The 54,668-nt window shown below is 70.4% G+C and carries 51 protein-coding genes, 2 rRNA genes and 1 riboswitch (1 of these 54 running past the window's edge); of the genes, 23 read left to right on the forward strand and 30 right to left on the reverse strand.

Annotation, left to right across the window (positions count from 1 at the left end; translation table 11 throughout):
- Both HZU84_RS09325 and rrf read left to right on the forward strand, forming a co-directional pair.
- Nucleotides 1–93 (forward strand): 23S ribosomal RNA (locus HZU84_RS09325); the annotation flags it as partial.
- Nucleotides 94–240: 147 nt separating this feature from the next.
- Nucleotides 241–353: ribosomal RNA gene (gene rrf, locus HZU84_RS09330) — 5S ribosomal RNA — on the forward strand.
- Between the two features lie 141 nt (nucleotides 354–494).
- Here rrf and mnmA read toward each other — a convergent pair.
- Nucleotides 495–1,625 (reverse strand): tRNA 2-thiouridine(34) synthase MnmA, encoded by a 1,131-nt coding sequence (gene mnmA / locus HZU84_RS09335; protein ID WP_149501990.1) that lies wholly within the window; start codon nucleotides 1,623–1,625, stop codon nucleotides 495–497.
- Nucleotides 1,622–2,116 (reverse strand): NUDIX hydrolase, encoded by a 495-nt coding sequence (locus HZU84_RS09340; RefSeq protein ID WP_149501992.1) that lies wholly within the window; start codon nucleotides 2,114–2,116, stop codon nucleotides 1,622–1,624. The genes mnmA and HZU84_RS09340 overlap by 4 nt, the downstream gene beginning before the upstream one ends.
- Nucleotides 2,117–2,241: 125 nt before the next feature.
- Between HZU84_RS09340 and HZU84_RS09345 the strand changes: the two genes are divergently transcribed.
- The 6 genes from HZU84_RS09345 (at nucleotide 2,242) to HZU84_RS09370 (ending at nucleotide 8,491) form a co-directional block, all read left to right on the forward strand.
- Entirely contained in the window at nucleotides 2,242–3,372 is a 1,131-nt protein-coding gene (locus tag HZU84_RS09345) for a Re/Si-specific NAD(P)(+) transhydrogenase subunit alpha (protein WP_149501994.1), read from the forward strand.
- 11 nt (nucleotides 3,373–3,383) lie between these two features.
- Nucleotides 3,384–3,707, forward strand: a complete 324-nt coding sequence (locus HZU84_RS09350) for an NAD(P) transhydrogenase subunit alpha part 2 (protein WP_149501996.1) — start codon at nucleotides 3,384–3,386, stop codon at nucleotides 3,705–3,707.
- Entirely contained in the window at nucleotides 3,704–5,125 is a 1,422-nt protein-coding gene (locus tag HZU84_RS09355; protein WP_149501998.1) for an NAD(P)(+) transhydrogenase (Re/Si-specific) subunit beta, read from the forward strand. The genes HZU84_RS09350 and HZU84_RS09355 overlap by 4 nt, the downstream gene beginning before the upstream one ends.
- Before the next feature lie 137 nt (nucleotides 5,126–5,262).
- Nucleotides 5,263–6,939, forward strand: coding sequence for a long-chain-fatty-acid--CoA ligase (locus HZU84_RS09360; protein WP_149502000.1), 1,677 nt, complete (start codon nucleotides 5,263–5,265; stop codon nucleotides 6,937–6,939).
- A gap of 47 nt (nucleotides 6,940–6,986) precedes the next feature.
- Nucleotides 6,987–7,655 carry a hypothetical protein gene (locus tag HZU84_RS09365; RefSeq protein ID WP_149502001.1) on the forward strand — a complete coding sequence of 223 codons (669 nt, stop codon included), beginning with the start codon at nucleotides 6,987–6,989 and terminating at the stop codon, nucleotides 7,653–7,655.
- Between the two features lie 65 nt (nucleotides 7,656–7,720).
- Nucleotides 7,721–8,491, forward strand: coding sequence for a 5'-methylthioadenosine/adenosylhomocysteine nucleosidase (locus HZU84_RS09370; protein ID WP_149502003.1), 771 nt, complete (start codon nucleotides 7,721–7,723; stop codon nucleotides 8,489–8,491).
- Here HZU84_RS09370 and HZU84_RS09375 read toward each other — a convergent pair.
- Genes HZU84_RS09375 through HZU84_RS09385 form a run of 3 tightly spaced genes read right to left on the reverse strand, consistent with a single transcriptional unit; the run spans nucleotide 8,478 to nucleotide 11,872 of the window.
- Complete coding sequence (locus tag HZU84_RS09375) at nucleotides 8,478–9,764, reverse strand: serine hydrolase domain-containing protein (RefSeq protein WP_149502005.1); 1,287 nt, start codon at nucleotides 9,762–9,764, stop codon at nucleotides 8,478–8,480. The genes HZU84_RS09370 and HZU84_RS09375 overlap by 14 nt on opposite strands.
- A 49-nt stretch (nucleotides 9,765–9,813) precedes the next feature.
- A complete protein-coding gene (locus HZU84_RS09380) occupies nucleotides 9,814–11,313 on the reverse strand; it encodes a M20/M25/M40 family metallo-hydrolase (protein WP_149502007.1) in 1,500 nt (499 codons plus the stop codon).
- Between the two features lie 52 nt (nucleotides 11,314–11,365).
- Nucleotides 11,366–11,872: a hypothetical protein gene (locus tag HZU84_RS09385; RefSeq protein ID WP_149502009.1), complete on the reverse strand. Its 507-nt coding sequence runs from the start codon at nucleotides 11,870–11,872 to the stop codon at nucleotides 11,366–11,368.
- A 181-nt stretch (nucleotides 11,873–12,053) separates the two neighbouring features.
- On the opposite strand from HZU84_RS09385, the gene HZU84_RS09390 reads away from it, so the two are divergent.
- Nucleotides 12,054–12,749, forward strand: coding sequence for a GGDEF domain-containing protein (locus HZU84_RS09390; protein ID WP_149502011.1), 696 nt, complete (start codon nucleotides 12,054–12,056; stop codon nucleotides 12,747–12,749).
- Here HZU84_RS09390 and metW read toward each other — a convergent pair.
- Together metW and metX are read right to left on the reverse strand one after the other, a co-directional pair.
- Entirely contained in the window at nucleotides 12,730–13,314 is a 585-nt protein-coding gene (gene metW / locus HZU84_RS09395) for a methionine biosynthesis protein MetW (protein ID WP_037481606.1), read from the reverse strand. The two genes, HZU84_RS09390 and metW, sit on opposite strands and share 20 nt — an antisense overlap.
- Nucleotides 13,311–14,444, reverse strand: coding sequence for a homoserine O-succinyltransferase MetX (metX, locus tag HZU84_RS09400; protein ID WP_149502013.1), 1,134 nt, complete (start codon nucleotides 14,442–14,444; stop codon nucleotides 13,311–13,313). The genes metW and metX overlap by 4 nt, the downstream gene beginning before the upstream one ends.
- Before the next feature lie 65 nt (nucleotides 14,445–14,509).
- Nucleotides 14,510–14,581, reverse strand: a riboswitch (SAM riboswitch).
- Between the two features lie 186 nt (nucleotides 14,582–14,767).
- Here metX and HZU84_RS09405 point away from each other — a divergent pair.
- A complete protein-coding gene (locus tag HZU84_RS09405) occupies nucleotides 14,768–15,562 on the forward strand; it encodes a sensor histidine kinase (RefSeq protein WP_149502015.1) in 795 nt (264 codons plus the stop codon).
- Here the strand turns inward: HZU84_RS09405 and HZU84_RS09410 are convergent, their stop codons facing one another.
- The 7 genes from HZU84_RS09410 to HZU84_RS09440 all read right to left on the reverse strand — a co-directional run bounded on the left by HZU84_RS09410 (nucleotide 15,563) and on the right by HZU84_RS09440 (nucleotide 22,961).
- Nucleotides 15,563–16,192 carry a glutathione S-transferase family protein gene (locus tag HZU84_RS09410; RefSeq protein WP_149502017.1) on the reverse strand — a complete coding sequence of 210 codons (630 nt, stop codon included), beginning with the start codon at nucleotides 16,190–16,192 and terminating at the stop codon, nucleotides 15,563–15,565. It lies immediately after the preceding gene.
- A gap of 115 nt (nucleotides 16,193–16,307) precedes the next feature.
- On the reverse strand, nucleotides 16,308–17,600 hold the full coding sequence (locus HZU84_RS09415; protein ID WP_149502019.1) for an amidohydrolase family protein: 1,293 nt from the start codon (nucleotides 17,598–17,600) through the stop codon (nucleotides 16,308–16,310).
- Nucleotides 17,601–17,634: 34 nt separating this feature from the next.
- Nucleotides 17,635–18,681 (reverse strand): diguanylate cyclase domain-containing protein, encoded by a 1,047-nt coding sequence (locus tag HZU84_RS09420; RefSeq protein WP_180692868.1) that lies wholly within the window; start codon nucleotides 18,679–18,681, stop codon nucleotides 17,635–17,637.
- 207 nt (nucleotides 18,682–18,888) lie between these two features.
- Nucleotides 18,889–19,542 (reverse strand): uracil phosphoribosyltransferase, encoded by a 654-nt coding sequence (gene upp, locus HZU84_RS09425; protein WP_149502023.1) that lies wholly within the window; start codon nucleotides 19,540–19,542, stop codon nucleotides 18,889–18,891.
- 36 nt (nucleotides 19,543–19,578) lie between these two features.
- Nucleotides 19,579–20,832, reverse strand: a complete 1,254-nt coding sequence (locus HZU84_RS09430) for a URC4/urg3 family protein (protein ID WP_149502025.1) — start codon at nucleotides 20,830–20,832, stop codon at nucleotides 19,579–19,581.
- Nucleotides 20,825–22,105, reverse strand: a complete 1,281-nt coding sequence (locus tag HZU84_RS09435; protein WP_149502028.1) for a GTP cyclohydrolase II — start codon at nucleotides 22,103–22,105, stop codon at nucleotides 20,825–20,827. Before HZU84_RS09435 ends, HZU84_RS09430 begins: the two co-directional genes overlap by 8 nt.
- A gap of 16 nt (nucleotides 22,106–22,121) precedes the next feature.
- A complete protein-coding gene (locus HZU84_RS09440) occupies nucleotides 22,122–22,961 on the reverse strand; it encodes an HDOD domain-containing protein (protein ID WP_180692869.1) in 840 nt (279 codons plus the stop codon).
- A gap of 323 nt (nucleotides 22,962–23,284) precedes the next feature.
- Here HZU84_RS09440 and HZU84_RS09445 point away from each other — a divergent pair, with 323 nt between their 5' ends.
- Complete coding sequence (locus HZU84_RS09445) at nucleotides 23,285–24,115, forward strand: hypothetical protein (protein WP_149502032.1); 831 nt, start codon at nucleotides 23,285–23,287, stop codon at nucleotides 24,113–24,115.
- A gap of 21 nt (nucleotides 24,116–24,136) precedes the next feature.
- Here the strand turns inward: HZU84_RS09445 and HZU84_RS09450 are convergent, their stop codons facing one another.
- From HZU84_RS09450 to HZU84_RS09460, 3 genes are all read right to left on the reverse strand, one after another.
- Nucleotides 24,137–25,003 (reverse strand): hypothetical protein, encoded by an 867-nt coding sequence (locus tag HZU84_RS09450; RefSeq protein ID WP_219340912.1) that lies wholly within the window; start codon nucleotides 25,001–25,003, stop codon nucleotides 24,137–24,139.
- A 91-nt stretch (nucleotides 25,004–25,094) separates the two neighbouring features.
- Nucleotides 25,095–25,358, reverse strand: coding sequence for a hypothetical protein (locus tag HZU84_RS09455; RefSeq protein WP_149502034.1), 264 nt, complete (start codon nucleotides 25,356–25,358; stop codon nucleotides 25,095–25,097).
- Between the two features lie 124 nt (nucleotides 25,359–25,482).
- On the reverse strand, nucleotides 25,483–26,796 hold the full coding sequence (locus tag HZU84_RS09460) for a DUF445 domain-containing protein (protein WP_149502036.1): 1,314 nt from the start codon (nucleotides 26,794–26,796) through the stop codon (nucleotides 25,483–25,485).
- Nucleotides 26,797–26,963: 167 nt separating this feature from the next.
- Between HZU84_RS09460 and HZU84_RS09465 the strand changes: the two genes are divergently transcribed.
- From HZU84_RS09465 to HZU84_RS09480, 4 genes are all read left to right on the forward strand, one after another.
- Nucleotides 26,964–27,764 (forward strand): IclR family transcriptional regulator domain-containing protein, encoded by an 801-nt coding sequence (locus HZU84_RS09465; protein ID WP_149502038.1) that lies wholly within the window; start codon nucleotides 26,964–26,966, stop codon nucleotides 27,762–27,764.
- Between the two features lie 22 nt (nucleotides 27,765–27,786).
- Nucleotides 27,787–28,989, forward strand: a complete 1,203-nt coding sequence (gene pobA, locus HZU84_RS09470; RefSeq protein ID WP_149502040.1) for a 4-hydroxybenzoate 3-monooxygenase — start codon at nucleotides 27,787–27,789, stop codon at nucleotides 28,987–28,989.
- 64 nt (nucleotides 28,990–29,053) lie between these two features.
- Nucleotides 29,054–30,847 carry a SulP family inorganic anion transporter gene (locus tag HZU84_RS09475; RefSeq protein ID WP_149502042.1) on the forward strand — a complete coding sequence of 598 codons (1,794 nt, stop codon included), beginning with the start codon at nucleotides 29,054–29,056 and terminating at the stop codon, nucleotides 30,845–30,847.
- 126 nt (nucleotides 30,848–30,973) lie between these two features.
- Entirely contained in the window at nucleotides 30,974–31,864 is an 891-nt protein-coding gene (locus tag HZU84_RS09480) for a DMT family transporter (protein WP_149502044.1), read from the forward strand.
- Nucleotides 31,865–31,876: 12 nt separating this feature from the next.
- On the opposite strand, the gene HZU84_RS09485 is transcribed toward HZU84_RS09480, so the two are convergent.
- From HZU84_RS09485 to HZU84_RS09535, 11 genes are all read right to left on the reverse strand, one after another.
- A complete protein-coding gene (locus HZU84_RS09485; RefSeq protein ID WP_149502046.1) occupies nucleotides 31,877–32,173 on the reverse strand; it encodes a hypothetical protein in 297 nt (98 codons plus the stop codon).
- 71 nt (nucleotides 32,174–32,244) lie between these two features.
- Nucleotides 32,245–34,044 carry a feruloyl-CoA synthase gene (locus HZU84_RS09490; protein WP_149502048.1) on the reverse strand — a complete coding sequence of 600 codons (1,800 nt, stop codon included), beginning with the start codon at nucleotides 34,042–34,044 and terminating at the stop codon, nucleotides 32,245–32,247.
- Nucleotides 34,045–34,085: 41 nt separating this feature from the next.
- Complete coding sequence (locus HZU84_RS09495) at nucleotides 34,086–34,817, reverse strand: ABC transporter ATP-binding protein (protein ID WP_149502050.1); 732 nt, start codon at nucleotides 34,815–34,817, stop codon at nucleotides 34,086–34,088.
- Nucleotides 34,817–35,563: an ABC transporter ATP-binding protein gene (locus tag HZU84_RS09500; protein ID WP_149502052.1), complete on the reverse strand. Its 747-nt coding sequence runs from the start codon at nucleotides 35,561–35,563 to the stop codon at nucleotides 34,817–34,819. The genes HZU84_RS09495 and HZU84_RS09500 overlap by 1 nt, the downstream gene beginning before the upstream one ends.
- Nucleotides 35,560–36,543: a branched-chain amino acid ABC transporter permease gene (locus HZU84_RS09505; protein ID WP_149502054.1), complete on the reverse strand. Its 984-nt coding sequence runs from the start codon at nucleotides 36,541–36,543 to the stop codon at nucleotides 35,560–35,562. The genes HZU84_RS09500 and HZU84_RS09505 overlap by 4 nt, the downstream gene beginning before the upstream one ends.
- Before the next feature lie 7 nt (nucleotides 36,544–36,550).
- Nucleotides 36,551–37,417 (reverse strand): branched-chain amino acid ABC transporter permease, encoded by an 867-nt coding sequence (locus HZU84_RS09510; protein WP_149502056.1) that lies wholly within the window; start codon nucleotides 37,415–37,417, stop codon nucleotides 36,551–36,553.
- A 113-nt stretch (nucleotides 37,418–37,530) separates the two neighbouring features.
- On the reverse strand, nucleotides 37,531–38,703 hold the full coding sequence (locus HZU84_RS09515) for an ABC transporter substrate-binding protein (protein ID WP_149502058.1): 1,173 nt from the start codon (nucleotides 38,701–38,703) through the stop codon (nucleotides 37,531–37,533).
- A 44-nt stretch (nucleotides 38,704–38,747) separates the two neighbouring features.
- Nucleotides 38,748–39,575, reverse strand: a complete 828-nt coding sequence (locus tag HZU84_RS09520; protein ID WP_149502060.1) for an alpha/beta fold hydrolase — start codon at nucleotides 39,573–39,575, stop codon at nucleotides 38,748–38,750.
- 16 nt (nucleotides 39,576–39,591) lie between these two features.
- Nucleotides 39,592–41,205: a benzoate-CoA ligase family protein gene (locus HZU84_RS09525; RefSeq protein ID WP_149502063.1), complete on the reverse strand. Its 1,614-nt coding sequence runs from the start codon at nucleotides 41,203–41,205 to the stop codon at nucleotides 39,592–39,594.
- A gap of 15 nt (nucleotides 41,206–41,220) precedes the next feature.
- Nucleotides 41,221–42,813 (reverse strand): 3,4-dehydroadipyl-CoA semialdehyde dehydrogenase, encoded by a 1,593-nt coding sequence (locus HZU84_RS09530; RefSeq protein WP_149502065.1) that lies wholly within the window; start codon nucleotides 42,811–42,813, stop codon nucleotides 41,221–41,223.
- Nucleotides 42,814–42,821: 8 nt separating this feature from the next.
- Nucleotides 42,822–43,295, reverse strand: coding sequence for a 4-hydroxylaminobenzoate lyase (locus HZU84_RS09535; protein ID WP_149502067.1), 474 nt, complete (start codon nucleotides 43,293–43,295; stop codon nucleotides 42,822–42,824).
- Nucleotides 43,296–43,408: 113 nt separating this feature from the next.
- On the opposite strand from HZU84_RS09535, the gene HZU84_RS09540 reads away from it, so the two are divergent.
- Entirely contained in the window at nucleotides 43,409–44,356 is a 948-nt protein-coding gene (locus HZU84_RS09540) for a helix-turn-helix transcriptional regulator (RefSeq protein WP_244954381.1), read from the forward strand.
- Here the strand turns inward: HZU84_RS09540 and HZU84_RS09545 are convergent, their stop codons facing one another.
- Nucleotides 44,357–45,088: a hypothetical protein gene (locus HZU84_RS09545; RefSeq protein ID WP_149502071.1), complete on the reverse strand. Its 732-nt coding sequence runs from the start codon at nucleotides 45,086–45,088 to the stop codon at nucleotides 44,357–44,359.
- A 4-nt stretch (nucleotides 45,089–45,092) separates the two neighbouring features.
- On the reverse strand, nucleotides 45,093–46,412 hold the full coding sequence (locus tag HZU84_RS09550; protein WP_149502072.1) for a hypothetical protein: 1,320 nt from the start codon (nucleotides 46,410–46,412) through the stop codon (nucleotides 45,093–45,095).
- A 183-nt stretch (nucleotides 46,413–46,595) separates the two neighbouring features.
- On the opposite strand from HZU84_RS09550, the gene boxC reads away from it, so the two are divergent.
- From boxC to pcaF, 7 genes are all read left to right on the forward strand, one after another.
- Nucleotides 46,596–48,281 carry a 2,3-epoxybenzoyl-CoA dihydrolase gene (gene boxC, locus HZU84_RS09555; protein WP_149502075.1) on the forward strand — a complete coding sequence of 562 codons (1,686 nt, stop codon included), beginning with the start codon at nucleotides 46,596–46,598 and terminating at the stop codon, nucleotides 48,279–48,281.
- Nucleotides 48,282–48,310: 29 nt separating this feature from the next.
- Nucleotides 48,311–49,738 carry a benzoyl-CoA 2,3-epoxidase subunit BoxB gene (gene boxB, locus HZU84_RS09560; protein WP_149502077.1) on the forward strand — a complete coding sequence of 476 codons (1,428 nt, stop codon included), beginning with the start codon at nucleotides 48,311–48,313 and terminating at the stop codon, nucleotides 49,736–49,738.
- 33 nt (nucleotides 49,739–49,771) lie between these two features.
- Entirely contained in the window at nucleotides 49,772–51,055 is a 1,284-nt protein-coding gene (gene boxA, locus HZU84_RS09565; protein WP_149505099.1) for a benzoyl-CoA 2,3-epoxidase subunit BoxA, read from the forward strand.
- A gap of 113 nt (nucleotides 51,056–51,168) precedes the next feature.
- On the forward strand, nucleotides 51,169–51,978 hold the full coding sequence (locus tag HZU84_RS09570; RefSeq protein ID WP_149502079.1) for an enoyl-CoA hydratase-related protein: 810 nt from the start codon (nucleotides 51,169–51,171) through the stop codon (nucleotides 51,976–51,978).
- A complete protein-coding gene (locus HZU84_RS09575) occupies nucleotides 51,975–53,540 on the forward strand; it encodes a 3-hydroxyacyl-CoA dehydrogenase (RefSeq protein ID WP_149502081.1) in 1,566 nt (521 codons plus the stop codon). The genes HZU84_RS09570 and HZU84_RS09575 overlap by 4 nt, the downstream gene beginning before the upstream one ends.
- Nucleotides 53,537–53,977, forward strand: a complete 441-nt coding sequence (locus HZU84_RS09580) for a MaoC family dehydratase (protein WP_149502083.1) — start codon at nucleotides 53,537–53,539, stop codon at nucleotides 53,975–53,977. The genes HZU84_RS09575 and HZU84_RS09580 overlap by 4 nt, the downstream gene beginning before the upstream one ends.
- 24 nt (nucleotides 53,978–54,001) lie before the next feature.
- Nucleotides 54,002–54,668, forward strand: the 5' portion of a protein-coding gene (pcaF, locus tag HZU84_RS09585) for a 3-oxoadipyl-CoA thiolase (RefSeq protein WP_149502085.1). 536 nt of this gene lie beyond the right edge of the window; 667 of the gene's 1,203 nt are visible here — the first part of the coding sequence; the start codon lies at nucleotides 54,002–54,004; its stop codon lies off the right edge, out of view.

Raw genomic sequence — 54,668 nt, forward strand, 5'->3', positions numbered from 1 at the left:
AGTCGTTCAAGACCAGGACGTTGATAGGCTGGGTGTGGAAGAGCGGTAACGCTTTAAGCTAACCAGTACTAATTGCTCGTGAGGCTTGACCCTATAACTTTGACATTCCTGTCAAGGTAAGAGTGTCGACGTGAACCGTACTTCAGTCACGGTGAACGCAATCAATTGACAGACCAGCGCTGATTCATCAGACTCTACGAATCGTCTTTCAGGCTCAAGCCTGAAAGACCAACGGTTATGCCTGACGACCATAGCGAGGTGGTCCCACTCCTTCCCATCCCGAACAGGACAGTGAAACGCCTCCGCGCCGATGATAGTGCGCATTCGCGTGTGAAAGTAGGTCATCGTCAGGCTTCTATTCCAGCAAACCCCTCTGATCTTATGGTCAGAGGGGTTTTTGCTTTGGCCCGTCGAAATGACGAAATCCTGCCGTGGAGGAATTTCCGGGCGTGGCCGCGATGGCGGCCTCATGCCCGGATGTGATCTGCGGGAGATCAGGCGATCACTGTCGTGATGATGCCGCCGCCCAGGCACACTTCGCCGTCGTAGACGACGGCAGACTGGCCTGGCGTGACCGCCCATTGCGCCTCGTCGAAGTGCAGGCCGAAGCTGTCGTTGGTCGCATGGCCTGCGTCGATGCGGCAACGCGCATCGGTCTGGCGATAGCGCGTCTTGGCGGCGCAGGCGCCTAGCTTGGGGGATTCGCCGGCCACCCAGCTGATGTCGCCGGCACGCAGTTGATGCGACTGCAGCCACGGATGATCATGGCCCTGCACGATCCACAGCGTGTTCTTCTCCATGTCCTTGCGGGCGACGAACCAGGGCTCATGGTCACCGCCGCCGCGTGCGGATTTCTTCTCCTTCACGCCGCCGATGCCGATGCCCTTGCGCTGGCCGAGGGTGTAGAAGCTCAAGCCCACATGCTCGCCGAGCACGCGGCCGCGGTCGTCCTTGATCGGGCCGGGTTCCTTGCTCAGATAGCGGTTCAGGAAATCGCGGAACGGGCGCTCGCCGATGAAGCAGATGCCGGTCGAGTCCTTCTTCTTCGCGTTGGGCAGGCCGATCTCTTCGGCGATGCGACGCACCTCGGTCTTGTGGATCTCGCCGACCGGGAACATCGTCTTCGACAGCTGCGCCTGGTTCAGCCGGTGCAGGAAATAGCTCTGGTCCTTGGCCGGGTCCAGGCCCTTGAGCAGCTCGAAGCGCTGGCTGGCTGGGTTCTCGCGCACGCGGGCGTAATGGCCGGTGGCGATCTTCTCGGCGCCGAGGCGCATCGCGTGGTCCAGGAAAGCCTTGAACTTGATCTCGGCATTGCACAGCACGTCCGGATTGGGCGTGCGGCCAGCCTGGTATTCGCGAAGGAAATCCGCGAAGACGCGGTCCTTGTATTCCGCGGCGAAGTTGACATGCTCGATCTCGATGCCGATCACGTCGGCGACCGAGGCGGCGTCGAGGAAGTCCTGGCGCGACGAGCAGAACTCGCTGTCGTCGTCGTCCTCCCAGTTCTTCATGAAGATGCCGACCACCTCATGCCCCTGCTGCTTGAGCAGCCAGGCGCTGACGGCCGAATCGACGCCGCCGCTCAGGCCGACGACGACACGCTGAGGACGCACGCTCGCGCTCATGCCGCACCTCCGGTGCCCAGCGCGTCCTCGGCCCAGACCGCGTCGAGCGGATGACTGCGGCCGGCCAGATGGTCCTCGATGCAGCGCAGCAGCATTGGGGAGCGGTGGCGCGCGACGCTGGTGCGGATCTCGTCCGGCGTCATCCAGAGGGTGCGCACGATGCCGGCGTCGAGAGCCTGGTCGGGAATCGGCTCGCCGACCCGACCGCGATAGGCAAAGCGCAGGTAGGTCACGTCTGCAGCCGGGTCAGCCTCGCGGTGCATGCGGGCCAGATAGACGCCAAGCAGGGCCTCCGGCACGAAATGGCGCCCGGTCTCCTCGAGCGCCTCGCGCACCACGCCCTGCAGCAGCGATTCGCCTGCCTCGAGGTGGCCTGCGGGGTTGTTCAGTTTCAGACCATCGGGTGTCTCTTCCTCGACCAGCAGGAAGCGGCCTTCCTGCTCGATGATGGCCGCAACCGTGACACTGGGTTTCCAACGTTGTTCGCTCATGTCGCGATCCTACCGGCTTGGGCTGTTACCGGGCCGTGTGACGGGCCATGTCTCCGGGATCGCACGGGGGTGGTGGCGTCACGCGATCTGTGTAATCTGACACATCCACAATGAGGAGGGGTCAGATGCTGGTCGGTGTACCGCTGGAGACGGCTGCGGGGGAAACTCGCGTGGCCGTGACGCCCGAGACGGCGAAGAAGCTCAAGGCGCAGGGACACACGGTGCGTGTGCAGTCCGGTGCCGGAACCCGGGCCAGCGCGCCTGACGAGGCCTACCAGGCCGTCGGCGCGGAGATCACCGATGCGGCAGGCGCCCTCGGCTGTGATCTGGTCTTGAAGGTGCGCGCGCCGTCGGCCGCGGAGCTGCCGCACATGAAGCGCGGCGCGGCGCTGGTCGGCATGCTCGACCCGTTCGATCGCGTCGGGCTGGAGCGCCTGGCCGCTGCGGGCCTGACCGGCTTCGCGCTGGAGGCCGCGCCGCGCACCACACGGGCGCAGAGCATGGACGTGCTCTCGTCCCAGGCCAACATCGCCGGCTACAAGGCGGTGATCATGGCCGCCGACCGCTACCAGAAGTTCTTCCCGATGCTGATGACCGCGGCCGGCACGGTGAAGGCCGCACGCGTCGTGATCCTGGGCGTCGGCGTGGCGGGCCTGCAGGCCATCGCCACCGCCAAGCGCCTGGGCGCGGTGATCGAGGCCTCCGATGTGCGTCCTTCGGTGAAGGAGCAGGTCGAGTCGCTTGGCGCCAAGTTCATCGACGTGCCCTACGAGACGGCCGAGGAGAAGGAGGCGGCCGAGGGCGTCGGCGGCTACGCCCGGCCGATGCCGCCGAGCTGGCTGGCGCGCCAGAAGATCGAGGTGGCCAAGCGGGTGGCGCAGGCCGATGTGGTCATTTCCACCGCGCTGATCCCGGGCCGCCCGGCACCGACGCTGATCTCGGCCGAGATGGTGCAGGCGATGAAGCCGGGCTCGGTGATCATCGACCTCGCCGCCGGCCGCGGCCCCGACGGCGGCGGCAACTGCCCGCTGACGGTGGCCGGGCAGACGGTGCAGGTCCACGGCGTGACGATCGTCGGCGAGACCAACCTGCCGGCGCTGGTGGCGGCCGATGCCTCGGCGCTGTACGCGCGCAATGTGCTCGACTTCCTCAAGCTGGTGCTGGCGAAGGATGCCACCACCCTGAATGTCCCGATGGATGACGACATCGTCGTCGCCTGTCTCGTCGCGCGCGACGGCCAGGTCACCCGCAGCTGAAGGAGCACGCCATGGACATCGTGTCCCCCACGATTCTCAATCTGATCATCTTTGTGCTGGCCATCTATGTCGGCTATCACGTCGTCTGGACGGTGACGCCGGCGCTGCACACGCCGCTGATGGCGGTGACCAATGCAGTCTCGGCTATCGTCATCGTCGGCGCGATGCTGGCGGCGGCGCTGACCGAGACGACGCTGGGCAAGAGCATGGGCGTGCTGGCGGTGGCGCTGGCGGCGGTGAACGTCTTCGGCGGCTTCCTGGTCACGCGCCGGATGCTGGAGATGTTCAAGAAGAAGGACAAGAAGCCCGCGGCGGCCAAGGGAGAGTCGGCATGAGCATGAATCTCGTCACGCTGCTCTATCTGGTGGCCAGCGTCTGCTTCATCCAGGCCCTCAAGGGCCTGAGCCACCCGACCACCTCGATCCGCGGCAATGTCTTCGGCATGACCGGCATGACGATCGCGGTGCTGACCACCGCGGCGCTGATCGTCAAGCTGGCCGGCTCGCCGCTGGGGCTGGGCTATGTGCTGGCGGGCCTGGTGGTCGGCGGCGGGGCCGGCGCGGTCATGGCCCAGCGCGTCGAGATGACGAAGATGCCCGAGCTGGTCGCCTTCATGCACAGCATGATCGGCCTGGCGGCGGTCTTCATCGCCATCGCGGTCGTCGCCGAGCCCTACGCCTTCGGCATCGTCGCCAAGGGGGAGATGATCCCGGCGGGCAACCGGCTGGAGCTGTTCCTGGGCGCGGCGATCGGCGCGATCACCTTCTCGGGTTCGGTCATCGCCTTCGGCAAGCTCTCGGGCAAGTACAGGTTCCGCCTGTTCCAGGGCGCGCCGGTGCAGTTCAAGGGCCAGCACATGCTGAACCTGGTGCTGGGCCTGGCCACCGTCGGCCTCGGCCTGGTCTTCATGTTCACCGAGAGCTGGCCAGCCTTCTTCGCGATGCTGGCGCTGGCCTTCGTGATGGGCGTGCTGATCATCATCCCGATCGGCGGCGCGGACATGCCGGTGGTCGTGTCGATGCTCAACAGCTACTCGGGCTGGGCGGCGGCCGGCATCGGGTTCTCGCTCAACAACAGCATGCTGATCATCGCCGGCTCGCTGGTCGGCAGCTCGGGCGCCATCCTCTCGTACATCATGTGCAAGGCGATGAACCGCTCGTTCTTCAACGTGATCCTGGGCGGCTTCGGCGGCGAGGCGGCGGCGGCCACCGGCGGCGCGCAGGCTCAGCGCAGCGTCAAGAGCGGCTCGGCCGACGACGCGGCCTTCATTCTCGGCAACGCCGAGACGGTGGTGATCGTGCCCGGCTACGGCCTGGCGGTGGCGCGCGCGCAGCACGCGGTGAAGGAGCTGGCCGAGAAGCTCGTCCACAAGGGCATCACGGTGAAGTACGCGATCCACCCGGTCGCCGGGCGCATGCCCGGCCACATGAACGTGCTGCTGGCCGAGGCCGAAGTGCCCTACGACCAGGTCTTCGAGATGGAGGACATCAACGGCGAGTTCGGCCAGGCCGACGTGGCGATCATCCTGGGTGCCAACGACGTGGTGAACCCGGCCGCGCTGCAGAAGGGCAGCCCGATCTACGGCATGCCGATCCTGGAGGCCTACAAGGCCAAGACGGTCATCGTCAACAAGCGCTCGATGGCCGCCGGCTATGCCGGCCTGGACAACGAGCTGTTCTACATGGACAAGACGATGATGGTCTTCGGCGACGCGAAGAAGGTGGTCGAGGACATGGTCAAGGCGGTGGAGTGAGGTCCTTGATCCTGAACATCGGATGAAAGTCGGCTGAATGGGAAATGAGTAACAGGGGCGACAGCTTCTGAATGAATCCCCTGATGTCCGCCTGAGCGGCCTCCACCAGAATAGTCCGCAGCACTGGAGACATCTGAATGGACAAAGTCTGGTTGAGGCACTACCCCGAAGGGGTTCCCGCCGAGATCGAGGTCAGCCGCTACGCATCGCTGGTCGCGCTGCTGGACGAAAGCTTCGCGAGCTTTCGCGACCGCGATGCCTACCGCTACATGGGGCAGACCTTCAGCTATGCCCGCATCGACGAGATGTCGCTCGCCTTTGCGGCCTGGCTGCAGGCGCAGGGGCTGAAGAAGGGCGACCGGGTGGCGGTCATGCTGCCCAACGTGCCGCAGTATCCGATCGCGGTGGCCGGCATCCTGCGTGCGGGCATGGTGGTGGTCAACGTCAATCCGCTCTACACCCCGCGCGAACTCGAGCACCAGCTGCGCGATGCCGGCGCGAAGGTGCTGCTGATCCTGGAGAACTTCGCGCACACGCTGCAGCAGGTGCGTGCCTCGGTGCCGGTCGAGAAGGTCATCCTGACCTCGCTGGGCGAGCTGCTCGGCTTTCCGAAGGCGGCGATCGTCGATTTCGTGGTGCGCCGGGTCAAGAAGCTGGTGCCCGCCTTCGAGCTGAAGGGCACCCTGCGCTTCCGGGATGCGCTGGCGCAGGGTCGGTCGCGCAGCCTGCAGCCGGTGGCGGTCGGGCCGGAGGACCTGGCGGTGCTGCAGTACACCGGCGGCACCACCGGCGTGGCCAAGGGCGCGATGCTGCTGCACCGCAATCTGGTCGCCAATGTGCTGCAGTGCGATGCCTGGTACCAGCCGGCCCTCAAGCGTCTGCCCCCCGGCGAGCAGCTGGTGCAGATCTGCGCGCTGCCGCTCTATCACATCTTCGGCTTCAACACGAACATGATGCTGGGCTCGCGGGTCGGCGCCTGCAATGTGCTGATCCCGAATCCGCGTGATCTGCCGGCGCTGCTCAAGGAGCTCTCGGGCATCCGCTTCCATACCTTTCCGGCAGTCAACACGCTGTTCAATGCGCTGGCCAACCATCCCGCCTTCGGGTCGGTCGACTGGAGCCATCTGCTGATCTCGGTCGGGGGCGGCATGGCAGTGCAGCAGGCCACCGCGAAGCTGTGGCTGCAGAAGACCGGCTGCTCCATCTGCGAAGGCTACGGCCTGTCGGAGACCTCGCCGACGGTCAGCTGCAACCCGACCGACAGCCATGCCTTCACCGGCACCATCGGCCTGCCGCTGCCCGGCACCGAGATGTGCCTGCTCGACGACGACGGCCGCGAGGTGCCACCGGGCACCGCCGGCGAGATCGCGGTGCGCGGTCCGCAGGTCATGGCCGGCTACTGGCAGCGCCCGGACGAGACCGCCAAGGTCATGACCGCCGACGGCTTCTTCCGCACCGGCGACATCGGCATGGTCGACGAGCGCGGCTACTTCCGCATCGTCGACCGCAAGAAGGACATGATCCTGGTGTCGGGCTTCAACGTCTACCCGAACGAGATCGAGGATGTGCTGACGCAGATGCCCGGCGTGGCGGAATGCGCCGCGGTCGGCGTGGCCGACAGCCGCACCGGCGAGGCGGTCAAGGTGGTCATCGTGCGGCGCGATCCGGCGCTGACCGAGGCCGATGTCCGGGCCTACTGCGAGCAGAACATGACCGGCTACAAGCGCCCGCGTGTCGTCGAGTTCCGCGACGAGCTGCCCAAGACGCCGGTCGGCAAGGTGCTGCGGCGCGAGCTGCGCGACCGCAAGCCCTGACTGCTGCAGCGCGCATGCAGGGTCGCCGCAGCAGTCAGGCAGGGACCATGGCCGAGTACTACGCCAAGTCGGTGCGCGGCCGCCAGGTGCTGCGTGACCGGCACTACCCGCTGCCGCGTTCGGCGCGCAATCTGCTGCTGATCCTCGACGCGTCGAAGCCGGTCCGGCAGTGGCTGCAGATGGTGCACGGCGTCGGCTGGGCCGAGGTGGGCGTGCTCGAGCAGGCCGGCCTGATCGAGCCGGTGCCGGAGGCCGGACCTGCCGAGACCCGTCCGGCGCCGCTGCCCAGCGATTTCGGTCCGGTCTTTCGCGCCGACGAACTGGCCCGGCTGGCGCTGCCGATCCCGCTGCAGGTGCCGCGGTTCGTCTCCCCCGCGTCTGGAACGGTTCCGCCTGCGTCCGCTCCCGCGCCTGCGCCGGTCATCGTGCCGCAGCAGGCGGATCCGCAGAGCGCCTTCATTCCTCTGAGCACCCGGCCTCGGCTGCATTCCACGCTGGGCTATGCCGATCTCTATGACAGCCTGAACGCGCTGGCGCGCCAGACGCTCGGTCTGTTCCGGGGCTACCGCTACACGCTGCGCATCGAAAAGGCGCAGGACCTCGACGACCTGGAGCAGGTCGCCACCGACTTCGTCGCCGAGGTCGAACGCCTACGGGGGCTGGCCACGGCGCGCACCGTGCGGCGCGCCCTGGGCCTGGAAGATCTCGGCGACTGACGCGCGCCGGCTGGCGTATGCTCGCGCCGATCATGAGCACGCCGTCCTGCCCGTCCCCTTCCGAGATGTCTTGCCCGACCCCGATCCGGCCGCTGGCGATTGTCAGTGCCCTGCACCAGGAACTCGCCGCGCTGCTGGCGCGCGGCCACGAGGCCGACTTCGAGCGCCAGCGCCATGCCGGGCGCGACTTCCTGGTCGGACAGCTGCATGGCGTGCCGGTGGTGCTGGTGCTGTGCGGCGTCGGCAAGGTCGCGGCGGCGACCACCGCGACGCTGCTGGCCGAGCGCTTCGGCGTCGGCGCGCTGGTGTTCACCGGCGTGGCCGGCGGCCTGGGCGACGGCGTGAAGGTGGGCGATCTGGTGCTGGCCGACACGCTGCTGCAGCACGACATGGACGCCTCGCCGCTGTTCCCGCGCTTCGAGGTGCCGCTGACCGGGCGCTCGCGCTTTCCGGCCGATGCGGCACTGACCCAGGCGCTGGCCACGGCCTGCGAGGCGGTGCTGGCCTTGCCGCAGCCCTTCGGCGCGGCGGCCGAGGCGCTCGGCGTGAGCCGTCCGGCCCTGCATCGCGGCCTGATCGTCAGCGGCGACCGCTTCGTCGGCGCCGCGTCCGGATGCGCGGCGCTGCGCCAGGCGCTGCCGGACGCGCTGGCGGTCGAGATGGAGGGCGCGGCGCTGGCGCAGGCCTGCCACGACCTCGGCCTGCCGTTCGCGGTGCTGCGCACCATCTCGGACCGCGCCGACGACAGCGCGCATGTCGACTTCATGCGCTTCATCGACGAGGTCGCCTCGCACGCCAGCGCGGCGATCGTCGACGGCTGGCTCAGCGCGCGCTGAGCGCCTCGACCCCCGGCTCGGTGCCGTCCAGGCCGCTGCGCGCGATGCGGCCCAGCACGCCCGGCCACCAGGTGCCGGGCCGGCGATCGGTGCCCAGCCGCACCACGACGGTGCGCTGGCGCGGCGCCACGAAGATGTACTGGCCGTGCTGGCCCTGCGCGTAGAAGTCGGTGCCCGGCACCAGGGTGGCCGGGTCGCGCCCGGAAGCCGGATCGGGGCGCATCTCCAGCGGGCCCTGCGGCAGACGGCGCCACTGGCCGGTGTAGAAAGCCGCTTCCGGCCGGCCCGGCAGCTCGATGTTGCGCTGTGCGGCCGCATCGTCGCCGGGATGGGTCTGCACCGTCAGCAGCGTGTCGATCCATTCTGCCGGCACCACCTGGCGTGCGCCGACACGGCCGCGGTCCAGCATCAGCTGGCCGATGCGGGCGAAGTCGAGCGCACGGGCGTTCAGGCAGCAGAAGGCACGCGCCTGCCCGAGCACCGCGCTGTCGACGCTCCAGCTGGCGTCCATGCCGGCACCCATCGGCGCCCACAGGTCCTGCGCGACCCGCTGGTGCAGCCGCTGGCCGGTCGCGCGCTCGATCGCCATGCCCAGCAGCTGGGTGTCGCCGCTGCTGTAGCGGTAGCGCTGGTTTGGCGGCTCGGCGATCTTCAGGCCGGCCACCGCGCGGCCCAGGTCCGGCGTCAGGTAGAAGATCGCCACATCCGACCACGGCGAGCTGTACTTTTCCTGGAACGCGATGCCGCTGCGCATCGCCAGCAGGTCGCGCAGCCGCACCTGGGCGAAACGCGGATCCTGGCGCTCCAGCTCGGGCAGGTAGCGGGTGACCGGATCGTCGATGCCACGGATGTGGCCGTCGCGGATCGCCTGGCCCAGCAGCAGCGCCACCACCGACTTGGCCACCGAGAACGAGGTCAGCAGCGTGTCACGCTGGCGGCCGGCGAAATACTGCTCGTGCACGATGCGACCGTCGCGCAGCACGATCAGCGCGACCGTGCCCTGCTGCTCCAGCCAGGGGCCAAGCTCGCCGCCGTCGGGCGCGGTGGGCAGCTTCAGTGCCTCGGGCGCGGCCGGCAGCGGCACCGGCTGGCGCGAGGCCGGAATCGGTGCGTTGTCGAAGTGCTGATGGTCGGTGATCATCGTGCGCTGCTGGCCGATGATCCAGGCCGGTGGCAGCAGCGTGCCGCAGCCGGACAGGGCCAGCGGCAGCAGCGGCAGCAGCAGCGCGCCCAGGGCGCGTGACGGAAGAAGGCGAGGCAGTCGAAAGGGCATGGCAGGAGCGGCAGGCCGCACCAGGCAGCCTGCACAAGGGCCGCAAGGCTCAGGGATGAGCGGCGATGACCTGCGCGACCGCGGCGGTCAGCTGGCGCGCGTAGGCCAGGTCGATGAACTCGTTGGGGCCGTGCGCGTTGCTCTTCGGGCCGAGCACGCCGCAGACCATCATCTGCGCCCGCGGAAAGCTCTTCTGCAGCAGGTTCATCAGCGGGATGGTGCCGCCCTGGCCGATGTAGCCCAGCGGTGCGCCGAACTGGTCGTGCGAGGCGCGGTCCATCGCGCGCTCCAGCCACGGCGCCAGCTCGGGTGCGTCCCAGCCGCTGGCGCCCCAGGCGCCGGCACGGCCGTCGGGCTGGAAGGTCACGCGGGCGCGGTAGGGCGCGTCGGCCTCCAGCAGAGACTTCAGGTGTTCGGCCGCGGCGTTGGCGTCGACCGTCGGCGGCAGGCGCAGGCTGAGCTTGAAGGCGGTGAAGGGGCGCAGCACGTTGCCGGCGCTCGAGAGCGCCGGCAGACCCTCGGCGCCGGTCACGCTCAGCGTCGGCCGCCAGGTGCGGCCCAGCAGCGCCTCGACCGGGTCGTCGGTCATCGGCAGCACCGGCAGGCCCTCGGCGCCGCAGGCCCAGGGCTGGCGCTTCCAGACCTCGTCGCCGAGCACCGCGGCGGTGGCGCGCGCCTGTGCCAGCCGCGCCGCCGGGATCTCGACATGGAAGGCGCCGGGCAGCAGCCGGCCGGTGGCGCTGTCCTCCAGCCGGTCGAGCAGGTGGCGCAGGATGCGAAAGCTCGACGGCACCACGCCGCTGGCGTCGCCCGAATGCACGCCTTCCTCCAGCACCTCCACCTTCAGCGCACCGCTGACCAGCCCGCGCAGCGAGGTGGTCAGCCAGAGCTGCTCGTAGTTGCCGGCGCCCGAGTCCAGGCAGACCACCAGGCTCACCGCGCCGAGTCGCTCGCGCAGCGCGTCGACGTAGAAGGGCAGGTCGTCGGAGCCGCTTTCCTCGCCGGTCTCGATCAGGCCGACGATGCGCGGGTGCGGCACGCCCTGGTTCTTCAGCGCCTCGATCGCGGCGATCGCGGCATAGACCGCGTAGCCGTCGTCGGCGCCGCCGCGGCCGTAGAGGCGCTCGTCGATGCGCTTCGGGGTCCAGGGGCCGAGGTCGGCGCGCCAGCCGGTGAACTCGGGCTGCTTGTCGAGGTGGCCGTACATCAGCACGCTGGGCTGCTGCGCGGTGCCGACCGCCACCTCGTGGCGGGTCGCGGCGACCTCGAAGAACAGCACCGGCGTGCGCCGCCGGCCGGCGGCGTCGTGCAGCTGCACGATCTCCAGCGTCAGGCCGGGCACGCGCCGCGCATTCACCCAGTCGGCGGCGCGGCGCACCACGGTGTCGAGATGCCCGTGCGCGGCCCAGTCGGCGTCGAACATCGGGCTCTTGGCCGGAATCGCGATGTAGTCGGTCAGCTCGCGGACGATGTCGCGGTCCCAGGTGGCGGCGACATGCTGCGCCAGCGCGGTCGGGTCGGGACGGATCAGGGTGTCGGGGGCATTCATGCGGACCTCGTGTCCGGCCGGAGGCGGCCGTCCGGCGGTCAGTGTAGCCAGCTCAGCCCAGCGCGTCGTCAAGCAGCGCCGGCAGCGCGTCCAGACCCTCGATGAGCTGTGGGGGCAGCGTGCCGTCGGGTAGTCGCGGCAGCTCGTCGGTGGCATGGAACTGGATGCGCGAGCCGCCGCCGGCCTCGGCGGTGATGCGCATCGTCAGCGGCAGGCTGACGATCTGCTCCGGATCGTCGCTCTGCACGATCGCGGTCTCGTCCTCGGCCAGGCCGAGCACCAGCCACTCGCCGCGGCCCTCGCGGTCCTGCAGCGGAATGCGGGCGAAGACGCTCAGGCCGTAGGCCTGCGCATGTGCGGCGAGCCGGGCAATCGTTTCGGTCGGCGAGAACCGGCTGAGCCGCGCCAGGCTGCCGCTGTGGTGCGAGCCCAGACTGGTGACGGTCAGCGCCACCACCGTCAGGCCGCCGGTGATCCAGCAGCGCCACAGCGGCGCACGGCGGTGGGTGGGCGAACGCTTGTCCTGAAGATGCCGGTCCTGATCATCGAGTGGCTGCATGGGAACTCCTCGGCGGACGGGTGGCGGTGCCACGACAAAGATCGAATTCCGCACTCTACAGGCTTGAATTCGTCAGATTGGTGAAAGCCGAGCCGGAGTGTGGGTTGATCCGGGGCGGAATCATCCGGATTTACAGCTTTATATGAAACAATATGTAAACAACTGGCTTCGATGATGTCCGATGAACCTGCGCGCCCGCATCGATCTGGCGGTGGCTCTGGCCGCGGTGGTCGCCAGCGCCGGTCTGGGCCTGCTGACCTGGATGGACCGGGAGGACTGGCGCCAGCACCTGCCGCCGCGGGTGCTGGCGCTGCTGCTGATCTTCCTGCTGCTGAATCGGGCCCTGCACCGGCTGGTACGCCGACCTGCGCGTGAGCACAGCCAGGCGCTGCGCCGGCTGGCGCTGCATGACAGCCTGACCGGCGCGGTGAACCGGCGCGGCTTCATGGATCGACTGGCGCAGGCCCAGCAGCAGCAGGCGCTGCTGTCGCTGGTGATGATCGACATCGATCACTTCAAGCGCATCAACGACCGGCATGGTCATGCCGCAGGCGACGGGGTGCTGCGCGAGGTGGCTGCCCGCCTGCGCCGGCAGATGCGCGGTGCAGACCTGCTGGGCCGGCTGGGTGGCGAGGAGTTTGCGCTGCTGCTGCCCGCGACCGATCTGGCCGGAGCGCTGGCTCAGGCCGAGCTGGCCCGGCAGGCGCTGCGCCGCGAGCCGATGGCGATCGCCGGCACGGTCACCGCCAGCTTCGGCGTGGCGCAGTGGGACGGCAGCGAATCGGCCGCCGACTGGCTGCACCGTGCCGATCTGGCGCTGTACCAGGCCAAGCGGTGCGGCCGCGACCAGGTGAGCCTCAGCGGTGCTCGAACTTGAAGACCGCGGTGCTGGCCAGCAGATTGGGCCAGTGCCGTACCACTTCACCCTCGTGCAGGCCGAAGGCGTCGAGGATGTGCAAGCCGTTCTTGCGCGCCAGGATCTCGAAGTCGGCGAAGGTGCCGACGCGGATGTTGGGCGTGTCGTACCACTGGTAGGGCAGCACCTTGGTCACCGGCATGCGGCCCTGCAGCACGCGCAGCCGGTTCGGCCAGTGTGCGAAGTTGGGAAAGCTGACGATGCCGATGCGCCCGACGCGCGCGGTCTCGCGCAGCATGTCCTCGGTGTTGCGCAGGTTCTGCAGCGTGTCGAGCTGCAGCACCACGTCGAAGCTGTTGTCCTCGAAGAGGCTCAGGCCTTCTTCCAGGTTGCGCTGCAGCACGTTGACGCCACGCTGCACGCCGGCCAGCACCTTGGCGTCGTCCAGCTCGACGCCGTAGCCGCGGCAGCCGCGCCGGTCGCGCAGCAGCGCCAGCAGCGCGCCGTCGCCGCAGCCCAGGTCGAGCACGCGGCTGCCCTGGGGCACCAGATCGGCGATCAGTTCGAGGGCCTGGCGGTTGCTCATGCGCCGATCTCCCGGGCGATGTTGTCGTAGCAGGCGCGCACGACGCCGTGGTAGCGCGCGTCGTCCAGCAGGAAGGCATCGTGGCCGTGCGGCGCGTCGATCTCGGCGTAGCTCACGTCGATCCGGTTGTCGAGCAGGCCCTTGACGATCTCGCGCGAGCGCGCCGGCGAGAAGCGCCAGTCGGTCGTGAAGCTCACCACCAGGAACTTCGCCTGCGCGCGCGACAGCGCCCGCGACAGGTCGCCGCCGAACTCCCGCGCCGGGTCGAAGTAGTCGAGCGCACGCGTGATCAGCAGGTAGGTGTTGGCGTCGAAGTACTCGCTGAACTTGTCGCCCTGGTAGCGCAGGTAGCTCTCGATCTGGAACTCGATCTCCTGCGTCGAGTAGGCCAGCTCGGCCGAACGCAGCTCGCGGCCGAACTTGGCCTCCATCGAGTCGTCCGAGAGGTAGGTGATGTGGCCGATCATGCGCGCCACCCGCAGGCCGCGCTTCGGCACGACGCCGTGCGCGTAGAAATGGCCGCCGTGGAAGTCCGGGTCGGTGACGATCGCGCGCCGGGCGACCTCGTTGAAGGCGATGTTCTGCGCCGACAGGCTCGGTGCCGAGGCGATCACCAGCGCATGGCGCATGCGCTCGGGGTATTGCAGCGTCCAGCTCAGTGCCTGCATGCCGCCCAGGCTGCCGCCCATCACCGCGGCGAGCTGATGAATGCCCAGCCGGTCGAGCACCCGGGCCTGCGCGTTCACCCAGTCTTCCACCGTGACGACCGGAAAGTCGCTGCCATAGAGGCGGCCGGTGTCCGGATTGACATGCATCGGGCCGGTCGAGCCGAAGCACGAGCCGGGGTTGTTGATGCAGATGACGAAGAATCGGTCGGTGTCGAGCGGCTTGCCCGGACCGATCAGGTTGTCCCACCAGCCGACGTTCTTCGGGTTGTCGGCATGCGTGCCGGCGACATGGTGGCTGGCGTTGAGCGCATGGCACACCAGCACCGCGTTGCTGCGCTCGGCGTTGAGCCGGCCGTAGGTCTCGTAGACCAGCGTGTAATCGCGCAGCGTGGCGCCGCTGCGCAGCTTCAGCGCTTCGCTGAAATGCATCTTCTGCGGGGTGACATGTCCCTGCATCGACATCGGGAGAGCTCCCAGAGGTTTCCGACCACGAAAAAAACCCGGCGCTGCCTGAGGCGGACACCGGGTCGTCGAGTGCCCCTCTTTAGCGGAATTTCTAGAGCGCCCGCAAGCCGGACCAAATCGGCGCTGTGAGGCGCGAGTGTAGCGCGAGCGCGAATGCGGCATGAACTGCGATTTTGGTGGCGTCTCAGCCCCTCGTGCAGGTGGCTGCTGCAGCCGCCGGACCCGTGGCCCCGGGGTGGCGAGTCCGGCCCCTGGGTCGTGACAATTCTCTCGCTCCCCCTTCTGGATGAAGCTGAACCGCTCCGAACCCGTCTGACACCGTGAATCCGACTGCTGTTCCCGATCTCTCGAGTGATGCCTGGCTGCTGGCGCTGGGCACGATGCTGGCGCTGGCGCTGGTCGGCCGGCTGTGGCATCGCTGGCAGCAGGGCCGGGCGGACGAGCAGGCGCTGCCGTGCCGCTCGCTGCCCTTCGACTCCACGCTGGCGCGCTGGCCGGGGGTGCCCGAGGCGGACACCGACATGCAGCGGCTGGTCGGCGAGGTCCAGGACCGGCTCGGGATGCAGCTGCTGGCCGCGCGCACGCTGGCGCGCACCGGCGATGACCTGCCCGGTCCGGCGCGGCTGATGCATCTCGACCAGCAGCTCGCGCAGGCGCTGCTGTCGCTGCGGCTGATGCGCGAGGCCGTGCGTGCCGAACCGGCGGCGCTGGGTGACGGCCTGCACGGTCTGCAGGCCCATTTCCAGCCGATGCTGGCCGAGCGGGGCATCCGGTTGAGCTGGCAGGTCGACGAGGCCGCCGCGGTGCTGCATCTGCCGGCGCGCAGCCGGCTGCATCTGATGCGGCTGGTCCAGGAGGCGCTGGACAATGTGGTGCGTCATGCCGAGGGCGCGCATGCGGCCGGGTTCGAGCTGCGGCTGCTCGAGGAGCGTTCGCAGCGCAGCCTGCGCCTGCGCATCAGCGATGACGGCCGCGGCAAGCCCGAGGGGCGCCGCGCCGAGGCCACCGCGCGTGGCATCGCGATGATGGAGCGTCTCGCCGGCGATCTGGGCGCACCGCTGGCGATCGGCCCGGCCCGTCCGGGCTGGGTGGTGGAACTGACGCTGAAGCTCTGATCAGGCCGGCGGGGCTGCCGGCGGCTGCGTGGCCGCGAAGCTCGCGCGCTGCGACAGACGCTGCATCAGCCGGTCCAGATTGGGATGCGCATCGCGCCAGGCGATCGCCGGAAAGCGGAAGTCCAGATAGCCCAGCGCGCAGCCGACCGCGATGTCGGCCAGCGTCGGATGCAGGCCGGAATACCAGTTGCGTTCGCCCAGGCCAGCGGACAGGGTGCGCAGCGCCGCGTCGATCTTGCCGAGCTGGCGCTCGATCCAGGCCGGGCAGCGCTGGCTGGCGTCGCGGCCGGGCCAGGTCGATTCCAGCCGTGCCAGCAGCGCGGCATCCAGCAGGCCGTCGGCCAGCGCCTCCCAGGTGCGGACCTCGGCGCGCTCGCGGCCCTTTTCCGGAATCAGCCGGCCGACCGGCGAGAGCGTGTCCACATATTCGACGATGACCCGCGAGTCGTAGAGCGCGTCACCGCCCTCGAGCACCAGGCAGGGTACCTGGCTGAGCGGGTTGGCCGAGGTCAGGCCGACCGGATCCGACCACGGATCCTCGATGACGAGCTTGTAGTCGAGCTTCTTCTCCGCCAGCACGATGCGCACCTTGCGCACATACGGGCTGGTCAGCGAACCGATGAGTTTCATGAGCGGGGCAGGTTTGTCGTTCTGAGTTTCGGGGCAGGACCATTCTAGCCACGAGCCTTTCGGGCCAGCGGTCCGGCTCCCCCCTTGGAAAAGCGTGATGCGGGGTGATCGACCTTCAGCGCTGCAGTGTCCAGTCGACCGTGGCAGGTCCGCGCCCGGGCAGGTCGAGCACGGCCTGGGCGGGTGCGCAGCGCGCGATCACCTGTCCGCGCCGCACCACCGCCAGCCGGGTCGCGCGCAGCCGGATCGCCTCGACCGGCGAGCGCGCCTGCAGCAGCACGACATCGCCGTGGCAGCCGATGTCCAGCCCGTGGCCGTCGAGCCCGAGTACCTTCGCGGCATTCGTCGTCACCGCGTCGAAGCAGGCGCGCATCTGCGCCTGCGAGGTCATCTGCGCCACATGCAGGCCCATCTGCGCCACCTCCAGCATGTCGCCCGAGCCCAGCGAATACCACGGGTCCATGACGCAGTCGTGGCCGAAGGCGACATTGACGCCGGCGGCCATCAGCTCGGGCACGCGCGTCATGCCGCGGCGCTTCGGGTAGGTGTCGTGGCGGCCCTGCAGCGTGATGTTGATCAGCGGGTTGGCCACCGCATGCACGCCGGCCTCCGCGATCAGCGGCAGCAGCTTGGAGACATAGTAGTTGTCCATCGAGTGCATGGACGTCAGGTGCGAGCCGGTGACGCGGCCCTGCAGCCCGAGCCGCTGCGCCTGATACGCCAGCGTCTCGATGTGGCGCGACAGCGGATCGTCGCTCTCGTCGCAGTGCATGTCGACGCGCAGGCCGCGTTCGGCGGCCAGCTCGCACAGCAGGCGCACCGACTCGGCGCCGTCCGCCATCGTCCGCTCGAAGTGCGGGATGCCGCCGACCACCTCGACGCCCAGGTCGAGCGCGCGCTTCAGGTTGGCCAGCGCGCCCGGGCGGCGCAGCACGCCGTCCTGCGGGAAGGCGACCAGCTGCAGGTCGAGGCAGGGCGCGACGCGGCGTTTCACCTCCAGCAGCGCCTCCACCGCCAGCAGTCGGTCGTCGCAGATGTCGACATGGCTGCGGATCGCCAGCAGCCCCTTGGCCACCGCCCAGTCGCAGTACTGCAGCGCGCGCTCGACCAGCGCTTCCTGCGTGAGCTGCGGCTTGAGCTCGCCCCACAGCGCGATGCCCTCCAGCAGCGTGCCGCTGGCGTTGACCCGCGGCAGGCCGTGGGAGAGCGTCGCGTCCATGTGGAAATGCGCGTCGACGAAGGGCGCGCTGAGCAGCCAGCCCCGGGCGTCGAGCGTGGGCAGGCCCGGCGGCGCGGCCAGCGCCGGGCCGACCGCGGCGATGCGCCCGGCCAGGATCAGCAGGTCCTGGCCGGTGCGGCCGTCGGGCAGCGTGGCGTCGCGGATCAGCAGGTCTCGGGCTTCGGTCATCGGGACGTCTCCGCGGCAGAGGGGCAATCGGGTGTCAGGCCGCGATGCGGCGGCGGCGGCGGCGGCCGGCGGCCATCTCGGCCTCGCAGCGCTGCATCAGCGTCTGCGGCGTGTCGCCCGGTCCGGCCTGGGCATGGCTGATGTCGATCTGCAGCAGGCGATCGCCGCTCAGGGCCGACCAGTCGCGCTCCTGCACCGCCTGCGCGATGCGCTGGCAGATGCGCGCGGCATCATCGGCCGAGGCCTGCGGCAGCAGCACCGCGATCTGCTCGTCCGACCAGCGGGCCGCCAGATCGCCGGCCCGCAGCGTCAGTCCGATCAGCTGGCCAAAGGCGACGAGCACCCGTTCGTGCCGGGCCTGGGCGGGCGGATCGATGTCGCTGGCCGACAGCAGCAGCACCGCGCAGTCCTGATCCGCCGGCAGCGGCAGCAGGCGGTGCGCCTGCTGCATGAAGGCCTGCCGGTCTGGCAGCGCGGGCAGGTGCTCGGCGTGCTCGGGCACCAGCGCAGGCTGCACGCTGGCCTGCAGCTGCGTCAGATAGCGCGACAGCCGCGCCGAGGACGGCAGGCTGGCGCTGTCGCGGGCCTCCAGACCCTGACGCCGGCGCGCCATCTGCTCGGTGTCCAGACAGCGGGCCAGGCAGCGTTCGCCCAGATCCGCCAGTGGCCGATGACCGATCCGGGCCGCCTCGTCGGCCAGACGCAGCGCGGCGGCTTCCAGCGCCGCCGCATCCTGCCGGGCCTGCGCGATCAGCACGGCCACCCACAGCAGCGGCAGCTCGGTGTTCTCGGGTGCGGGGTCCGTGGTGTCCTGGCCGGGCGCCTGCCGGGGCGGCGGGCTGCTGCGCAGCCGGGCCAGATGCTGGCGCGCGGCGTCCGGCTCGCCGTCCAGCACCTGCTGCAGCGCCTGCAGCCAGCCCAGGTGCCAGGCGCTTGCCGCATCGGCGGGGCGGGTGCCCGCCAGGTCGATCGCCTGCCGCACCGTGCTCAGCAGCTGCGCATCGGAGGCGGCGCAGCCGTCGAGAAGCTGGCGAGCCAGCATGCTGCTGTGCTGAGGGTCCTGGCGCTCCGGTTCGTTCATGCATTCCCCATCTCGTGTCATCCGGTCTGCCCTTGTGGCGGCTGGCACGCGCCCCGGGCCTCTTCTCCTGCGGCAGCGCGGAGGCCTGCGGGCCACGATCCGCTCTGGATCCGGCAGAATCCGGCCGCGTCCACGACCATTCGTGCCGCTGCCGGATGATGGGAATTGAACCACAGCCGTACCCGGCCCCGATGTCTGCCCGGCTTCCTACTTGGTGCCGAACATCCGGTCGCCGGCGTCGCCCAGGCCGGGAACGATGTAGCCGTGGTCGTTGAGCTGGCGATCGATCGCCGCGGTGTAGACCGGCACGTCCGGATGGGCCTCGTGGAAATGCTTCAGGCCCTCGGGCGCCGCCAGCAGGCTGACGAAGCGGATCGAGCGCGGGCGGGTCTCCTTCAGCCGCTCGACCGCGGCCGCGGCCGAATTGCCGGTGGCCAGCATCGGATCGAGCACGATGGCATCGCGCTCGTGCATGTCGCCGGGCATCTTGAAGTAGTACTCGACCGCGACCAGCGTCTTGGGGTCGCGGTACAGGCCGATGTGGCCGACGCGCGCGCCCGGCACCACCTGCAGCATGCCGTCGAGAAAGCCGCTGCCGGCGCGCATGATGACGACGAAGACGGTCTTGCGACCCTCGATGACCGGGCTGAGCATCGTCTCGAGCGGCGTCTCGATCTCGATCATCTGCGTCGGCATGTCGCGGGTGACCTCGTAGGCCATCAGCATGCTGATCTCGCCGAGCAGGCGGCGGAAGCTGTTGGTCGAGCGGTCCTTCTGGCGCATCAGCGTCAGCTTGTGCTGCACCAGCGGGTGATCGACGACGTGGACCTGGCCGGCGCCGGGGGTGTTCATCGTGCTCATGGGGTCTCTCCTCGCGGGTTGCGGATCAGGTTGGGATCAGAAGACGGTGCCGTCGCTGGCGATGCGCAGTGGCGGCGCGCCGCCCGGCCGGCGCTCGGCGGCGATCTCGCGGCCGGCGGCCCAGCTGCCGCCCTCGAGCATGCACGCCAGCGGCAGCTGCTGCGCGTCGACGCCCAGCTCGGCGCGCACCAGCGGCGCCAGGTCGTCGAGCAGCGCCACCGTCAGCGCCCGCCACTCGATCACCCACGGATCGTCGACCGTCTTCGGCCGGGCGGCGAAGTCGGCCGCCAGCGGCACCAGCGCGCCGCCGTCGATCAGCAGGCCGCCGTTGCGGTATTCGGGCAGGCCGGTGAGCGCGTCCAGCCCTTCCACCGCGATGCCGGCCCACTCGAAGGGCTCCAGCAGCGAATAGGTCAGCCACTGCGACAGCTTGTGGAAGGGCACCCGGCCGGCGGCCGGCGCGTCCGGCGCACTGGCCTGCGGGTGCGGCCAGACATCGCCGATCGGCCGCCCGTCCAGACTCTGGCCCGAGGGCCAGATCGGCGCGAGCGACGCCAGCAGCTCGACCAGCAGCTCGGCGGCCTGCAGCGCCGGCGCGGTGCTCGAGCGCTGGCGCGCGCGCGCGGCCAGCCGGTCGAACAGGCCGCCGGGGCGGCCGTCGTCGCCGAAGCGCTCGGGCTGCGCCGCCATCACCGCGCCGAGCCGGCGCAGCAGCGCCGCGCGCCCCTCCAGGCCGACGAGCGGATTGTCCGGCCGGACCTGGAAGACGGCGGCCAGCGGCGCGGCCTCCATCCGGCCGAGCGCGCGGGCGTCGACCCGGCAGGGCTCGTCCGGCCGCGACGAGAAGGCACCGGCCGCGAAGGCGCGCAGCGTCGCCACCGCCAGGCCTTCCGAGCGCGCCAGGCGCTGGCCGGTCTCGGCCTCGTCGTAATGCCAGTCGGGGCCGGCGCCGGCATCGAGCAGCACGCTGATCAGCGCGAGATCGATGCGCGCACGCGCCAGACCGACGCTGCCGAGCGGGCGCAGCAGCGCGTCGATCTCGTCCTTGCGGTCGACGCCGCCGGCCTCGAAGTGGCGCCAGCGGCTGTGATACGGGATCTGCAGGTCGGGGAATCGCCGGCGCGTCAGGGCGGCGATGCGCTGCGCGATGGCCGGCAGCGCACCGCGGTCGATGCGGAAATGCGCCGAGTGGCCGCTCTCCACCGCGGCGGCGATCGCGTGGCAGCGCCGGCGCACGGTGGCCGGGTCGTTCAGCACGACCAGCGGGTCGGGGCGATGGTGTTCACTCAAGGCCGCGCCCCTTCACGGCGGCCAGATCCGCCTCGTCCGGCACCTCGCCGGTGGTGAAGTAGCCGGCGGCGATCTTGGCCTGGATCTCGACCATCGCGTCGGCCGGCACCAGCTCGTCCGGGATCTTGATGCGCTCGACCACCTCGATGCCGCTGCCGGTGATGGCGTCGAACTTGTCGTTGCTCATCGACACCAGCCGGTGGATGCGGCGGATGCCCAGCCAGTGCAGCACGTCGGGCATCAGCTCCTGGAAGCGCATGTCCTGCACGCCGGCCACGCACTCGGTGCGCAGGAAGTACTTGTCGGCCGAGTCGCCGCCCACCTGGCGCTTGCGCGCGTTGTAGACGAGGAACTTGGTGACCTCGCCCAGCGCGCGGCCCTCCTTGCGGCTGTAGGCGATCAGGCCGACGCCGCCGCGCCCGCCGTGCTCGACGCTCTGCGCGCCCTCGATGCATTCCTCGATCGCGTGCGTCAGGTAGGGGCGGCAGGTGCAGATGTCCGAGCCGAACACGTCCGAGCCGTTGCATTCGTCGTGGATGCGCGCGGTCAGCGTCACCGACGGATCGGCCAGGTCGCGCACGTCGCCGAAGACATAGAGCGTCTGCCCGCCGATCGGCGGCAGGAAGACCTCGATGTCGCTGCGGGTGACCAGCTCCGGGTACATGCCGCCGGTCTCCTCGAAGAGCGCGCGGCGCAGCTCGGCCTCGCTGACGCCGAAGCGCCGGGCCACGCCGGGCAGCCACCAGACCGGCTCGACCGCGATCTTGGTCACCGCCGCCGAGCCGTCCTCGAGCAGGATGCGGCCGTCGGGCTTCAGGCGCTGGAAGGCCATGGCCTGGCGCACCTCGGGCAGGTGGATGTGCGCCTTGGTGACGGCGATGGTCGGGCGGATGTCCATGCCGGCGGCGATCTGCTCGGCGAAGACCTCGGCGACCAGCGCGCCCCACGGATCGATCGAGACGATGCGCTCGGGCTCGGACCACTGCGGATAGGGGCCGATGCGGTCGGTCGGCGCGGTGTTGGTCAGGTCGGCGCGGTGGCCGCGCTCGAGGTTGCCGGCCGCCACCGCCAGCGCGCGGTAGACGCCGTAGCTGCCGCTGTGCGTGCCGACGACATTGCGCTGGTGGCGCGAGACGGTCGTGCCGACGACCGGGCCGCGCGCGTGCGGATCGGCTTCGCCCCAGCGGATCGGCGGGGCCCCGGCCGCACCCTGGCCGGGATGGGAGGTGAGCCGGATGTGGCCGGCCGGGGAGGGGGAAGGGTCGCGGGCCATGAGGGTTCCTCGGGTGTCAGTCGATGATCTGCAAGCCGCGTGCCCGCAGCTCGCCCAGCTGATGCCAGTGCGGTGCCACCGCGTCGCGCAGCGCCTGCTCGGGCAGGTCGGCGCTGGCGGGCAGTCCGGAGAGCGCCGACAGCGCCGCCGGTGCGCCCGGGCCGCCGTCCTCGTGCAGCAGCGCCTCGGTGGCGGCGCCCAGTGCGAGCAGCCGGCGCAGCATCGGCTCCAGCGGCGGGCGCTGCGCCGGGGCTCGCACCCGTTCCCGCACGAAGCTGACGACCGGCCCGGCCAGCCCCCAGCTGGCACACAGCACGCTGCCGTAGGCGGCATGTCCGATGCCCCAGGCGCTGGTCTCGGCCGCATCCAGCGCGGTGGCGTCGGTGCCGAAGGCCTCGAGCATCGCCTCGTAGGCCGGGCCCAGATGCGCCAGCATCAGCGCCTGGCCGCTGCGTGCGAACAGGCCCGCGGTGTGCGCCTGCAGCGGATCGACGCCCAGCGCTGCGGCGCTGCGGCCCATCAGCAGGCCGCTCAGCCCGGCGGTGCGCCACAGCGCGTTCATGCGCGGCGAGGGCGGGAAGGCCGCACGCAGCGCGCTGGCATAGCTGATCGCCACCACCTCCCGGGTGCCGAGATAGCGCAGTGCCTCGCCGACCGTCTCGACCCGCCGCAGCAGGCCGTACATCGCCGAGTTGACGGTGCGCACGACCGCGGCGGCCAGCGCCATGTCGGACTCGATCAGCGCGGCGATCTCCGGCAAGGCGCGCTCGTCATCGCGCATCAGGGTCTGCAGTTCCAGCAGCACACGCGGGCAGGCCGGCAGATCGGCCTGGAGGCTGCGCAACGGTGCGGGCAAGGGCACGTGCTTCTCCGATCCCCAAGACGGTGTTGAACAGGCCTTCAGCGTACGTCGGCTCACCCCGGTGGTGCATCTGGGGTGACCCGTGACGGTGCACTTTCCTGGCAAGTCCGGCAATGCAGCGCGCTCCGACGTGGTGTTTTCCCCGTGTGCGTCGTTGTCACGAGCGCCCCAGGCCCTTGCGGCACCGCAATGAAAATTGACCGGCACGACTTTTGCCTTCATATTTCCTTCGAAATCTGCTTGAATTCGTGACACTTGTCGCGCTTTGTGGGGTGGGGACTCTGATGGACACAGCCGTGAAACAGGAGATGGCAGAAATGGCAGGCGCGAGCCGGGTTGCTGCGCAATGTCGTGCGCCGTCCAGAGGCGCGATCCGTTTCGACGAAGTGCTGGCGGCGGCGGTGCGGCTGGCGCGCTGGCGCATGGGGGCCTGCGTCAGCTACCGGCCGGAGTCGGACGAGTCGCCCGCCGAGGTGGCCGCGCGTCTGATCGGCAGCATGGCCCGGCTGTCCGAGCTGCCTGCGGAGGCCGCGCTGCTGGTGCAGCCGGCCGCGCTGGGTCAGGACGCGGTGCAGATGATGCGGCTGCTGGCGGCGGCCCGTTCGCGGGCGATGCCGGTCACGCTGGATCTGGTGGCGCCCGAGGCGACCGGCCGGCTGATCGACCAGCTGGCGATGCTGCGCGTGCATCACGACCGCCTGGGGCTGTCGCTGTCGGCCGATCGAGAGTCCAGCCTGCACGATGCCGACCGCGCCTGCGAGGCCGGCGTGCGGCTGCGGCTGGTGCATGAGCGCTGGGCCGACACCGGTGCGGCGCGCCGCCAGTCGACCGAGGCCTTCGAGCGGCTGGTCGACCGGGTGGCCGGTCGTGCCACGCAGGTCATGCTGGCCTGCCACGACCCGCAGACGCTGGATCGCAGCGTCGAGCAGCTGCGCCGTGCAGGCAGCGCGGTCACGCTGGAGCTTCAGCCCGATCAACCTCGCCAGGGTGTGCTGTGGGTGGCCCGCAGCCGCCAGGTGCCGGTGCGCAGCCTGCTGCACTACGGCCGGCCGGCCGCACCGACGCGGCTGGGCACGCTGGCCCGTCAGCCCCGGGTGCTGTGGTGGTCGACGCTGAGCAGCAGCCTCAGCACGCTGCTGCCGGCCTGAGTCCCGCGGGCCGCGGCCGCCTCACACGCTGTCATCCGTCAGCGGACCGGTGTTTTCCAGGCTGTCGCCCAGGCGCAGCTGCAGGCTTTCCGGGCGCGGCACCGGCACGGCCCGAGCCAGCGCCATCCAGACCGCGAAGGGCAGGCCGGACTCCTGCGACAGCGGGCGCATCGGTGCCGGGCGCAGCGTGTGCAGCAGGCCGCCTCGCATCTCGATGACGCCGCATTCGGCCGGAATCTCCTCGGCTCGGGCGATGCCTTCGGCGAGCACGTAGTACAGGCCGCCGGCCATGTCGAGGTAGGCCGCCCGCTTGGTCGGCTGGCGCAGGTCGGCCAGCAGGTCGGCCCGGCTGACCTTGATCTCGTGCACCAGCGGCTGCAGATAGGCCGCCACCGAGGTGTGCCGCACCGAGAAGACATCGGGCATCGCCAGCTGCCAGGTCCGGTCATCGACCGGGCCGGGGTCGACCGAGGCGTCATGGGCCGACAGCTCCATCGGCACGGGCGTGCCGCCGCCGGATTCGCCCGGCACGCGGGCACGCAGCGTCAGGCCGCGCCAGGCGATGCGGCCTTCGCGGATCATGGCCAGCGCGACCTGCTCGACCAGGGCCTCGTGCGCACTGCGGGCGGCGCGGTTGCGCGCGGCGGAGTCGGCCAGCGCCTGGATGCCGGCATCGGTCACCCGGATGGTGCAGCGCCCGGCGCTGTCGTGATGACGCTCGAGCAGTCCGGCGGCCAGCAGCTCGGCCTCGAGAATGTCCTGCGCCGGCCAGCCGGCCGAGCGCCAGACCTCGCGCAGGCGCCGGCGGTGCGCGCTGGTCAGGCGCATCGGCGCCGGGGCGGGGCTCGGAACGGAATTCGGTGCGGGACTCGGGGCATCGGCGCTCATGCCCCCGAGCGTAACAAGATCGTGTGCCTCGTCACGGACAGCAAGCAGGGCGCCGAGGTCATTGCAGCTCACGGGCAGATTCCTCCGGCCTTCAACGGCTGCCGGCGGGCGGGAAGGCGCGGTCCCGGGGCTGGAAGACGGCCTGGCACAGGGCGGCCGGCACGCTGTACTCGGTGATCTCGAGGCCGGAGAACTCGCCCGGCTGGGTGTCGTACCAGGTCCAGCGGGCGTCCTCGGCGCTGATGGACGCCGGCACACGCGGGGCTGGCGCGCGGGTCGAGACCGGCATCAGGCGGGTGCCTGGCAGTCGGCCCAGTTCGTTCAGCAGCAGTTCCAGCGCGCCTCGAGCGGTCATCTCTTTCTCCCTGCGTGAATGAAGTCACGGCGTTTCTGAATGACGTTTCCGATCTGTGACGATTGTTTCACTCAAGGCTTGCCTGCGTGCATCGCTCCAACAGATGAAGCGTCGTGTCCGGCCGTCAACCGCCGAGGGCGTGCAGCACCAGTCCGATCAGCCCGCCCACCAGCGTGCCGTTGAGCCGGATGAACTGCAGGTCGCGGCCGATCGCCAGCTCGATCTCCTGCACCAGCTGCTCGTCATGCCAGCCGCGCACCGTGCGCGCGATGTGGGTGGCGGCCAGATCGCGCAGCGCCGGCGCGCTCTGCTCGACCACCGTGCGCAGATGCGCCTGCAGCGCGGCGCGCAGCACCGCGTCGTTGCCCAGCGCCCGGCCCAGGCGCTGCGCCGCCAGCAGCATCTGCTCCTGCAGCCGCGACTGCGGCGAGGCCAGATCGGCCAGCAGCCAGGCACGCAGCTCGTCCCACAGGCCGCGCACATAGTCCTGCAGCACCGGCTCGTGCAGCCAGCGGTCCTTGGCGGCATGGATGCGTGAGGCGAAGTCCGGGTCCTGGCGCAGCCGCTCGACCAGCTCGGCGACGCTGCGGTCGAAGGCCAGCCGGCGCGGATGCTGCGGATCCTCGCAGACCTCGTGCACCCAGCGGGTCAGGCCGCGTGCGGTCGCCGAGGCCAGCCGGCGGCCGAACTCGTCGGTGTCGGCGACCAGGCCGATGGTGCGCAGCACCAGTGGATATTCCTGTCCGGCGATCTCCAGCAGCACCGAGGCCAGCGTGCGCTGCACCGGTTCGCTGTCGACCTGCTCGGCCAGCTGCAGCAGCGCCTGCTCGAAGAGCTGCTGATGGCGGCCCTGCGCGGTCAGGGTGTCGAGCAGATCCCCGGCGGCATGCGACAGGTCGAGCCGCTCGAGCCGCTGCGTGACCGCCCCCTGCAGCAGGCCGCGCACCCGTGCATCGTCGATGCAGCCCAGCAGCACGCCGCCCAGGCCCTGCAGATGCGTCGCCAGCCGGCGTGCGTTGTCTTCGCGGGCCAGCCATTCGCCCAGCCGCGCCAGCGGATCGAGGGCATCCAGCCGGGCCAGCAGCGTCGGCGTGTCGAGAAAGCGGTCGCGCATGAAGACCGCGAACTGGTCGGCGAGCTGGGGCTTGCGCCGCGGCAGGATCGCGGTGTGCGGGAAGGGCAGGCCGAGGGGGCGGCGAAACAGCGCCACCACCGCGAACCAGTCGGCCAGCGCACCGACCACCGCCGCCTCGGCGAAGGCCGCCACCCAGCCCCAGAGGCCGCTGCGGCCCTGCTGGTGCGCCAGCGCCAGCAGCCCGGCGCACAGCACCAGCGCCAGCAGCGCCAGGTGCTTCATCCGGCGCAGCCGGGCGAGGCGCTCCTCGACCGGCGGGACCGAGGGAACGGACGGCGGGGGAGTCAGGGCCGGATCGCTCATGCACCGATTGTGCTCGGCCGCGGATGACGTGGGGCTGTCGGGGCCTGGGCCTGCCCGGTGGGCATGTCTGTGCGAATGCCGCACGATCATCACTGCAGAGTGCGCATGTCGCACGGATCGTCGGCCGCCTGGCCGCGCTTCCTAACCTTGACCGACATCAGATCCCGATGAACACCTCCGCCCCCCACCTTCCGCCGCTTCCCGAGACCGCCGACATCGCCGAGCGCGACCTGCTGGGCGGTCTGGAAAAGGGCCTGCGCGTCATCGAGGCCTTCGACCAGGACCGCCCGCGGCTGACGATCAGCGAGGTCGCGCTGCGCACCGGGCTCAGCCGCGCGGCGGTGCGCCGCTGCCTGCTGACGCTGGTGCACCTGGGCTACGCGCGCCAGGACGAGCGCCATTTCTCGCTCAGCCCCAAGGTGATGCGCCTGGGCCAGTCCTACATGCATTCGGCGAAGCTGCCGCGCGCGATCCAGCCGCAGCTCCAGCGCATCGCGATGGCGATGCATGAGGCCGGCTCGGTCGGCGTGCTCGACGGCGACGACGTGATCGCGGTGGCGGCAGTGACCGCCGGCCGGGTGGTGTCGTCGACGCTGCAGCCGGGCACGCGCGTGCCAGCCTACTGCACCGCCAACGGCCGGGTGCTGACCGCCTGGCTGCCCGAGCCCGAGCGCGAGGCCTGGCTGGCCCGGCAGACGATGGCCGCGCGCACCGTGCAGACCCTCACCGACCGCGACCGCCTGCGCGAGGAGCTCGCCCGCGTGCGTGCCCAGGGCCATGCGCTGGTCGACCAGGAGTTCGAGCCGGGCCTGCGCACCGTGGCCGTGCCGCTGTGCAACCGCCGCGGCGAGGTGGTCGCCTCGATGAATGTCAGCGTGCACGCCGCTCGCGTGTCGATTCCCGATCTGCTCGATCGCTGCCTGCCGATGCTGCTGCAGGCGCAGGAGCAGCTCAAGCCCTTGCTGTAGACCCCACCCCCAGGAGACACCCATGACCTTTCCCCGCCGCACCCAGGTCGTCATCGTCGGCGCCGGCCCGTCCGGCCTGCTGCTCGGCCAGCTGCTGCACAAGGCCGGCATCGACAACGTCGTGCTCGAGCAGCGCAGCCCCGACTATGTGCTCGGCCGCATCCGCGCCGGCGTGCTGGAGCAGGTCTGCGTCGACCTGCTCGACGAGGCGGGCGTGGGCGAGCGCATGCACCGCGAGGGCCTGGTGCACGATGGCATCGAGCTGGCCTTCGGCGGCCAGCGCCACCGCATCGACCTGAAGGCGCTGAGCGGCGGCAAGACGGTGATGGTCTACGGCCAGACCGAGGTCACCCGCGACCTGATGGACGCGCGCCGCGCCGCCGGCCTGCCCACCGTCTACGAGGCCGCCGACGTGGCGGTGCACGACTTCGACTCCACCGCGCCGCGGGTCAGCTTCCAGCTCGAGGGCGTGCGCCACGAGATCGCCTGCGACTTCATCGCCGGCTGCGACGGCTTCCACGGCGTGTGCCGCGCCAGCGTGCCGAAGGAGCGCATCACCCACTTCGAGCGCGTCTATCCCTTCGGCTGGCTGGGCATCCTGGCCGACGTGCCGCCGGTGTCGGACGAGCTGATCTATTCCAACCACGAGCGCGGCTTCGCGCTGTGCTCGATGCGCAGCAAGACCCGCGTGCGCCACTACGTGCAGTGCTCGCTGCAGGACAAGGTCGAGGACTGGAGCGACGAGCGTTTCTGGGACGAACTGCGCAGCCGCCTCGACCCGGCGGCGGCCGCCGCGCTGCAGACCGGCCCGTCGATCGAGAAGAGCATCGCGCCGCTGCGCAGCTTCGTCGCCGAGCCGATGCGCTTCGGCCGCCTGTTCCTGGCGGGTGACGCCGCGCATATCGTGCCGCCGACCGGCGCCAAGGGCCTGAACCTGGCCGCGTCGGACGTGCGCTACCTCAGCCGCGCCTTCATCGAGTTCTACGCCGACCACACCGAGGCCGGCATCGACGACTACTCGCGCAAGGCGCTGCGCCGCATCTGGAAGGCCGAGCGCTTCTCCTGGCACATGACCAGCCTGCTGCACAAGTTCCCGGCCGGCCCCGGCGACACCGGCGAGGTCGGCCACCGCATGCAGACCGCCGAGCTGGACTGGCTGGTCCACTCCACCGCCGGCATGACCGCGCTGGCCGAGAACTACGTCGGCCTGGCCTTCGAGGACTGAGCTTCGCCCCCAGCGGCCGGGCGCCGGGCTGTGGCAGGATACCCCCCTGCCTACACCTGATGCCATGACCGCTCCGTCCGTTCCCTCGATCGTCCCCACGCTGGCCGAGCGCCTGTTCGGCGCCTGGGTGCGCATCGTCTCGCCGGCGACGCTCAAGGCCGATGCGCAGGCCGGGCTGCTGGGCGCGCTGCTGGTGCTGCCGCAGGGCATCGCCTTTGCCTCGCTGGCGGGACTGCCGCCGCAGTACGGCCTGTACAGCGCGCTGGTGCCCACCGTGGTGGCGGCGCTGGCCGGATCGAGCTGGCATGTGGTGTCGGGTCCGACCAATGCCAACTCGCTGGCGCTGGCGGCGATGCTGGCGCCGCTGGTGGCGGCCGGCTCGCCCGGCTACATCGAGCTGGCGCTGATGGTGACGATCATGGTCGGGGTGATCCAGACCGCGGTCGGCGCACTGCGGCTGGGGCTGCTGGCGGACTTCATCTCGCCGGCGGCGCTGCTGGGCTTCACCAGCGGTGCGGCCTGCCTGATCGGCATCCACGCGCTGCGTGATCTGCTCGATGCCGGGGTGCCGCGCGGCCTGGGGCCCGGCGGCGTGCTGGTGCAGAGCGCGCAGCATCTGCCGCAGCTCAGCCCGGCCGCGCTGCTGACCGGGCTGAGCGCGCTCGGGGTGGCTGCGGCGCTGCGCCGGTGGCGGCCGCGCTGGCCCTTCATGCTGGTCGGGCTGGGTGCGGCTTCGGTGCTGGGCGCCTTGCTGCCGGTGCTGCTGCCGGGCTGGCGCGAGGTGCGCATTCTCGGCCCGCTGCCCTCGCCGTGGCCCGCCTTCCATGTCCCGCAGGTCGAATGGTCACGCCTGCCCGAACTGGTGGACAAGGCGCTGGCGCTGTCGATCATCGCGCTGGGCCAGTCGGTGTCGATCGCCAAGGCGATGGCGGCGCGCTCGGGCCAGCGCATCGACACCAACCGCGAGTTCCTCGGCCAGGGCCTGTCGAACCTGGCCGGCGGCTTCTTCTCCTGCTATCTCAGCTGCGGCTCGCTGAACCGCTCGGTGCCCAATCTGGAGGCGGGCGCGCGCACGCCGCTGGCCGGCGTGGCCTCGGCACTGTGGCTGCTGCTGCTGGTGGCGGTGTCGGCGCCGCTGCTGGCGCACATTCCGCTGCCGGCGATCGCCGGGCTGCTGATGCTGGTGGCCTGGACGCTGCTGGACCTGCCGCGCTGGCGCCGCCTGGCGCGCCTGGACCGCACCGACCTGGCGATCGCCGCCACCACGCTGGCGGCCACGCTGCTGCTGCGGCTGGAGATCGCGATCCTGATCGGCACCGGGCTGTCGCTGGTGGCCTATCTCTACCAGACCTCGCGCCCGGCGATGCGCACGATGGGCTTCGACAGCCGCCGCGCCGACCGCCGCTTCATCGTGCGCGACGACACACCCGGCGCGCTGCCCGAGTGCCCGCAGCTGAAGCTGCTGCGCATGGAGGGCGAGATCTACTTCGGGGCCGCCACCCATGTCGCCGAGCACCTGCACGCGTTGCGCCAGAACCATCCCGGCCAGAAGCACCTGCTGGTGATGAGCAAGAGCATGAACTTCCTCGACCTGGCCGGCGTCGAGCTCTGGGAGACCGAGCTGCGCGAGCGCCGCGCCGCTGGCGGCGACCTGCATTTCCACCGCCCGCGCCCGCAGGTGATGGCGATCTGGCGCCGCACCGGCTTCCTGGACCGGCTGGGGGCCGACCACATCTTCCCGGACAAGCAGCAGGCGATCGCCAGCATCTTCCGCCGGCTCGATCCGGCGGTCTGCGCGCGCTGTCAGGCACGGGTGTTCCGCGAATGTCAGCCGGACGACCCTGGCGCGGCGATCTGAGCCCTTCTCCCCCATTTCACGGAGTTCAGGGTTTTCCAGAAGCCGCTAGAGTGCGTGGAACCGCGCCCACCGGTGCTTTCCACCTCCTCTTCTGCGCACGCCGATCCTGGCGTGTGTTGCCCGCCGATGCCTTCTTCCGACACCCGCCCGCTTCAGGGCGTCCTGCTTGTCATTGCCGCGGTGGCGCTGTTCGCGTGCTTCGACACCGGCGTCAAGATCGCCAGCGCGCTGGCGCCGGTCGGGGTGGTGGTCTGGGCGCGCTATCTGTTCCAGGTCGGGGTGACCGCGGTGACGGTGCTGCCGCGCCGCGGCCGGGCGCTGCTGCGCACCGAGCGGCCGGGCCTGCAGCTGCTGCGCGGGCTGTGCCTGCTGTCGCTGAGCGTGCTGGCCTTCTTCAGTCTGCAGGTGATGCCGGTGGGCGAGTTCACCGCCATCGTCATGCTCACGCCACTGCTGATCACGCTGCTGGCGGCGCTGACGCTGGGCGAGCGCATCTCGGCCTGGCGCTGGCTGCTGCTGGCCGGCGGCATGGCCGGCGCGCTGATCGTCATCCGCCCGAAGGGCGAGGCGCAGGATCTGGGCTGGGCGGCGCTGCTGCCGCTGGGGCTGGTGGTGTCGAATGCGCTGTTCCAGATCATCACCAGCCGGCTGGCGCGCACCGAGGATCCGGCGACCACCCATTTCTACACCGGCCTGACCGGTGCGCTGCTGACCAGCGCGGCGCTGCCGTGGAGCTGGCAGCAGCTCTCGCCCACCACCTGGGCGCTGCTGGCGCTGCTGGGCGCGCTGAGCTCCTCCGGGCATTTCCTGCTGATCCTGGGCTACATGCGTGCCCGTGCGGCGACGCTGACACCCTTCCTGTATTTCCAGATCGTCTTCGCGACGCTGGTGGGCTGGATCGGGTTCGGCCATGCGCCCGATGCGCTGACGCTGCTCGGCATCGCGATCATCACCGGCTGCGGCGTGCTCGGCACCTGGCTGGCCAGCCGCGAGCCGGTGCCGACGCCGGCGCGCTGAATCGTGCCGAGCTCAGGGGCCTGGCACTGATCGTCCGGCGCACAGGCCCGGACAGTGGCGCTCCAGCAGCGAGCGGCGACACACCGCCGTCGGCCACAGGCAGGGCCACAGCAGCAGCGTGGCCGCCCCGAGCAGCAGCGCCGACAGCAGCGGGGGCGGCAGCGGCGGCTCGTGCGGCGGCTGCATTGCCCGGCGCATCCGGGCCTCCTGCATCGCATCGACGATGAGCCGGTGCAGCGGGCCGACATGCAGCAGCACCACCCCGATGCCGAGGTAGGCGCTCATCAGCCAGGTCAGGGCGTGGGACATCGAGACAGCACGGAGGCGGCCGGATTGGCCTCCCCGCATGCTGTCACAGTCCTGGATCCATGTGGTACCACTCAGTCACGGGGCTGCGGGCGCAGCACGTCCGCCCCGCCGCGCTCCAGGCGCTCGACCGCCTCGGCGCGCCGCGCCAGCACCGCGCGCTGGTTGATGTAGCCCTTGTCGGTGATCTCGCCGGCATCGACGCTGGGCGGCTCGTCGAGGATCAGCGCGCGCGTCGGCGTCTGCGAAGAGCCCCCGCCCTCGGCCTGCAGCGCGTGCAGGCCGGCGCGCAGATGGGCCTCGAGCTCGGCGCGCGGCAGCGCGCGGGCCTGCGGCGTCGGGAAGACCAGCAGGCCGATCTCCTCGCGGCCATGGCCGGTGACGACGACATCGGCCACATGCGGCGCCAGCGCGCTGACCGCACGCACCCGCAGCGTGCCGACGCTGACCCAGGTGCCGCTCATCAGCTTGAAGTCCTCGGCCACGCGGCCGTCGAAGAGAATGCCGCGCTCGGGGCGGGTCTCGTCGAGCAGCTTGGCGGCGTCGCCGATGCAGTAGAAGCCGTCGGCGTCGAAGGCCTGGGCGGTGACCTCGGGGGCGTGGCGGTACTCGGAGAAGATGTTCGGGCCGCGCACGCGGATCTCCAGCTTGCCACCGTTGGGCAGCAGCTTCAGCTCGACGCCCGGCAGCGGCAGCCCGATGCAGCCGGCGCGGTCGATGCGCCAGTGCACGCTGGTGACGGCGGGCGCGGTCTCGGTGGCACCCCAGGACGAGGTGAACCACAGCGGCCGGTTGCGCACCTTGGCGACCACCGCTTCGAGCCGCGCCCACAGGCTCTGCGGCAGCGCGGCGCCCGCGTAGAACACGCCTTCGAGGTTCTCGATCACGTCGCGGGCGAGCTGCTCGTCCGCTTCGAGGTAGGGCAGCAGCATGTCGAAGCCGCGCGGCACGTTGAAATGGAAGTTCGGCCGCACGTCGCGCAGATTGGCCACCGTCTTCTCGATCAGGCCCGGCACCGGGCGGCCTTCATCGACCCAGAGGCTGCCGCCGTGGGCGAGCACCATGTGGAAGTTGTGGTTGCCGCCGAAGGTGTGGCTCCACGGCAGCCAGTCGAGCAGGCGCAGCTGGTGGCGGGTGAGGAAGGGCCAGGCCTGCGCGATCTGCTTCTGGTTGGCGCAGAGCATGCGGTGGCTGTTGACGACCACCTTGGGCATGCCGGTCGAGCCGGAGGTCAGCAGGTACTTGGCCGGCCACTCGGGACGGATCGCGGCGAAGGCGGTCATCACCGCGGGTGTCTCCTCGCGGTCGAGCAGCGCGGCGAAGGGCTGGGCGCCCAGCACCGCCGGCACCGCAGCGCGCTCGGCCCGCGCGGCGCGCCAGGACTGCACCGCCGGCCCGTAGACGCCCGGATCGCTGGCGAAGATCAGGCCCGGATCGAGCGCATCGAGAATGGCGTGGATCTTGGCGAAGTCCTTCGTCAGACGGCAGTAGGCGCTCGACACCGTGCAGGCCACCCGGCCCAGGTGCATCGTCGCCAGCATCAGCAGCGCATGGTCGACGCTGTTGTCCGACAGGATCACCACCGGCTTGTCGGCGGGCAGGTTCAGGTCGAGCTGCGCCTGCGCCAGTCGGCCGACCGCATCGCGGGTCTGGCGGTAGGTGAGCTGGCGCCAGCCGCCGGTGGCATCGCGTTCGGCGAGGAAGACCGCGTCGGGCGTGGTCTGCGCCCAGTGCTCCAGCCACTCGCCGATGCAGCGCACGAAGGGCTGCAGCGGCTCGGGCGAGCGCAGGATGAAGCCCCCGCCGGGCAGGTCTTCGCGCAGCACCCGCGGCGGGGCGAGGGCGGCGGCGTCGTCGAACAGCATCAGGTCCATGTCGTGTCTCCTTGTGTTCTTGTCTCTTGTCGGGGCAGACCTCAGACGCCGAGGTAACCCGCCAGTTCTGAACTGCCGCGCAGCGCCTCGGACGGCCCCTCCAGCACGATGCGCCCCTTCTGCATCACCACCAGCCGATCCGACTCGTTGCAGACCTTGCGGTAGTCGCGGTCGACGATCAGCGTCGCGATGCCGGTGCGGCGGATGCTGGCGATGACGCGCCAGATCTCGGCGACGATCAGCGGCGCCAGGCCCTCGGTCGCCTCGTCGAGGATGATCGCGTCGGGGTTGGTCATCAGCGCCCGGCCGATCGAGAGCATCTGCTGCTCGCCGCCGGAGAGCTGGCTGCCCAGATTCGTCAGCCGCTCGGACAGGCGCGGGAAGGTCTCCATCACGCGCTCGTAGGTCCAGTCCTTCTGACCCCGGGTGCCGGCGCGGGCTGCCATCACGAGGTTCTCGCGCACCGTCAGCGTCGGGAAGATGCCGCGGCCTTCCGGCACATAGGCCACGCCCAGCTGCGCGACCTGGTGCGGCATGCCTTTGGACAAGTCCTTGCCCGCCACCTGGATGCGCCCCTCGCGCTGGCGCACATGGCCCAGCAGCGTGCGGATCAGCGTGGACTTGCCCATGCCATTGCGCCCGAGCAGGCCGACCGTCTCGCCCTTCGCGAGCTTGAAGTCCAGGCCGTGCAGGATGTGGCTGCTGCCGTACCAGGCTTGAACACCCTGCGCGTCAATGATCAGCGGCGTCGATGCGGAAGAAGGTACCGACATCAGTGGCCTCCCAGGTAAGCGGCCTGCACGTCACGGTTCGTGCGCACCTCGTCGGGCGTGCCGGTGGCGATCACCGCGCCGTTGACCATCACGGTGATCCGGTCGGCCACCGCGAACACCGCGTCCATGTCGTGCTCGACCAGCAGGATCGCGTGCCCCGTCTTCAGCGCGCGCAGCAGATCCAGCATCCGGTGCGACTCCTCCGGCCCCATGCCCGCCAGCGGCTCGTCCAGCAGCAGCACCCGCGGCTCAGTCGCCAGGCACATCGCGATCTCCAGCTGACGCTTCTGGCCGTGCGACAGGCTGGCCGCCGTGCGCTGCGCAAACGCGGCGAGGCCGGCGCGCTCGATCGCTGCCTTCGCCCGCCCGGTGCTGGTGCGGCACGCCTGCGCCGACTCCCACCACGCCCACGGCCGCTGCACGCGGGCCTGCGCGGCGAGCCGGCAGTTCTCCGCCACCGTCAGCGGCAGGAAGATGTTGTTGCGCTGGTAGCTGCGGCCGATGCCGGCGTGCGCCAGCTTCGGTTGCGGCCAGCGCGTCACGTCCTGACCGTCGAGCAGCACCTCGCCGCTGCTGGGCGGCAGCTCGCCCGAGAGCAGGTTGATCAGCGTCGACTTGCCCGCGCCGTTGGTGCCGATGACGGCGTGGATCTCGCCCTCAAACAGCGCGACCGACACCTCGCTCACCGCCACCAGGGCGCCGAAGCGGCGGGTGAGGCCGCGGGCTTCGAACAATGCGGCGCTCATGCGGCCTCCTTGCGCTGCTGCAGCCGTGCCCACAGCCCGGCCAGCCCCTGCGGCAGCAAGGCCACCGCGACGATGATGAAGCCGCCGAACAGCAGCTGCCAGTGCTTGGTCAGCGCCGAGAACACTTCCGACAGCAGCACGAACGCGAACGCCCCCGTCACCGCACCGCCCAGACTGCCCAGCCCGCCGAGGATGATCATCACCAGCGCGTTGCCGCTGTAATGCCACGACAGGATCTCGGGTGTGACGAAGCCGTACTGCGCCGCATAGAGGAAGCCGCCCAGCCCGGCCAGCATCCCGGCGACGACGAAGCTCGCCAGCTTGTAGAGCAGCGTCGAGTAGCCCGCGGCCCGCATGCGCTGCTCGTTGTGCTTGATGCCGACCAGCGCGTGCCCGAAGCGCGAGCGCAGCAGCAGCGCCAGACTCCCCAAGGCCAGCACCAGCGCGCCCAGTACGAACCAGTAGAAGCTGTTCGCCTTCTCCAGGTCGATCCACTGCCAGCCCGCGATCGCGAAGTCCGGCTTGAAGTAGACATAGGCACCGTCGCTGCCGCCGGCGATCTTCGTGTCGTGGAAGACGAAGTAGACGAGCTGCCCGAAGGCCAGCGTCACCATGATGAAGTAGATGCCCTGCGTGCGCATCACCAGCGCGCCGATGACCAGCGCCAGCAGCGCTGCCCCGGCCGTGGCCGCCAGCAGCATCAGCCAGCCGTTGCCGGCCTCCGACATCGGCGCCAGCATTGCCACCGCGTAGGCGCCGAAGCCGAAGAACGCCGCGTGCCCGAGGCTGACCAATCCGGTGTAGCCGACCAGCAGCTGCAGGCTGGCCGCGAAGATCGACATGATCATCACCTTGGCGAGCAGCTCGGTGTGGAACTTGCCGCCGATCGGCTCCGGCAGCAGCGGGAACACCGCCAGCAGCGCGAAGGCGAGCACCCAGGCGACCACGGACAGCGACGAAAGAGGTTTGCTTGAAGTCATCGCCTTGTCACCCTGCCTTGAACAGACCGGCCGGGCGCCACAGCAGGATGGCCGCCATCAGCACATAGACCAGCGCCCCGGCCCCTTCCTGCCAGAGCACCTTGCCGAAGGTGTCGACGAAGCCGATCAGCAGCGCGGCGATGAGCGCGCCCTTGATCGAGCCGATGCCGCCGATCACGACCACCACGAAGCAGATGATCAGCACCTGCCCGCCCATGCCCGGATACACCGAGGACACGGGCGCGGCGATCATCCCGGCGAACACGGCGAGCGCCACCCCGACCGCGAACACCACCCGGTACAGCAGCGTGATGTTGATGCCCAGCGACTGCACCATCTCGCGGTTGGTCGCCCCGGCGCGGACCATCATCCCCAGTCGGGTCTTGCTGATCAGCAGGTACATCCCGAGCGCGAGCAGCAGGCACACGCCCGAGACGAACAGCCGGTAGACCGGGTAGGTCATGCCGTTGCCGATGGCGATCGAGCCGGCGAGCAGCTCGGGGATCGCCACGCCATGCACGTCGTCGCCGACCAGGATGCTGCGCAGCTCCTCGAACACCAGGATCAGCCCGTAGGTCATCAGCACCTGCTGCAGGTGCTCGCGGTCATAGAGGTAGCTGAAGAACACCCACTCCAGCACGTAGCCGAAGGCCACCGCCAGCACGATGCCGACCAAGAGCGCCAGCGGCAGGCTGCCCAGCAGCGAACTCAAGCTGAACGCCAGGTAGGCGCCGATCATGTAGAAGCTGCCGTGGGCGAGGTTGATCACGCCCATGATCCCGAAGATCAGCGTCAGCCCCGAGGCCACCAGGAACAGCAGCAGGCCGTACTGCACGCTGTTCAGGCACTGGATGAGGAAAGTGGTGAGGTCCATGGGGACGGTGGCGGTGGGCGGTGCGTGGGTCCCCGCCTGCGCGGGGATGACGCCCGGTCCTTCTCCGTCATCCCCGCGCAGGCGGGGATCCACGACAAGGACCGGACAAGGGATCAGAGCCGGCAGCCGCGCGCCGGGTCAGCCAGACCCTTGACCGCGATGCCCACGTTCCTGTTCACCTTGCCGCTGACCTCGCGCAGGTAGATGTCCTGCACCGGGTTGTGCGCCCGGCTCAGCGTGAAGGCGCCGCGCGGGCTGTCGATCTTCGCGCTCGCGATGGCCTTGACCAGCGCGTCGCGCTGCTTCATGTCGCCCTTGACCGCGTTGACGCCGGCCGCCAGCATCTGCGCCGCGTCGTAGCCCTGCACCGCGTAGACATCGGGCTGCAGCTTGTAGGCCTTGGCGTACTGCAGACGGAAGGCCTTGTCCTTCGGATTCGCCAGGTCGTCGGCGTAGTGCAGCGTCGTCAGCAGGCCCTGCGCGGCCGCGCCCTGCGCCTCGAGCGTGCCATCGGTCAGGAAGCCCGCGCCGATCAGCCGGATGCTGCTGCCCAGCCCGGCCGCCGCCCAGTCCTTGACGAACTTGACCGCGCCGCCGCCGGCGAAGAACACGTAGACCGCGTCCGGCTTGAGCGCGGCCACCTCGGTCAGCAGCGCCTGGAACTCGACATTGGGGAAGGGCAGGTTCAGCTCCTTGACCACCTTGCCGCCGCCGGCCTCGAAGCCCTCCTTGAAGCCGCGCACCGACTCGTCTCCGGCGGCGTACTTCCAGGTCAGCGTCACCGCAGTCTTGATCTTCCTGTCGGCGGCGACCTTGCCCATCGCGAAGCCGGGCTGCCAGTTCGAGAACGAGGAGCGGAAGATGTTGGGCGCGCACAGCGGGCCGGTGATCGCGTCCGCGCCGGCGTTGGGCACGATCAGCAGCGTGTTGTTGTCCTTGGCGACCTTGGCCATCGCCATCGCCACGCCCGAGTGCACCGTGCCGATCATCACGTCGACGTTGTCGCGCTTGACCAGCTTGTTGGCGTTGTCCGAGGCCTTGGCCGGGTCGGACTCGTCATCGACCTTCACGAACTCGACGGTCTTGCCGGCGAGCTTGCCGCCCTGCTCGTCGATGTACTGGCGAAAGCCGTTCTCGATGGCGGTGCCCAGCGCCGCGAAGGTGCCGGTGTAGGGCAGCATGAAGCCGACCTTGATCTTGTCCTGCGCGCTGGCTGGAGCGGCGGCGGCCGCCAGCAGCGCGCTGCCGAGCAGGGTGCGGGCCAGGAGGGAAGGGCGGATGCGCATGGCGTGTCTCCTCGTTGTGGTCGGGTCAGGCTTCAGGGCGTCGTTCAGGGCGTCATTCGGGGGGGCGAGCCGTCGTGACGCTGCAGGAAATCGCGGGTGGCCTCGATCAGGGCCTGCGGCTGGTCGCGGTGCGGGCTGTGGCCGCAGGCCGCCAGCTTCAGCAGCTCGGTGCGGCGCGACGGGCGCAGCGCGGCGATGCGCTCGATCTGCGCCATCGTTCCGTACTCGTCGTCCTCGCCCTGCACCGCCAGCACCGGGCAGGTGATGCGGGCCACTTCCGCCTCGAGGTTCCAGTCGCGGAAGGCCGGGTCGAGCCAGATGTCGTTCCAGCCGAAGAAGGCCGAGTCGGGGTCGGCGTGGTGGCGGGCCAGCCGCGCGCGCAGGTCGGTGCGCTCGTAGGCGACGCGGGCCTGGCGGATGCTGTCGATCGTCAGGTCCTCGACGAAGAGGTGCGGCGCGGCCACCACCAGCGCGGCGACCCGCTCGGGGTGCGCGGCCGCGTGCAGCAGCGCGATCGAGCCGCCGTCGCTGTGGCCGAACAGCACGCAGGGCCCGGCCACGCCCAGCGCGTCGAGCAGCGCCGGCAGCAGCTCGCGCGCCTGGCGGTGCATGAAGTCGGGCGCCCAGCGCTCGTCCGGCGGGCGCGGCGTCGAGCGGCCGTAGCCCGGGCGCGAGTACACCCAGCCGGTGCGGCCCAGCGCGGCGCACAGCCGCGCCGGGAAGTCGCGCCACAGCGACAGCGAGCCCAGGCCCTCGTGCAGGAAGACCAGCGGCGCGCGTGCCGGGGCGCCCGCCGGCGCGTCGATGCGCGCCCACTCGATCCGAACCGGCCGGCCGGCCTGCTCGAGCGTGACGAATCCGGTGGCGTCCATGGCGCGGTGTCTGGTCTCAGGTCGAGGCGCGGGCCTGCGCCTGTGCCTGCGCACGCTCGCGCTCGCGCAGCCGGAAGCGCTGGATCTTGCCGGTGGCGGTCTTGGGCAGCTCGTCGACGAACTCGATCTGGCGCGGGTACTTGTAGGGCGCGAGCCGGTCCTTCACGAAGGCCTTCAGCTCGGCCTCGGTGGCGCCGCCGGGCTCCTTCAGGATCACGAAGGCCTTGGTCTTGGTCAGGCCCTCGGCGTCCTCCACGCCGATGACCGCCGCCTCCAGCACCGCCGGGTGCTGCACCAGCGTGGCCTCGACCTCGAAGGGGCTGACGTAGATGCCGCTCACCTTCAGCATGTCGTCGGAGCGGCCGCCGTAGGTGTAGGTGCCGTCGGGGTTGCGCACGTACTTGTCGCCGCTCTTGGTCCAGCCGCCCTGGAAGGTCTCGCGGGTCTTCTCGCGGTTCCCCCAGTACATCATCGCGGCGCTCGGGCCCTGGATGTAGAGGTCGCCGGGCTCGCCCTCAAGCACCTCGCGGCCGTCGTCGCCGCGCAGCTCGACCCGGTAGCCCGGCACCGGCCGGCCGGTGGTGCCGTAGCGCACGTCGCCGGGGCGGTTGCTCAGGAAGATGTGCAGCATCTCGGTCGAGCCGATGCCGTCGACGATGTCGACGCCGAAGCGGGCCTTGAAGCGCTCGCCCAGCTCGGCCGGCAGCGCCTCGCCCGCCGACGAGGCCAGGCGCAGCGCCACCGCCTCGCGCGCCGGCAGCTTCGGATGCGCGAGCATGCCGGCATAGCCGGTCGGCGCGCCGAAGAAGACGCTCGGGCGCACCCCGCCCACGCCGCCGAGCCAGCGCTGGAACACCGCCTCCGGCGTCGGCCGCTCGGCCATCAGGATCGTCGTCGCGCCCACGCTGAGCGGGAAGCTCAGGCCGTTGCCCAGCCCGTAGGCGAAGAAGAGCTTGGCGGCGGAGAAGCACACATCGTCCTCGCGCAGGCCCAGCACCGCGCGGCCGTAGAGCTCGGCGGTCCAGTAGGGGTTGCCGTGCGAGTGCACCGTGCCCTTGGGTCGGCCGGTCGAGCCGGAGGAATAGAGCCAGAAGCCGGGCGCGTCCGGTCCGGTGGCCGCTGCCTTCTGCGCCGGCGCGTGCGCGGCCAGGAAGGCCTCGAGCTCGACCTCGGACGGATGCAGCGGCGCCACCGGCCGTGACACGATCACCTTGCCCACCTCGTGGTCCGACTGGACCAGCGCGGCGTTGAGCGTCGGCAGCAGCGCGCCCGACACCAGCACCGCCTGCGCCCGCGAGTGCTCGAGCATGTAGGCGTAGTCGTCGGCGGTCAGCAGCGTGTTGACCGCCACCGGCACGATGCCGGCGTGCATCGCGCCGAGAAAGCTCACCGGCCAGTCGTTCACGTCCTGCATCAGCAGCAGCACGCGCTCTTCCCGTTTGATGCCCAGCCCGCGCAGGCCGCTGGCCAGGCGGCGCACCCGCTCGTCGAGCGCGCGGAAGGTGAGGGTGCCGAGATCGTCGACGAAGGCCGCCTTGTCCGGCCGGCCGGCATTGAGCGCGAGCAGGTGCTGGGCGAAGTTGAAGTCCGCGCCGGGCGCGGCGACGGGCAGGTCGGTGGGGTCGCTCATGGCGGGTCTCCTGGATCAGGCGGCAGACGGCGTCGGCGGGGTCAGCCGCGACAGCACGGTCGGCGCGGCCTGCACGGCGGCGCGCCGGTGATGGAAGTTCAGCGCACGCAGGCCGCCCAGCTCCTCGCCGCCGCCGGCGCGGCCCGGGCCGCCGTGCAGCGACTGCGGCATGACGTTGCCGTGGCCGGTGTGCAGCGCGGCCACCGCCGGCGTCACCACATGCACGCGGCCGTGCACGGCCGCCAGGTCGAGCGCGGTGGCGGTCAGCGCGTCGGCGGCCGCGTCGTCGTCCTCGCCGTACAGCGAGCAGGCCAGCGAGCCCTCGCCGCGGGCGACCAGCGCGCGGGCATGGTCGAGGTCGCGGTAGGGCATCAGCGTGGCCACCGGGCCGAAGACCTCGGTGGTGTGCAGCAGCGCGTGCGCGTCCGGGTCGCGCGAGCCCAGCAGCACCGGCGCCACGCAGGCGGCCACCGCCGGATCGGCATCGACCAGCGCGGCGCCGCGGCCGTCGTGCAGCGTCTCGGCCACGCGCTGGAGCTGCGCGATGCCGGCCTGCACCGCGTCGAACTGCGCCCGGCTGACCAGCGCGCCCATGCGCACCGACTCGTTCCTCGGGTTGCCCACCGTGACCCGGGCCAGCCGCGCGCCGATCGCCTCAGCGGCCGCGCCGTAGAGCGCCTCGGGCACCAGCACGCGGCGGATCGCAGTGCATTTCTGGCCCGACTTCTGCGTCATCTCGCGGGCGACTTCCTTGACCAGCAGGTCAAAGGCGGCGCTGCCCGGCGTGGCGCCCGGCATCAGCAGGGCCGAGTTGACACTGTCGGCCTCGATGTTGACCCGCACCGAGCGCTCGGCCACCGCCGGGTGGCGGCGCAGCAGCGCGGCGGTGTCGGCCGAGCCGGTGAAGCTCAGCCCGTCGAAGGGCTGCAGCGCATCCAGCAGCCCGGCCGAGCTGCCGCACACCACGTTGAGCGCGCCGGCCGGCAGCACGCCGGCGTCGATCACGTCCTGCACCATGCGCTGCGTCAGCCACGCGGTCGCGGTGGCCGGCTTGACCACCACCGGCACGCCCGAGAGCAGCGCGGGCGCGGCCTTCTCCCACAGGCCCCAGGCGGGAAAGTTGAAGGCGTTGATGCACAGCGCCAGCCCGCGGGTCGGCACCTGCACATGGCGGCTGCCGAAGGCGCCGCCCTTGGCCAGCGCGACGAACTCGCCGTCGGCCAGCACGCGTGCGTCGCCCAGCGCCTCGCCCAGCTTCGCGTAGACGCCGATCGTGTAGATCGCGCCGTCGATGTCGACCGCGGAGTCGTTCTTCACCGTGCCCGAATTGGCGGTGGAGAGGGCGAAGTAGGCGTCGCGGCGGGCCTGCAGCACCTGGGCGACGGCCTTGAGCAGACCGGCGCGCTCGCGGTAGCTCAGCGCGCGCAGGGCCGAGCCGCCCAGCGTGCGCACCCGCTCGAAGCCGCCGGACAGATCCAGGCCGGTCGCGTCGACCCGCACCAGCGCGTCGCCGAGCACCGGATCGAACAGCGTCGTGCCGGCACCGGTGCCGACATGCCGCTGGCCGCCGAGGTGGTTGGGCAGCAGCTCGGCTGGGGAGGCGTTCATGGCGGCGCTCATGCGGCGGCTCCGGTGAACTCGATCGCGCCCTGCGGCAGCAGGTAGAGCACGAAGGCGCGCCCACCTGCGACGGTCGGCCGGTGCGCCGAGCCGGCGCCGTAGACGCACCAGCCCGCGCCGCGGCCGTCGAAGGTGGCGCCGGCGTCGACCGGCACGATCAGGTCGATCTCGCCGTGCGGATGGCGGTGGTGCGGGCCGGCGATGTTGCTCATGTCGACCACGTCGACCGAGCAGCCGGCCAGGTCGTCGGCGGCCTTGAAGATGCGGCCGTAGCGGATGCCGCCGCCCTCGCGCTGGCACAGCCAGCCCTCGGCCACGCCGGTGCGGATGGCCTCGGACAGCCGGGTGAAGGTGGGGGAATCTGCACCATGGTGCAGGTTCAGCCAGGCATCGAGCGTGTCGTCGAGCGGCCGACCGGCCAGCTCGGCTGCCAGTTCGCTCAGTGCGGCCCGGAAGGAGGCTTGTGACATGATGGATTGGCGGCTTCAGTGGGATGCACTATTGTGCGTTCTGGAAAACGATAGTTATCACCCTGATCCGTGTCAAGCAATATAGTGCATACATGGTGTTTCCCCTAGGCGCGATGCAGACCTCCCGCAGCCCCGATTCCGGCCGCTCCGATGCCGGCCCCGCCCTTGCCGCCGACGAGGCCGGCGAGGCCAAGAACCCCTTCCTCGTCGCGCTGGGCGAGCGGGTGCGCGAGCTGCGTGCCCGGCGCGGGCTGACGCGCAAGGCGGTGGCGCAGATGTCCGAGGTGTCCGAGCGCCATCTGGCCAACCTCGAGTACGGCATCGGCAACGCCTCGATCCTGGTGCTGCAGCAGGTGGCGGGGGCCTTGCAGTGTTCGCTGGCCGAGCTGATCGGCGACATGACCACCGCCTCGCCGGAATGGCTGATGCTGCGCGAGCTGCTCGAGCACCGCAGCGAGGCCGACCTGCGCCGCGCGCGCGAGGCGCTGGTGCGTCTGTTCGACGGCCCCGCAGCCGCGCCTGCGCAGCGCCGCCGCTGCATCGCGCTGATCGGCCTGCGCGGCGCGGGCAAGTCCACGCTCGGCCAGATGCTGGCCGATGCGCTGGGCTGCCCCTTCATCGAGCTGAGCCGCCAGATCGAGGCCTTCGCCGGCTGCAGCATCAGCGAGATCCACAACCTCTACGGCACCAACGCCTACCGCCGCTACGAGCGCCGCGCGCTGGAAGAGGCGATCCAGATCTATCCGGAGGCGGTCATCGCCACGCCGGGCGGGCTGGTGTCGGACGCGGCCAACTTCAACCTGCTGCTGAACCACTGCACCACCGTGTGGCTGCAGGCCACGCCCGAAGACCACATGAACCGCGTCGCCGCCCAGGGCGACCTGCGCCCGATGGCGGCCAGCCGCGAGGCGATGGACGACCTGCGCCGCATCCTCGCCGGCCGCTCCGCCTTCTACGAGAAGGCCGACCTCACGCTCGACACCAGCGCCCAGGATCTGGAGGCGACCTTCGCGCTGCTGCAGGCGCGGGTGGCCGAGGTGCTGGCCTCGGCGGCGGCCTGATCAGCCCGCCGCATCGTCCGTGCGGCCCGGGTGGATGGCCTCGGTCTCTTCTGCCCTGGCTGCTGCAGCGTGTTCGGTGTCTCCGTGTGCTGCAAACAGGCTGGCCGCGCGCTGGGCGGCGCGGCGGCTTTGCTCCCAGTGTCCCAGTTGCCGATGCACGCGGGCGGCTTCCAGCAGCAGGTGGGCGGAGGGTCGCCTGTCGTGATCGGGCTGGCGGTCTTGCCGATCCAGGAAGTCCGAGATCTCGGCCAGTCGTTCTGTCAGGGCTGCGATGCGTGCGGGCTGTACCACCGGCACGGTGAAGTCCAGCACCGCCTCACGCCAGTTCCACAAGTCCGGTGCCTGGTGCGCGGCGGTGTCCACATCGGCCTGTGACAGCCACACCACCTGCAGCGTCGGCATCGCATCGGCCAGCCGCTCGCGCACGACGTTGGCTTGCTGCCACCAGAGGTCGTCGTGCCGCGCATCCAGCGGAAGACAGACATGCAGGCGGCGCAGGCCTTGTGCGCATTGGGCTTCGCCTTGCCGCAGCCACGCGGCCGGCGGGTCTGCGGAGGTCAGATCGATCCGGGCGCCGGGCAGCACGGTGTCCAGACGGGCGATCAGCATGTCCCGGTAGTCCGGGTTGTCCACCATCGCCAGCACCAGGCTGAAATGGCTGCGCCGCTCCCAGAGTCGCCTCAGCCGCAGGAAGGCGCCGGTGTGCTCGTCGAGGATGTCGGACGCTGACATGATCTCAGGGTGTTGCCAGCCTGGTCAGCGCGTTCTGGTAAGGCCGCAGCGTGCGCACCAGCGGATGGCTGCACCACCAGTAGCTGTTGTACTCCAGCAGCACCAGGTCATAGAGCAGCCGCAGCCGGGCCTCGGTGCGGTCCTTCTCCTCGCCCTGGGACTGGTCGATGGCCACCAGATCCGCCCAGTCGCTTTGCTGCACCAGACGGCGGTACTCCGAGGCCACTTCCTGCACGGCTTGTTCCGCGACCGTTCGCGTGATCTGGTCTCCGTCGAGCAGCGAGAAGCACGCGCGGATCAGGCGCAGCAGGTCGCGGACATGTCCGCCACTTTTCTGGACCAGCAGGCGCACGGTCTCCCGGTCATCGAAGCAGCGCAGCGGCATCCGCTTGAGCACCAGGTCGATCAGCGCATCCTCATCCTGTTCACGCGGCGTGCCGTCCGCCTCGAAGATCTTCACCATCGGCAACTGCACCTTGGTGAAGCGTTGCGCGGTGATGCCGCTTTCCAGCAGCACCGAAATCGGGGCGCAGACGATCAGGTTGGTCATGATCTGACCCAGCTGGTTCACGTCGGCGTGGAAGAATGCCTGGGCGTCGTCCTTGGACAGCTTGTCCGTGCCGTCCATGATGAACAGCAGCGGTCCTCGACGCTGGTGCGCCAGCAGCGCGTTGGCGTGGGCGATCAGCGCGTTGAAGTGAACCAGCAGTTGCAGGAATCCATCCCGGATCTCGCGACGCAGCTCTTCCCGGTAGCTGGCGCCACCGCGCACCTTGGCGGTCATCGTGGCCATCAGGCTGGCCAGCCAGGGCAGGCCCCCTTGGGCCTTGATGTCGGTCTTGATCTCGCCTTCGATGTCCTTGAATCGCTCCTGCTTCACGATGCGGGTGTCGAACCAGCCCAGCACAGGGTTCAAGAACACCGGGTCGGGCCGCAGCGACAACTTCTCGTCTGCAAAGGTGTTCGTCAGGGCGTGGACCAGTGCGATCAGCAGGTCGCTGAAGCGCAGATTGTTGATGTCGAGGAGCTTGGTCAGCTCCAGATGGTGGACGGTGTAGGTCTGCTGGAAGAGCCGGGCGTAGTCGCGCAGTTCCGTCGATTTCCCGCATCCGATGTGCCCGCCAAACAGCACTGCTTCGGCGTCCTTGGGCCTGGCGCCCGGGCGCAGCCTGCCCCCGCTGTCCAGATGGAAGGCGGTCAGCATCTTGCGGCGGCTGTACTGGCCGCGGTGCCCTTCGAGCGGGTGGTGAAAGGGGCTGTCCGGATCGATGTCACGGCGGAAATCGAAGTTGTCCTGATAGGACCAGATGCTCGGTTCGGTCATGCGCGGCGCTCCAGGGGCATGCGCGGATTATCCGCATCCCTCCGCACCCCGGACTTTCCCTGATTTCTGGCGTCATCTCCGGCACATGAACCGGATTGCATTTGCGCTGTCTCAAGACAGGCACTATGATGCATTTCATCCGCTCACCGAATGCACGATCGTGCGTCCCGCCAGGAGACTCCGATGACCCAGACCGCTGTTCCCGTCGCCCCCGTCGCTCCCGCTGCCGTCGACTACCAGACCCACCCGTCGCGCTACCGTCACTGGAAGCTGTCGTTCGAGGGCGCGGTCGCGACGCTGTCGGCCGACTTCGACGAGAACGCCGGCCTGCGTCCCGGCTACAAGCTCAAGCTCAACAGCTACGACCTGGGCGTCGACATCGAGCTCAACGACGCGGTGCAGCGCATCCGCTTCGAGCACCCGGAGGTGCGCACGGTGATCGTCACCAGCGCGAAGGAGAAGGTGTTCTGCTCGGGCGCCAACATCTTCATGCTCGGGGTCTCCAGCCACGCCTGGAAGGTCAACTTCTGCAAGTTCACCAACGAGACCCGCAACGGCTTCGAGGACTCGTCGAAGCATTCGGGCCTGAAGTTCCTGGCTGCGGTGAACGGCGCCTGCGCCGGCGGCGGCTATGAACTCGCGCTGGCCTGCGACGAGATCATCCTGGTCGACGACCGCTCGTCGGCGGTGTCGCTGCCGGAGGTGCCGCTGCTGGGCGTGCTGCCGGGCACCGGCGGCCTGACCCGCGTGACCGACAAGCGCCGCGTGCGCCATGATCTGGCCGACATCTTCTGCACCACCAACGAGGGCGTGCGCGGCCAGAAGGCCAAGGACTGGCGCCTGGTCGACGACATCGCCAAGCCGGCGCAGTTCGCCGCCAGGGTGCAGGAGCGTGCGCTGCAGCTCGCCGCGCAGAGCGATCGCCCGGCCGATGCCAAGGGCGTGGAGCTGACCCCGCTGGAGCGCACCCTCGAGGCCGACGCGCTGCGCTACAGCCACGTCACCGTCGAGATCGACCGCGCCCGCCGCGTCGCCACCTGGACGGTGAAGGCGCCGAGCGGCGCGCAGCCGACGGATGTCGCTGGCATCGAGGCCGCCGGCTCGGCCTGGTATCCGCTGGTGCTGGCCCGCGAGCTGGAGGACGCCATCCTGTCGATGCGCACCAACGAGCTGGAGATCGGCACCTGGCTGATGAAGACCGCAGGCGACGCGGCGGCGGTGCAGGCGATGGACGCCACGCTGCTGGCGCATCAGGACCACTGGCTGGTGCGCGAGACGACCGGCCTGCTGCGCCGCACGCTCAGCCGGCTGGATGTGTCCTCGCGCAGCCTGTTCGCGCTGATCGAGGCCGGTTCGTGCTTCGCCGGCACCTTCCTGGAGCTGGCGCTGGCCTGCGACCGCAGCTACCACCTGGCGCTGCCGGACGACGAGGCCGCCGCGCCGAAGATCACCGTCGGCGAGGTCAACTTCGGCCTCTACCCGATGGCCACCGACCAGAGCCGCCTGGCGCGCCGCTTCTACGGCGAGGCCGCGTCGATGGACGCGGTGCGCGCCGCGATCGGCCAGCCGCTCGATGCCGATGCCGCCTTCGCGCTCGGCCTGGTGACCTCCAACCCGGACGACATCGACTGGGCCGACGAGACCCGCATCGCCATCGAGGAGCGGGTGGCGATGAGCCCGGATGCACTCACCGGCATGGAGGCCAACCTGCGCTTCAACGGCGTCGAGAACATGGTCACCCGCGTCTTCGGCCGGCTCACCGCCTGGCAGAACTGGATCTTCCAGCGCCCGAACGCCGTCGGCGAGAAGGGCGCGCTGAAGGTCTACGGCAAGGGCGACAAGGCCGCCTTCGACTGGAACCGCGTCTGAATCCGAACCCCCACCCCCGGAGCACCGACATGTCTGGCATCAACTACAGCGAGAAGATCCCCAACAACGTCAACCTCGCCGAGGACCGCACGCTCAAGCGCGCGCTGGAGCAGTGGCAGCCCAACTTCCTGGGCTGGTGGGATGACATGGGCCCGGACGGCTCGCAGAACTTCGACGTCTACCTGCGCACCGCGGTCAGCGTCGATCCGCAGGGCTGGGCGCAGTTCGGCCACGTCAAGATGCCCGACTACCGCTGGGGCATCTTCCTGAACCCGGCCGAGGAGGGGCGCAAGATCCACTTCGGCGACCACAAGGGCGAGGCCGCCTGGCAGGACGTGCCCGGCGAATACCGCGCCAACCTGCGCCGCATCATCGTCACGCAGGGCGACACCGAGCCGGCCTCGGTCGAGCAGCAGCGCCACCTGGGCCTGACCGCACCCAGCCAGTACGACCTGCGCAACCTGTTCCAGGTGAACGTCGAGGAAGGCCGCCACCTCTGGGCGATGGTCTACCTGCTGCACAAGTACTTCGGCCGCGACGGCCGCGAGGAAGGCGAGGCGCTGCTGGAGCGCCGCTCGGGCCAGAAGGACAACCCGCGCATCCTGGAAGCCTTCAACGAAGAGACGCCCGACTGGCTGTCCTTCTTCATGTTCACCTACTTCACCGACCGCGACGGCAAGTTCCAGCTCTGCGCGCTGGCCGAGAGCAGCTTCGACCCGCTGGCGCGGACCACGAAGTTCATGCTGACGGAGGAGGCGCACCACATGTTCGTGGGCGAGTCGGGTGTCAGCCGCGTCATCAACCGCACCTGCCAGGTGATGAACGAGCTGAAGACCGATGACCCATCGAGGCTGCGCGAGGCCGGCGTCATCGACCTGCCGACCCTCCAGCGCTACCTGAACTTCCACTTCTCGGTGACGATCGACCTGTTCGGCGCCGACGAGTCGAGCAATGCCGCGACCTTCTACTCGACCGGCCTGAAGGGCCGCTATGAGGAGGGCAAGCGCATGGACGACCACCAGCTGCGCGGCCAGACCTACCGCGTGCTGAACGTGCAGGGCGGCCAGCTCGTCGAGAAGGAAGTCCCGATGCTCAACGCGCTGAACGAAGTGCTGCGCGACGACTACATCAAGGACTCGGTGGCCGGCGTCGAGCGCTGGAACAAGGTGATCGAGAAGGCCGGCATCCCGTTCCGGCTGAAGACGCCGCACAAGGCCTTCCATCGCAACATCGGCAGCCTGTCGGGCGCCAAGGTGTCGCCGGACGGCCGCGTGGTGTCCGAGGCCGAATGGAAGGCACGGGTCGACGAGTGGCTGCCCTCCGGCGCCGACCGCGCCTTCGTCGCCAGCCTGATGGGCCGCGTCGTCGAGCCGGGCAAGTTCGCCAACTGGATCGCGCCGCCGGTCATCGGCATCAACCGCCAGCCGGTCGACTTCGAGTACGTGCGCTTCAACTGAGCTGGACAACCGAGCTGGAGATCCGCCGTGGACATGGCCGACATCGCTGACCTGACTGTCATCCGGCAGCACCTGATCGATCCGGAGATCTGCATCCGCTGCAACACCTGCGAGGCGACCTGCCCGGTGGGGGCGATCACGCACGACGACCGCAACTATGTCGTCGATGCGGGCAAGTGCAATCTCTGCATGGCCTGCGTGCCGCCCTGTCCGACCGGCTCGATCGACAACTGGCGGCTGATGCCGCGGGCCCGCGCCTACACGCCGGCCGAGCAGCTGCTGTGGGACGAGCTGCCGGCCGAGCTGACGCCCGAGCAGCTCGCCGAGGCCGGCGTGGCGGCCGGCGCGGCGCCCGAGGTCGAGCCGGTGGCGCCTGCGCTGCCGGCCGCAGTCGACGGCACGCCGGCCTTCGGCAGTGCGCAGTGGGGCGCCACCGTGCCGCCGTGGTCGGCCGCGCATGCCTACACCCAGCTCTACGGCCCGAAGGCGCCCCAGAAGACGATCACCGCGACCGTCACCGGCAATGTGCGCGTCACCGCGGTCGGCCGCGACTACGACACCCACCACATCGTGCTGGACTTCGGCGCGATGCCCTTCCCGGTGCTGGAAGGCCAGTCGATCGGCATCGTCCCGCCCGGCGTCGATGCCCACGGCAAGCCGCACCATGCGCGCCAGTACTCGATCGCCAGCCCGCGCAACGGCGAGCGGCCCGGCTACAACAACCTGTCGCTGACCATCAAGCGCGTGCTGGAGGACCACCAGGGCCGCCCGGTGCGCGGCGTGGCCAGCAACTACATGTGCGATCTGCAGGTCGGCGACAAGGTGCAGGTGATCGGGCCTTTCGGCGCCACCTTCCTGATGCCGAACCATCCGAAGTCGCACATCGTCATGATCTGCACCGGCACCGGCTCGGCGCCGATGCGCGCGATGACCGAATGGCGCCGGCGCCTGCGCGCCGGCGGCAAGTTCGAGAGCGGCCGGCTGATGCTGTTCTTCGGCGCGCGCACGCCCGAGGAGCTGCCGTACTTCGGCCCGCTGCAGAACCTGCCGCGCGACTTCATCGACATCGAGCTGGCCTTCAGCCGCGTCGCCGGCCAGCCGCGCCGCCATGTGCAGGACGCGATGCGCGAGCGCGCCGCCGACCTGGCCGCGCTGCTGGCCGACCCGGACGCCTGCTTCTTCGTCTGCGGCCTGAAGGCGATGGAGGAGGGCGTGGTGCTGGCGCTGCGCGACATTGCCACCCAGGCCGGGCTGGACTGGGACACGGTCGGCGCCGCGCTCAAGCGCGAAGGCCGGCTGCACCTCGAGACCTACTGAGCGGGCGTGCCGAGCCGGCGTTGACCTCCGGCAAATCCCGTATTCATTAGCCGACCGGTCGGTCTAACAATAAGGCCCACGAGACCGATCCGGCCTCTGCCCAGGATGCCCCGATGCCCGACACGACTGCGCCGCCCCCGCCGACCCTGACCCTGAGCCGACCGCGCCCCGGCGTCGCTCAGGTCACGATGTCGCGTCCGGCGGTCTTCAATGCCTTCGACGAGCAGATGATCGCCGAGCTGGACGCGGCCTTCGCGCAGCTGGCCGAGGACGAGGGCGTGCGCGTCATCGTGCTGGCCGGCGAGGGCCGGCATTTCAGCGCCGGCGCCGACCTGCAGTGGATGCAGCGCGCCAGCCTCGCCTCGCTCGAATGGAACCTGGCCGATGCACGGCGCTTTGCCGGCATGCTGGCGCGCATCGAGGCCTGCCCGAAGCCGACCGTGGCGCGGGTGCAGGGCGCGGCGCTCGGTGGCGGCGTCGGCCTGGCCTGCGCCTGCGACCTCGCGATCGCCGCCGACAACGCCAGCTTCGCGGTCAGCGAGGCCCGGTTCGGCATCCTGCCCTCGGTCATCGGTCCCTATGTGACCAACGCGGTCGGCAAGCGCCACGCCCGGCGGCTGGCGCTGACGACCACCCGCATCGGCGCGGCCGAGGCGCTGGCCATCGGCCTGGTGCAGCAGGTGGTGGCGCTGGATGCGCTGGACGCGGCGGTGGACCGCGCGGTCGACGAGCTGCTGGCCTGCGGGCCTGGTGCGCAGCGCGAGATCAAGCAGCTCTTCGCGCAGCTCGAGGTCGGCCCGATCACGCCCGAGGTGCGCGAGCTCACCGCGCAGACCATCGCCCGGGTGCGTGGCACCGACGAGGCGCGCGAGGGCTTCGCCGCCTTCCTGGGCAAGCGCCCGCCGAACTGGATGCCGCAATGAGCGCTGCAAGCGATTCTTCCTTCCCGCCCTCGCTGCAGGGCGCGCCGCTGCTGGTGGTCGGCGCCGGCATCATGGGCGCCGGCATCGCGCAGGTGGCTGCGCAGGCCGGCCATCCGGTGTGGCTGCACGATGCGCGCGAAGGCGCCGCGGCCGAGGCCAAGGCCCGGCTGGCCCGGAGCCTGGACGCGCTGGTCGCCAAGGGCCGGCTGAGTGCCGAGGCGCTCACGCAGACGCTCGCGCGCATCACGCCGGTCAGCGCGCTGGCCGAGGCGGCGGGTGCACGGCTGGTGGTCGAGGCCATTGTCGAGAAGCTCGACGTGAAGCGCGCGCTGTTCCGCGAACTCGAGGGCCTGGTCGCGCCGGACTGCGTGCTGGCGACCAACACCTCGTCGATCTCGGTGACCGCGATCGCCAACGGGCTGGCGCATCCCGAGCGGCTGGTCGGCATGCACTTCTTCAACCCGGTGCCGCTGATGAAGCTGGTCGAGGTGGTCAGCGGCCTGCAGACCGCGCCGGCGGTGGCCGAGGCGATCTTTGCGCTGTCGGCGGCCTGGGGCAAGACGCCGGTGCACGCGAAGTCCACGCCCGGCTTCATCGTCAACCGCATCGCGCGGCCCTATTACGCCGAGACGCTGGCGCTGCTGCTGGAGCAGGCGGCCACGCCGGCGGTGCTCGACGCCTGCCTGCGCGCGGCGGGCTTCCGCATGGGCCCGTGCGAGCTGATGGACCTGATCGGCCACGACACCAACTTCTCGGTGACGCAGTCGGTCTATGAGGCCAACTTCTTCGACAAGCGCTTCATGCCCTCGCTGGTGCAGCGCGAGCTGGTCGACGGCGGCCTGCTCGGGCGCAAGTCGGGCCGCGGCTTCTACGCCTATCCGGACGACGGCGCGGCGCTGCCGGTGGCGGTGCACGGCGCGCCCGACACCGCCGGCGCGGTCACCGTGCATGGCGAGGGTCCGATCGCCGACGCGCTGGCGCAGGCCGCCACCGTCGCGCTGGCCGACCAGGGCTGGGGCCCGGCGCGGGTGACCGACAGCGGCTGGACCGGGCTGGAGATCGACGGCGCGCGGCTGATGCTGACCGACGGCCGCCCGGCCTCGCAGGTGGCGGCCGAGACCGGCTGCCGCGATGTCGCGCTGTTCGACCGGCCGGTGCGGCTGCCGGTGGCGCCGGGCACCGCGCTGGCCTGGGCGCTGGCCGAGGGCGCCTCGCCCGCCTGGCGCGTGCAGGCGCCGGCCTGGCTGGCGGCGCTGGGCTTTGCGCCGCTGCCGCTGGCCGATGTGCCGGGCCTGGTGGTGGCGCGCACGCTGGCGATGCTGATCAACGAGGCCGCCGACGCGGTGCTGCAGGGCGTGTGCACGCCCGAGGGCGCGGACGCGGCGATGAAGCTCGGCGTCAACTATCCGGCCGGGCCCTTCGAGTGGCTGGCCGCCTGGCGTGCGGCCGAGGTGGCTGCGCTGCTGGACGCGCTCGACGCGCACCACCGCGGCGAGCGCTACCGCGTCAGCCCGTGGCTGCGCCGGCGGGTCTGGGCACGACAGACGGGAGACGCTGCATGAAGTTCGCCGAGTTCCATGTCGGGCAGGTCATCGAGGCCGGGCCCCATGTGCTGACCCAGGACGAGCTGCTGCGCTTTGCGCGCGACTGGGATCCGCAGTGGTTCCATACCGATCCGGAAGCGGCCGAATCCGGCCCCTTCCAGGGCCTGATCGCCAGCGGCTGGCAGACCTGCGGCATCGCGATGCGGCTGATTGCCGACGCGGTGCTGGCCGGCTCCGAGTCGTACGCCTCGCCGGGGCTGGCCTATGTGAAGTGGCCGCATCCGGTGCGCCCGGGCGACGCGCTGAGCGTGCGCGCGACCGTGCTGCAGGTGCGCCGCTCGTCCAGCCAGCCGCATCTGGGCCTGCTGCGCTGGCGCTGGCAGCTCTTCAACCAGGCTGGCCGCGAGGTGCTCGACCTCGAGGCGACCAGCCTGTTCGACCTCAACCGATCCTGAGCGGCCCCCCGGCTGCGCTCCGCCATGACCCACGCCTACCTCTGCGACGCCATCCGCACCCCCTTCGGCCGCTACGGCGGCGCCCTGTCGAGCGTGCGCGCCGACGACCTGGGCGCGATCCCGATCCGGGCGCTGATGGCGCGCCACTCCGCCGTCGACTGGGCCGAGGTCACCGACGTGCTCTACGGCTGCGCCAACCAGGCCGGCGAGGACAACCGCAACGTCGCGCGCATGTCGGCGCTGCTGGCCGGGCTGCCGCAGGAGGTGCCGGGCGCGACGATCAACCGGCTGTGCGGCTCGGGGCTGGACGCGGTGGGCTCGGCCGCGCGCGCGATCCGCGCCGGCGAGGCCGGGCTGATGATCGCCGGTGGCGTCGAGAGCATGAGCCGCGCGCCCTTCGTCATGCCCAAAGCAGAATCGGCCTTCAGCCGCAGCAACGCGGTCTACGACACCACGATCGGCTGGCGTTTCGTCAACCGGCTGATGAAGGCGCAGTACGGCGTGGACTCGATGCCGGAGACGGCCGAGAACGTCGCCGAGCAGTTCGGCATCGAGCGCGAGGCGCAGGACCGCATGGCGCTGCGCTCGCAGCAGAACGCGGTGCGCGCGCAGCAGGCCGGCTTCTTCGACGCGGAGATCTGTCCGGTCACGATCGCGCAGAAGAAGGGTGATCCGGTCGTCGTCACGAAGG

Source organism: Sphaerotilus sulfidivorans (assembly GCF_013426975.1).
Classification (GTDB): Bacteria; Pseudomonadota; Gammaproteobacteria; order Burkholderiales; family Burkholderiaceae_C; genus Sphaerotilus; species Sphaerotilus sulfidivorans.

Coding starts and splice junctions, on each gene's coding strand:
- mnmA (WP_149501990.1), bottom strand. CDS start 1,625: ATGAGCGCGAGCGTGCGTCCTCAGCGTGTCGTCGTCGGCCTGAGCGGC.
- HZU84_RS09340 (WP_149501992.1), bottom strand. CDS start 2,116: ATGAGCGAACAACGTTGGAAACCCAGTGTCACGGTTGCGGCCATCATC.
- HZU84_RS09345 (WP_149501994.1), top strand. CDS start 2,242: ATGCTGGTCGGTGTACCGCTGGAGACGGCTGCGGGGGAAACTCGCGTG.
- HZU84_RS09350 (WP_149501996.1), top strand. CDS start 3,384: ATGGACATCGTGTCCCCCACGATTCTCAATCTGATCATCTTTGTGCTG.
- HZU84_RS09355 (WP_149501998.1), top strand. CDS start 3,704: ATGAGCATGAATCTCGTCACGCTGCTCTATCTGGTGGCCAGCGTCTGC.
- HZU84_RS09360 (WP_149502000.1), top strand. CDS start 5,263: ATGGACAAAGTCTGGTTGAGGCACTACCCCGAAGGGGTTCCCGCCGAG.
- HZU84_RS09365 (WP_149502001.1), top strand. CDS start 6,987: ATGGCCGAGTACTACGCCAAGTCGGTGCGCGGCCGCCAGGTGCTGCGT.
- HZU84_RS09370 (WP_149502003.1), top strand. CDS start 7,721: ATGTCTTGCCCGACCCCGATCCGGCCGCTGGCGATTGTCAGTGCCCTG.
- HZU84_RS09375 (WP_149502005.1), bottom strand. CDS start 9,764: ATGCCCTTTCGACTGCCTCGCCTTCTTCCGTCACGCGCCCTGGGCGCG.
- HZU84_RS09380 (WP_149502007.1), bottom strand. CDS start 11,313: ATGAATGCCCCCGACACCCTGATCCGTCCCGACCCGACCGCGCTGGCG.
- HZU84_RS09385 (WP_149502009.1), bottom strand. CDS start 11,872: ATGCAGCCACTCGATGATCAGGACCGGCATCTTCAGGACAAGCGTTCG.
- HZU84_RS09390 (WP_149502011.1), top strand. CDS start 12,054: ATGAACCTGCGCGCCCGCATCGATCTGGCGGTGGCTCTGGCCGCGGTG.
- metW (WP_037481606.1), bottom strand. CDS start 13,314: ATGAGCAACCGCCAGGCCCTCGAACTGATCGCCGATCTGGTGCCCCAG.
- metX (WP_149502013.1), bottom strand. CDS start 14,444: ATGTCGATGCAGGGACATGTCACCCCGCAGAAGATGCATTTCAGCGAA.
- HZU84_RS09410 (WP_149502017.1), bottom strand. CDS start 16,192: ATGAAACTCATCGGTTCGCTGACCAGCCCGTATGTGCGCAAGGTGCGC.
- HZU84_RS09415 (WP_149502019.1), bottom strand. CDS start 17,600: ATGACCGAAGCCCGAGACCTGCTGATCCGCGACGCCACGCTGCCCGAC.
- HZU84_RS09420 (WP_180692868.1), bottom strand. CDS start 18,681: ATGAACGAACCGGAGCGCCAGGACCCTCAGCACAGCAGCATGCTGGCT.
- upp (WP_149502023.1), bottom strand. CDS start 19,542: ATGAGCACGATGAACACCCCCGGCGCCGGCCAGGTCCACGTCGTCGAT.
- HZU84_RS09435 (WP_149502028.1), bottom strand. CDS start 22,105: ATGGCCCGCGACCCTTCCCCCTCCCCGGCCGGCCACATCCGGCTCACC.
- HZU84_RS09445 (WP_149502032.1), top strand. CDS start 23,285: ATGGCAGGCGCGAGCCGGGTTGCTGCGCAATGTCGTGCGCCGTCCAGA.
- HZU84_RS09450 (WP_219340912.1), bottom strand. CDS start 25,003: ATGAGCGCCGATGCCCCGAGTCCCGCACCGAATTCCGTTCCGAGCCCC.
- HZU84_RS09455 (WP_149502034.1), bottom strand. CDS start 25,358: ATGACCGCTCGAGGCGCGCTGGAACTGCTGCTGAACGAACTGGGCCGA.
- HZU84_RS09460 (WP_149502036.1), bottom strand. CDS start 26,796: ATGAGCGATCCGGCCCTGACTCCCCCGCCGTCCGTTCCCTCGGTCCCG.
- HZU84_RS09465 (WP_149502038.1), top strand. CDS start 26,964: ATGAACACCTCCGCCCCCCACCTTCCGCCGCTTCCCGAGACCGCCGAC.
- pobA (WP_149502040.1), top strand. CDS start 27,787: ATGACCTTTCCCCGCCGCACCCAGGTCGTCATCGTCGGCGCCGGCCCG.
- HZU84_RS09475 (WP_149502042.1), top strand. CDS start 29,054: ATGACCGCTCCGTCCGTTCCCTCGATCGTCCCCACGCTGGCCGAGCGC.
- HZU84_RS09480 (WP_149502044.1), top strand. CDS start 30,974: ATGCCTTCTTCCGACACCCGCCCGCTTCAGGGCGTCCTGCTTGTCATT.
- HZU84_RS09485 (WP_149502046.1), bottom strand. CDS start 32,173: ATGTCCCACGCCCTGACCTGGCTGATGAGCGCCTACCTCGGCATCGGG.
- HZU84_RS09490 (WP_149502048.1), bottom strand. CDS start 34,044: ATGGACCTGATGCTGTTCGACGACGCCGCCGCCCTCGCCCCGCCGCGG.
- HZU84_RS09495 (WP_149502050.1), bottom strand. CDS start 34,817: ATGTCGGTACCTTCTTCCGCATCGACGCCGCTGATCATTGACGCGCAG.
- HZU84_RS09500 (WP_149502052.1), bottom strand. CDS start 35,563: ATGAGCGCCGCATTGTTCGAAGCCCGCGGCCTCACCCGCCGCTTCGGC.
- HZU84_RS09505 (WP_149502054.1), bottom strand. CDS start 36,543: ATGACTTCAAGCAAACCTCTTTCGTCGCTGTCCGTGGTCGCCTGGGTG.
- HZU84_RS09510 (WP_149502056.1), bottom strand. CDS start 37,417: ATGGACCTCACCACTTTCCTCATCCAGTGCCTGAACAGCGTGCAGTAC.
- HZU84_RS09515 (WP_149502058.1), bottom strand. CDS start 38,703: ATGCGCATCCGCCCTTCCCTCCTGGCCCGCACCCTGCTCGGCAGCGCG.
- HZU84_RS09520 (WP_149502060.1), bottom strand. CDS start 39,575: ATGGACGCCACCGGATTCGTCACGCTCGAGCAGGCCGGCCGGCCGGTT.
- HZU84_RS09525 (WP_149502063.1), bottom strand. CDS start 41,205: ATGAGCGACCCCACCGACCTGCCCGTCGCCGCGCCCGGCGCGGACTTC.
- HZU84_RS09530 (WP_149502065.1), bottom strand. CDS start 42,813: ATGAACGCCTCCCCAGCCGAGCTGCTGCCCAACCACCTCGGCGGCCAG.
- HZU84_RS09535 (WP_149502067.1), bottom strand. CDS start 43,295: ATGTCACAAGCCTCCTTCCGGGCCGCACTGAGCGAACTGGCAGCCGAG.
- HZU84_RS09540 (WP_244954381.1), top strand. CDS start 43,409: ATGCAGACCTCCCGCAGCCCCGATTCCGGCCGCTCCGATGCCGGCCCC.
- HZU84_RS09545 (WP_149502071.1), bottom strand. CDS start 45,088: ATGTCAGCGTCCGACATCCTCGACGAGCACACCGGCGCCTTCCTGCGG.
- HZU84_RS09550 (WP_149502072.1), bottom strand. CDS start 46,412: ATGACCGAACCGAGCATCTGGTCCTATCAGGACAACTTCGATTTCCGC.
- boxC (WP_149502075.1), top strand. CDS start 46,596: ATGACCCAGACCGCTGTTCCCGTCGCCCCCGTCGCTCCCGCTGCCGTC.
- boxB (WP_149502077.1), top strand. CDS start 48,311: ATGTCTGGCATCAACTACAGCGAGAAGATCCCCAACAACGTCAACCTC.
- boxA (WP_149505099.1), top strand. CDS start 49,772: ATGGCCGACATCGCTGACCTGACTGTCATCCGGCAGCACCTGATCGAT.
- HZU84_RS09570 (WP_149502079.1), top strand. CDS start 51,169: ATGCCCGACACGACTGCGCCGCCCCCGCCGACCCTGACCCTGAGCCGA.
- HZU84_RS09575 (WP_149502081.1), top strand. CDS start 51,975: ATGAGCGCTGCAAGCGATTCTTCCTTCCCGCCCTCGCTGCAGGGCGCG.
- HZU84_RS09580 (WP_149502083.1), top strand. CDS start 53,537: ATGAAGTTCGCCGAGTTCCATGTCGGGCAGGTCATCGAGGCCGGGCCC.